The following is a 57,671-nucleotide window of genomic DNA, read 5'->3' on the forward strand; positions in this document are numbered from 1 at the left end:
TTTCATTAAAATATATCAACGTTTTTATATCGAACTCACGTTAACTTATTTAAAATGACATTAGAATTATTCTTTGATGTTGAAGTTGAATTTCTAATTAAGTCCGAATAAAGACTTACCATTTTTTGTAAGGCTTCACCGATCATTAGGAGAACATTGCTGATATAATCAGCATTTCAATTCTAGTTCTTTATCAATTGAGCGAATTATAGTTTCTTGTGGATACGCTCTGCAAATTGAAAACCCATACAACAAAAAACCTGGAATTGTTAAAGGTTCAACAAATTGTGTGTTAATAGAGCCTTCATTCAATTCTTTTCTCAATTCCATCAGTAATCTGCCAAGAGCATTAATGCCTTCGTAGGAACCATCTGACATTTTACTAGCAGCCCAGATTTTGTCTTTAGTAGATAATTCTACGATGGCTTTGTTCTCTGTACGTTGTATAACTCCAGAAAACTTGTCCCAGTTTTGTATCAGCTTTACTTTTAGAACCCACCTCATAACTAAAAATTTGGTTGTATCCCAATCCTGTCTGGTATATCGTAGGTATTTGCGACTAATCCATTTTGCCTTCATAGGGTTGGATTCATTAATAATTTCTTCTTGAATTTCTGGAAAAAGTGGAAATCGACACGCCTGGTAAAGACATTCCGAATTAGCAATTATTATATCATTAATATATAATGGAAATCCTGGAGCCATATTTGACAATTCACCGAATTCACCTTTCGTGTTTTTGAATACAACGGTTTCATTAGGTAAATATTTGCGAGATGAGAGTTTCATGATCCTCTATTTATAACATTAAACAATGGAGTCCAGTTGTGTCCTGGTACATTCCACCAAAACACTAAAGGGCTGTTATTGGGAATATTTCTCCAACTGAAGAACATCGTTCCACAGCCTAGAATTTTATGGTTAGGATGACAAAATCCTAAAGGTCTTTGGTTCTGTTTTACAATATCCAATTTATTCAATAATTCTATGCCTTTTAATAAAAACTCTTGTTCGAGTTTATTTCGATTAGCGGCATTGGAGTAAAACTCCTCCTTAATCGGCAAATTACTTGGTCGAAATGCTGAAGCTTCATACTGCATTTGTTCTAAACTGTTAAAGTAAGTGTTTATTATTTCATTTTCATTTTTAATAGGATAGCAACAATTGAATTGTTGATTTCTAAATCTAGGGTGATTTTCAATCTCAATTAATACTCTTTTATTTAACAATTTATCAATTTGTTTGTCTACTGTTTGCATTAAATAGTATTCTGTATTGGCCCAGCCCCAATTTTGTAAGCCCAAAACTATTATATAAAGCTTTATCTTTTTATCTTTTATTTTTTTTACAATAGGGTCTTCACCTTCACTCTCAGTTGATTCTAACCATTGCTTTAGATTCCTTCTAATGGTTCCACCAGTTGCAATAATATCATCAAAATAGAAATAAAACTTTTTATTGTGTTTATTTAACAAACTATCCTTTGGTAACTCATCAATCAAACTTTCTATAATCAATTCATTGATATAGGCTTGGCTTTTTTCAGAACCTTGAAGATTTAGAAAAGACGACTGTTTTAGAAGTTCATTTTTGCTGACGTTATTAATGTTGGCAACTTCTTCTAACTCTTTATTAAAAAAGTCAATTCCTTTTTTCTTTGAAACGTAACATTTCGGAAGTAGGTGATTCATTTCTGTTAGAATGAATAAAGGATCATTGAATTGATTAGCCCATGTTTTTATGTTTCTTTCCGAAATTTGAGTTTCATCTCCATCGAAAGCCTGATAATCAATTATTATTTGACGAAGGGATTGGGCTAACTCATCTTCGATCATTGCATTGGTTTACTTATTTTAGTTTCAAATAATCCTACTGCTCTAAAGAAAAGAAGCAGTTTTGGAAATGAATATTTAGATTTCCTTTAGTTCCAGAGACCACATACTTACTTGTCAAAAATCTGCAACCCCTCTGCCTTTATAACTCATACAAAATATACTAAAAAATAGATTAAAATGCATAAGAATTTTAATCTTGTCTAATTCCACTTCCTTTAATCAAACTATGAAAACCAAGAACCTATGTGGCGCAGCGGATGTCGAGAAGTCCTGTTCCTCTCGGACTTCTCTGGAAACTAAAGGAATAAGCCGACCTGAGACAACATTTAGCTCTTTGAGCCCTAACCTAAGAAATCCCTAAAAGAAAAGAATAACCCCACAACCCTATATGAATCTTGCATAATTGAATGATTTTCATTTCTCTTGCATCGCAATGTAAAAGTTCAATTGATATGAAGAGATCACCGCTGATTACCCCGGAAGGATTAGAAAAGTTAAAGGCTGAGCTAGATCATCTTTGGAGAGTAGAGCGACCGGAAACTACAAACAAGGTTTCATGGGCTGCCAGCCTCGGCGATCGGTCTGAAAATGCGGATTACCACTATAATAAAAAACGACTGCGTGAAATCGACAGGCGTGTGCTGTATCTGCGCAAATGCATCGATAATTTTAAAGTGGTACACTATCATCCACACCAGGAAGGCAAAGTGATGTTCGGAGCCTGGGTGGAAATTGAAAATGATAAGGGTATGAAAAAGCGTTTGCGCATAGTAGGCTACGAAGAACTTATTGGCAACAAAGATTACATCTCGATGGACTCTCCCATGGCGCAGGCGCTGCTCAATAAAGAGGTGGGTGATGAGGCTATTGTAGAAACAACAGCGGCCCGGTTTATATGGCGTATCATCAAAATTGAATATCAGAAATAAGGTTATTTACTAAAAATTAGACTTCATAGCTCAGAGCATTTGATTAAGAGGCTCTTGATTCAGGCCTAGCTTTTTTGTGTTTGATAAATTCGTAATTTCTTGAACTTTTTCCAGTTATAATTTTTCTTTGGTTAATTTTATCATCTCTAACTATAATTAGGCTTTTCAAAACGGATTGCACTTAGGGCTGCAGAGCCTGATCCATCTAAAGATTAAGCATGAAAATCGAAATTTTTTGAACAAAAGGTAAACTTATAGGTTGACATAATGCGTATATTAGATATATTTGTTGAGGAAAATACTAATCTATATACGGTTCTATATGATTTTGATGAGCGAGATTCACTTACCATTGCATATGAAGAACTTACAGACACAGAAAAACTGCGCGATTTTTTCAAGCAATTTAAGCAGGACTTTGAGAGCTACTATGGAAAGTTAAATATCACAAAAGCAGTAACAAAAACGATAAAAGAGGCAGACAAACTTTTTAACACTCTTTTAAACTTAGTGGCAAATGATTCAGATGGTCGTTTAGATGGGTTATTCAAACCATTAGATGACAGAGAAGATGAGAAAACTAATTACAACTATCAACAACTAAAGGCTCACAGTGATGACCCTCCCTGGATCAGGTTGTATGCAGTGCGGTATGGCGATGCATATGTGTTTACCGGAGGAGCAATCAAACTCACAAAAGGATGAAGGACAGGCCACATACGAAACGTGAATTGGTTAAACTTCAAAAAGTGAGTGAATATCTGGAAGGGTCGGGAGATAAAGGAGTAATAGGTTATATAGAATTGGAGTAATATGAGCGGAACAGAAGATAAATTGAGAAAAATAGCCAAGCCAGCCCCGGAAGGAGGTTGGAAAGACAGGGTTAAATTCAGGAACGAAAATAAAGGCTGGTTGAAAAAATCATCAGCTATTGCCCTGCGGGTTTTGGAAACGCTTGACACATTAGGCTGGAGCCAGGCGCGTTTGGCTCGTGAACTGGGTGTTTCCCGACAAATGGTGAGCAAAATTGTAAAGGGACAGGAAAAATTCAACATTGAAACAATAACCAATCTCGAAGAGGCACTGGGTATTCAACTCATCACTATATTGATGAGTGATGAGGAAGTGGTGAAGAAAGCCAAAATCAAATATATCAATGAGACCTTCTACGGTGAAAACAAGTTCTTAAAAGAAATGCAGCAATCTGAGTTTAATCAGGAAGTAAAAGAACAAACCCCGGATCTCGCGTAAGATGGCTAAAACCAAACCAATTAGTTTCGAACTCATTAAAATTGATACGCTTCAATTTGCAGTCTTTGAGGAGGCATATAAAGCGGGCTGCCAAATACAGTTCAACCCGGTGTGGGTGCAGATGATGTAGAAAAGGTTATCCAGGTGCGTTTTGAGGCGAAATTTCACTGTGAAGGCCAGGTCTTTATAGTTATCGAAGTACTCTGCACGTTTCAAATAGACGGAAGCCAATTCGATGAGTTGTTTCATAAAGACGATAAAATAAAACTGCCCAAAGATTTTATCACACACCTGATGATGCTTACCATCGGCATCACACGGGGCACGTTGTATGAGAAATTGAGAAGCACCACCTTTGGCAGCAGCGATTTTTATCTGCCCTCGATTCATTTGAAGGAACTGGTTGTTGAGGATGTTGTGCTGGAGAAGGAGGATCCATAGGTAGTGTCTCTAAGAAAACACCAATGTCTGCGTTACGCTCGCCCCAAAAATGCTCACGGCTCCGCTTTTTGGTACTTCACAAGCCTTGACCTTGACTTTTTCTTAAAGCCACTTAGAGTTTTCTTATAGACACTAGGTAGAAATAAACTTCGCCTACTACAATTATTGCCAAACGAGGAATACCCGGGAGTTCTGCTAACTCAGTACTAGTTTTAGATCCATTAAATTTACAACGCGTCATAGTCGGTAAAATATTTCGAAAGAACGCTTTCTATTACTTCAGCAGTAAGGGGTTTATTTATAAAATCACGAATGGAGTTTACAGTTTTAGATCTTTCCTCTTCGCCGGGATTAATAGAAGTGGTTAACATGACTATTACAACTTCTCCCTGTGAGTCTTCTTCTAACTGCTCGTAATGTTTCAGGAATTCCCACCCATCCATTCCGGGCATATTAATATCCAGAAATATCAGGTCGGGTTTTGGATTCCCTCCTTTTAAGTACTCCAATGCGTCAGTTGCTTTTTCCAGGGTTACCACCTTTTTTGTGCAGCATAATTTATTTATAGTTCTTTCATGCAAAAAGTTATCATGTTCGTTGTCATCAATTAGCAATATGCAGTTCAGCTTCCTGTTCATTAGCTTCTATTTAGGTATAGTAAAATGGAATGTACTTCCATTGTTGACTTGTGATTCTACCCAGATCTTCCCTCCATGCAAATCAATAATTTTCTGGCAGTGAGCAAGTCCGATGCCAGTGCCCTCATATTCCTTCCTGGTGTGAAGGCGTTGAAATATATTAAATATTTTCTTTTGATGATTCTCTGCTATTCCAATTCCATTATCAGAGAAAGAGAACTTCCACAGGCCATTTTCTTCTTTGGCAGCCACTTTTATTTGTGGAATAACATCAACCCTATGAAATTTTAAGGCATTACTTATCAGGTTCTGAAAGAGAAGGCGTAATTCGGTTTCATGGCCATTCAGCTTTGGTAACTTATCGGCTATGACCCTGGCATTTAGAATGTTTATCTTCTGAGAGAGATCAAACTGAACCTCTTCTATTAATTTATTACAATCTATGGTTGTAATTTCTTTCTTGTGCCCTAAACGGGAATATTCCAGTAGAGCTTGTATTAAATTCCTCATTCTGGTGGTTGCCTCAGAGATAAAACGAATACTTTTTTGTCCCGTTTCGTCTAGTTTGTCAGCATATTCAGAAGAAAGTAATTCAGTATAATTTGATAATGAACGCAGCGGCTCCTGTAGATCATGTGAGGTTACATAGGCAAACTGCTCAAGTTCTTTGTTTTTATGCTCCAACTCTTCATTTTTAATTTGGATTTGTTTTCCCTTTTTTTGAAGCTCATTAGCCTGATCAGCCAAGTGCTTATTTGCATTAATAATAAGTAAAGCTGTAGTGACGCTTATAAGAATAACTACGCCAAAGACCAGCAGGATAATATGCAGTGTCCGATCACGCTCGGCAAAAGCATCTTCAACCTTTTGTTGAGCAATTACACCCCATCCATATTTTTGCACAGGCTGATAAGCAACTAGGCGTTCTTCTTTTTCGATGGGATTATACAGTATCTCAACACCAGTGTTACCAGCAAGTATGCGCTCGACCGTGGGTACACTTGAATAATCTATTGTCTCATTGTCAACCGAATAATCTTTATTGGCGATTAAAACCCCTCTTCGATCAATAAAATAGACGAAGCCGGTGTTACCAACATCCACATATTCGCTCCATTTGAATATAGTATTTAGTCTGATTTCGAGACCTAATACCGCTATCACACTATCGGGATTGTCCCGGTCAAAAATTGGAAAGCCAAAAGTGGCTATGTTGCTGCGGCTATCCGGCAGCTCCCTGGTTTTTACATTACTTAAATAAGAGGATTTCTCTCTCGTTACCTTTTGAAACCAATCCTCATCTGAGACATCAGTCCCTATTGCTCCTTGCATGGTGGGGACATCCTCCTTGATCAAACCGTCAACAGAAACAATATTTAAATGATCAATAAATGAAAAGTGCTGTGGGATATCCCTCACAATATCTCTGGCACCATGCCAATCACCCTGTTTGATAAGATCACGAAATGTTACGCGGGTAGCCAATGAAATGCCCAGGTCATGAACGCGTTCGAGTCTTTCTTCCAGTAGCGTTGACGACAGGTAAGCAATAGCACTTCTTCTTGAGAAAGCATCCTGAGTCAAATTGGTCCTTATTTTCCAATAACTAAAGACCCCAATCAGGATTCCTGGCAGCACAACAAGTATAAAAACAACAACCGGGTTTTTCAGTGCTTGTTTCATTCAATAGTTGTTTCGCTTACTGTAAAAGTTAATTATTTATTGCTGATTTTACAAGCAGTCTCTTTGCCGTAGAGGGTTGTTTATTATTTCAAAGTTGAAGGAGAAATAAGAAAAAATACATGAATTACAAAAATACGGTAAAAAGAAAAGCAGATTAGAAAAGATTATAGTAAATTGAGGGACTAACCTAAAGTACAAAGGATGAACAAAACCAGCCATCACGATGAACGCATCGCAAAAATGACGTTCGCCTCGGTATATCCGCATTACGTCACAAAAGTTGAGAGGAAAGGGAGAACAAAAGAAGAATTGGATCAGGTAATTGAGTGGCTGACAGGTTATGATGAAAAAAGGCTTAAAGAGCTTATTGATGAGAAAGTAACTTTTGAAACATTCTTTCAAAATGCCTCATTAAACCCAAATGCTCATCTTATTACCGGTGTGATCTGCGGTTATCGGGTAGAGGAAATTGAAAATCCGTTAACGCAACAAGTAAGGTACCTGGACAAACTGGTAGATGAATTGGCCAAAGGGCGTAAGATGGAGAAGATTCTGCGAGTGGCGTGACTGGCAGAGGAAGGATGCCGTGCGAAGGAAATTTCTCTGAGTAAGCCTGAGTTAGAATACTCAGACTCTCGTAGTTGAGCAATACATGACTAATTCCGGTTACTACTAAAGGAATCCCTGAACATTTTCCAGCCATCTTGAGTCTTTTTCCAAAGCACCATAAATTTGCCATGATCATAAAGCTCTCCATTGGCATTATATGATTCCCAGAGTCCAACTTCCGTTACAAATTCTTTTCCATCTCCGAAGATTTCCTGAGTGATAAATCTTCCATCTCTCAGGCCAAATTGATGATAAGCTATGCGATAAAATGCCAGTGCAGCATCAGGACCACACTTTGCGGGAGCATTGGGCGCCATGATACAGCAATCCTTTGCATAGCGCTCTATAAATATTGAAGAATCACCTTTGACAAACGCCTGAAAATAAATGGCATTGCTTTTTTCGATGGCTTGTCTGGCTTCAGCAAGAGGATCTTCGACTTGTTTTCTTTTTTGAGCCTCACATACCGTGAGCATGGCCAATGCCATTAGAAATAATGTTAATCTTTTCATTTGTGTAGAAATTTAATTTCTCACAAAGCTCATGAGGGAGGATGTTTAAAAAATTGACATATGTCACCATTTTTAAACTGCTTATTTCTGAAGCCGGCTTAGGGTTTCTCGCGACACACCCAAATAGGCCGCCAAAGTTTTTTTGGAAACCCTTTGCAGTAACTGAGGGTATTCTTTGATCAGGACATCAAATCTTTCTCTAGCATCTGCGGTTAGGTAGGTGAGAAGTCTCTTCTGCTGCTTGACAAAGCTGTCATTCGCCTTTTTTAGAAAAAAATGACCGATTTCAGGGATCTTCCGGCATATGTTCTCACGCATTTGCCATGAAAGGCTATACAAATCAGAATCTTCGAGGGCAATAACGCGAAAAATTGATTTCTCCTGGTTGTAAAATGCATTCTGGTCAGTTATCCAGCAATTTTCTACAGCAAACTGAATAATGATCTCGCTTCCCTGGTCATCGATGAACTTTGATACGAGTAATCCTTTTATTACCCAATAAGTATTTTGTACATAATCGCCTTCACGGATCAGTACCTGATGCTTTTTGAGAGATTTACGCTTAAATGCTGAGAATGCCTTATCAAATTGCTCATCTGTTAAAGCGGTAAAGCATTCCATATGTTGTCTCAGCGCTTGATGATCCATAGTTATTACTGACGGTCTTTCCTTTAGTCATAGTATTAGAGACCATGGGGTATACGAGATGGAGCGGGCAGTTGTTCTGCTGCCCGCTCCATTGGTCAGATCAGTTGACCAAAAGCAGATTGCTTCCTACCTAATCATCGGTAAATACTTCTCTCTATTGTCGTAAATAACAAAAAGATTTAATGCAAACATCACGATGACCAATGGCAGTCCTGATGGCGCAGCTACGGCATGTGTCAGCAAAATACCGATCATAATTGGTAAAAGGATTATAGCTCCGAGAGGCCTTAATTTTGGAATAATAAACAATATGCCTCCGGCAAGCTCTGCAATTGCCACTAAAGGGAACAGCCAGCCTATTTCCATCATTGCTGCGCCCATTTTCATCATTTCTTCCGGTAAGTCATCCGGTACAGGCATATAATTGAAAAATTTATTGAGGCCGGCATTGATAAACATCAATCCCATCAGCAGGCACAGAACAAATAGAATTTTCTTTTTCATTTTCAGTCAGTTGTATTAAATAGTTAAACTTCAGTTTTTGCTTGTTCAAAAACCATATAGCTTTTTATTTCCTTTATTTTGCCATTTTCCAGTTCGTAAATATCGCAGAAGAAGCTGTTTTTCTCTTCTCCATTGGCATGTCTGGAGGTCACTTTTCCGGTTCCGACCACCTTGTTGCCCTCTTCCACAAACTCTCCCATTTCACTCGAGATCATTTCCGGTACATCCTTAAAAAATTTTCTGACTGCATCCTTCCCCGGCGCCAGGTCAAAGAAGCCTGGCCAGCCCATTTTTACATCCTCAGTCAAATATGACAGAGCTTTTTCAATATCTGTATCCAAAAAAGCCTTAATTACCTGTTTTACGATTTCTTTGTTTTGCATAGTTCAATTATTTAGAAGTTCATTATTAGTTCAATTATTAAGTTCCTGGATTTGGGTATTTTGATCATGCATCAATTGCCAGCCCTCAGGAAAATTTTTGAATATTAAAATGAGGTATTCGTTGTCCTGAAATGTTATGTTACCTGTGGTGTCCTTCTGTGTAAACTGATATTGGACCAGCGCATAACCGAGAGAGTCGCTATTTTCAGTTATTAATATCTTGCCTTTCCATTCCCAGTTTTTTTGAGCAAACCACTTTTTGTGAAAATCCATAAACACACCCTTCGTGTCCAGTTTTGTGCCATCGGGGCCTATCATGGTTACCTGCTCTGCGACAGTCGGTTCAAGTTTTGTCAGGTTGCGAGTAGTAATGGCATCCAGATGAATGTCGACTGTGCTTCTGAAGGTTTGTTTGATGTTACCTGTTCGCTCTCTTTCGCCACATGCTCCCATAAGGATCGCAGCGAACATCATCCATATGCTCGGAAGAGAGATTTGTGCAGCGGAGGGAAATGTTCTCATTACTATTAAGTTTAAATCCAAAAATTCTAAAAAACGGAGATCAGAAATAGTACGATCCCGACATCAGGGTTGATAAATCACACCTGTATTCTCCTGGGCTATTTGTTTTTTACAAATATCGATGGAATTATTCAAGAATAGCGGGTGAGATAACGGCTCTTTAAGGGGTTGATTGCGACAGTAGTTGGGCGTATAGTATAGTAACTGGCGCTGAGGGGAAAACAGATCAAACGAATGGCTAAAGTTTTCATGTACGCAATTCAGGTGGAGATCTGCTGGTGGTGCGGTCGAACTTAAAATTCATTGGATGAGACTTTCAGGACGAAGACACTCATCCGATGATGCCGTGTCTTCATGTAACTTCTATCAATTGCCGGCTTGACAGTGGCTATAACGCCCCTGGTCTCACATCTCATATCTCACATCTCACATCTAATCTTCACCCACCTCTGTTTCTCCTCCCAGGAGGAGATTGGTGCACGTGTTGTGAACAAAAATCCCCTTTTTTTTTAGGATGCCGATTTGCCGGGTTTGAAGTGGCGATAACCCTGGTCTCACATCTCACAACTCATATCTCCTGAATGAACGACACGAGGTTCTCACTGGGATCTATGTCAAGCTTCTTCCGAAGTCTTTGCCTGGACTTGTCTACTGCACTGATAGACACATTAGATATTCTCGATACCTCTTTGGTGCTGAAGTTGAGCTTTAGGTAGGCGCATAACTTTTGTTCGTTAGGCGTGATGTTAGGGCATTTCTCTTTCAGCCTGTTAAAGAACCCCTGATGCACTTTTTCAAAATGTACTTTGAAATTTTCCCATTCTTTATCAAACTTAAGGTTATTGTCTATGGCTTTGATGGCCTCTGCATTATATGAGCCGTTGCCGTTGGAGATCTTTTCTTTAATGAGCTTTAATGTATTGTTTTTTACCAGCACGTTCATGCTCAGGCCGGAGAGTTCTTGCTCTTTCATTTCCAATTCGTATTGTTTTCGAAGTTTTTCTGCCTCTGCCTGTGCCAGGTGGCGCTTATGCAGCCGGGCGCGAAGGTACAAAATGCAGGCCAGCGTCAGGATGCCGATAACGCACAGTAGCGCCATCAGGTTGGATTTTTTCGTCTGAGCCATCTTCGCCTTTACTTCAGCCTTGAGTCTGGCTAGCGTCATCTCCTTTTTCTCCGTTTCGTATTGCCGCTTCATCTCATGGATATTCTGCAACTTTTCTTTGTTGAGCAGGCTATCCTCCAGTTTGTAAAACATCTTATAATTCAAGAGGGCTTCATAGCTCTTTCCAAGTTTATCGTACGCCTCAGCTTGTATCTGGTATACATCCCTCAGCAGCTTGAGGGCTGGCAGGGAGTCAAGGCCTGACATGGCTTTTTGAGTAAGCTCTATCGACTGCGCGTACTCTTCTTTGTCAAGCAAAACTCTGGCAATATTTACCGTTACCATGATCTTGTAATGAAAATTCTGCACTGTATCTGCAAAAGTCAGCGCTTTCTTAAGAAAGAACAGTGCGCTGTCATAGTGCCGTTGTTCGCGCAGGAAGCAGCCCAAGCCGCTGTAGGTGTTTGCAAGCCCTTTTAGATTGCCGGTCTCTTTTTGTAAGGAAATGGTTTTTGCAAATGCTGTCCGTGCAGCTTCTCGATTTTTCTGCTCCTGGTAGATGAGTGCAATATTCATCATTACATCACCCTCCTTAAGCCGGTTGGCAGTTTCCTTGTGCAGGTCAACGGCTTTTTGGGAGTAGGCAAGAGCTGCATTGAGGTCGCCCGTAGACAGGTAGCATGCACCGAGATTTTGATAAGTAGCAGCAAGTTGCTTTTTCGAAGCGCCATATCTTTCTTTGATACGCAGCGCCTGCAGGAAATATTTTATAGCCTCATCCCAGGAACCCATGGCAAAGTAAGCGCCTGCGAGGTTATTCAGTACACTGCTTATTTTAAGGCTGTCTCCATCATTCGCTAGCATAACCAGGGACCTTTTGCTGTATTCAATAGATTTTGAGAAAGCACCCTGGTCGGAATAAAGCAGGCCCAGTATCCAATAAGAACGCATTTTGCCATTTTCATAGCCTGCCGATTCGCTTTCGCTTAACGCCATGTGTGTATAATGAAGCGCGGAGTCAGCAGCTTGGATATGCAGACGCGCCAGATCATGAAGTATCAGCACTTTACTGGTGTCATCCGCAATTTTTAGAGCAGCCAACAAACTGTCTTTTTCATTCTGGCTAAAGGCATGAACAGACACTATAAACAACAAGCATGCAATACATGGCCTCATTTTACAGATGGGAATAGGTTAATTTCGGTATTTCAATAACGTAATTAATCATTTTTCGGACCTTACTTTCCAATGATGTACCTATCATAAGACAGAAAAACTTCAAATAATGCCCCTCAGTAGTCTATGGGAGCCCGTTTTTTGCATTTAAGCAAGATCCTGAAAAGTTGTACTAGTAATGTCTTAGTGTTTTTTTTTAAAATAAGGAGGGATATGTATTGTTTAGCCGCAGGTTATTACTACAACTTTTAAAACCAATTTTCAATTTTAAAACCAACATTGTTATGAAAAATCTATCTCAAGGAGCGTTTGCTGCCGTGTTAGTGTCGCTACTCCTGTTAGCAGCGTGCAACGATAACGAAAATGATACCGATCTGAGCAAAGATCAGCCGGGAGATTATCTGGATGGCGGTACTTCGGTACAGCGAAACAATAATCTTAATGGCGATAATAAGCCACCGGCAGCTTTTAGGGAGGACCTCATTATTGAAAGGGTGGAAAGCGACTTTTTCAAAGAAGCAGGTCAATCAGCAAGAACGGACAATCCTTATGGCCTGGCGGTGTCAGTGAACAGTCCATACAATGGAAAGACAGAAACCACCAGCTACTGGGGACCGCCCACGCATGGCATCTATTGGGGAGGAGACTGGTCCGGTGATTTTTGGCTTGACAATGGCAATACCTCTGCTGATTTTGGAAATTTTATTTCCTGTTATAAAGATGTTTACCTGGACGTAAATGCCATTCAATATCCGGGAGGAACTGCGCCTCAGGCAGTAAAAGCCAGGCTCCTGAGCAATGGGTATGCCTGTGCAAATCAGAACTATAATAGCGGAGGATATACACAGCAATGGGAAATTATTGGCGTACACAATGGAGTAGAATACCAGTTGGGCTGGATACTGTATGCACATCTTGCCAGCAACCTGGTTTATAGCCCCGGTACGGTCCTAAACCTAAGCGGACCTGTAAAAATTGGAACTACTTTTTCTACTGGTAGCGCCAACGGCTGCTGGGGAAGCTGTCACCTGCATATCGAACTTTTTAATCACCGCAACTGGTCGTGCTACGATGTTAACCCACCGGCAACACAAGCCAGCAGGATCGGTATCCTGGGAGGATTGGGTTCAAGTGTAGTCAACTGTCCGGATATCGGTTCAGGCACAATGACCAACTGGGCAAGAAATGCTATCAACTGTAACAGAAGCTCGGCTTATAGCAGTCAGTACGACTGCAATAAAGCATATGACGGAGGCTATAGCGGCACCTCCAAATGGGTAAGTGACGGTAACCATCCTACTTCTTGGATGACGCTGGATCTGGGTGCCCTGCGCGATATCAGAGAGTTCAAGATCTTCCATGCCGGTAGTGTAGGCGAGCCCGCCATATCTAATATAAAGGCTTATCAGGTTCAGTACAGCAACTCCTTCTATGGGCCATGGTATACTATTGTGAATGCTAATAACAATGGACAGGCGAGTGTTACCACCCATGCTGTCAATCTCACAGCCCGGTATGTGAATATACTCATCACCGACCCGGGGGCAGATAACTATACAAGGATTGTAGAATTTGAGGTGAATGGTAATTAGTGTCTCTAAGAAAACTCCAAGTGGCCTTAAGAAAACGTTCCTGCCAAAGGGCGGAGTCCCGTACAGTAGTTACAGTAGTCGGGAAGAGCATGTTTGGGACGAGCGTAACGCAGACATTGGCGTTTTTCTTAGAGACACTAATTTAATTAACTTTAGGGCTGTATTGAGGACCTCTCGGTACAGCCTTATTTTTTCCTGCTTTAAAATTTTGCCAAGCTTAGGTTAATGTATCAAGGCTTCTTTCTCTTGTCAATGAAATAGATTTGATAGCGTGTGAGTATCAGGTAAGCTTTGCCGCGCTTCAACAGTTCCTTTTGCCGCAATGCTTTGAGGAAAGTGGATTTAGGGTATGATCTGGCATGTTCCAGATTACCTGCTTGATCATATGTTGTAAATACAATTTCAGGACAGGCAAACTCTGTTGTGACGGTTATCAGGTTATACAGGTGCCGGTCATCCTTTACTTCAATAAAATTGCATCCACGCAGTGCTGTGGCCTTTTTCAGATCAGTAGTATCAGAAAGCATTATTCCGGCATGCGATCGATCCGGGGCAGAAAGTGTGAAGAATAAAAGAGCAATTGACCAAATTTTTTTCATGTTTTGCAGTATTTGTTGCTGCAAATATTGGTGGGTTTGATTAATGGTAAAACCCGAAACTTGCTCTGATAATAAACGAGGTGGGATGGTGATATCCACAGAGCAAGCTGAGGAAAAAAGCAGAGACCACAGCTATATGTTGTAATACACCGGCTGCGGTGACGGTGCGTTATTGAAAGCTATCAGTACTCTATAGGCGCTTTACCTGTCCACCGCTTGAATGCACGGGAAAAGGCGCTGACTTCATTGTAGCCTAGCAAATGCGCAATCTCTTTAATTTGATACTTGTCCGATACCACATAATCTATTGCCAGAGATTTCCTGATCTCGTTGGTTATTTCCTGAAAGCTTTTCCCTTCCTGCTTTAGCTTTCGCTGCAGGGTACGTGGTGTTGTGTTGAAATTTGAGGCTACTTCATCAAGAGTGGGCATACCGAGATAGGGGTGAGCTTTTAAAAATTGATATATTCTCGCGCTCAGGCCTTCTGGGGTTTGGCTTTCAGTTTCCATGACCTGTTTTAATAGAAAAGCTTGCATTTCGTGATTGGCTGAGAGCAAAGGAAGGTCCCAGTATTTGCGGTCAAAGGTCAGGCTGTAGTTTGGCGCTTGTTTGTAATTCGTGCATCTTAAAACACGTAGATACTCTTTGATCTCACTAACCGGATAGGGAAGCGTCACGCTAAGGGGGCATATTTTTTCCAAAACCAAACCATCCAGCTCGTGAACGGCAAATACCATGAGCATTTCGGCTATTTGGCGGGATAAAAATGCAGAAGATTCATCAGTGGTCTGTATAGTGATCAGGCTGATGGTAAATGAATCTTCGGCTACTTCCAACGCTGTTCGGACCACATCAGTAATGCCAGGAGTCAGAGAGACGGCAGTCTTAATACCTTCTCCTACGGTATCACTGCTTTTAATGATTTCACCAACTATTCCCAAAGCAGCCAGTTGCAACGATTCTCCGAAATGGAGTCCGAAATATGGATCATCGGTGAGGGTGCTTGCATGTTTCCACAGCCTGCCTATCTGTATGTCAGACACTGTAGTATCGGACGTTAGTAATGCCGGGTAGTCGATTTCTGCTAATTCGCAAAGCCGGTCAGCCGGTAGATCTCGCTGTACGGCATAGGCCAGCAGTCCGAGCGCCAGTTGTTTTTTTGGTTCTTGCATCGGATAAATTTACGCATGTAGCTCCATTTTGTCACGGAATTAGAGAGGCATGGCGTGAAATGGTAAAACTATGACGCCAAATGATAACGACTGGCCATCACTACAGCCATAATTTTGTATTAAATCAAACAAAAAGAAAAATGAATATTTTAAATCGAATTTTACTTTTAAACAGTATGAGCTCGGGTGCTACAGGCTTGCTCATGGTTTTCTTTTCGACTCAATTGGCAGAATGGTTTGGGGTATCTGAATCTTCCGGTTTTGCCGGTGTGGGGATCTTCCTGGTAGCTTTTGCCATACTTGTGTTTGCGGAGGCTCGTTCTCATCCTCATCGAAAGGGTCGTCTTCGTCTGATAATCGTTATGGATATCATGTGGGTTATAGGAAGCATCATTATATTGCTATTTCAGCCGTTTAGCTTCACATCCATTGGCAATGTATTAACAGCCGGTGTAGCACTATGGGTGGCAGGTATGGCCTACTTCCAGTTCGCCGGGCTTAAGCAGTTGCAAAAGGAAGCAGGGGTGTGAAAATGCTAATCCTATTAAAATAATCTTAACCGAAAGATTTATCAGGTCCTAATATAGCATGTCGGAGCCATACAATTTTTTCAGTTTTTCATTGTGCATGTTTACATCTTTAACTAAGGTATAACAGCAAAACTCTTTCAAAAATGAAGAACATAAAGGCGTGGAGCCCCTTGTTGCTAACGTTGGTGGTACATTGTTTTGTGTTTGCACAAGGCCCTGTCATTAAATACACCAATGCTGAAAACGTTGCCAAACATCCGGCATATTCACATGCAGTAACTTTTCTGAATAGCGGTATAGCAAAAACATCAATAACAGGATCAGTGCTTATGCCAGACATTATATTGCCGGAAAAACTGAAGAATGAGGATATAATTTTACAGGAGTTGAGGATAGAGGATGCAGTGGAGTTTTACAATTGCTGTCGGCAACTCAAGGTTGTTTATCAATACCAGGAAGCCACTTACCGGCCTTTCGAATCTCCGTTGCAATTTGTATCCAGGATGATCCTCATCCATGAAAAGCTATGGACTATCAGTCTGGCAGAAGAACCGGAAGTGGTGATTGGTACCTGTTCATTGCATGGCTATGATCTAAAGGCGTCAAGAATTGATATAGGAGGAGCTGTATTACCCGGTCATTGGGATCACTTGTATTCTGCCCTGGATTTGGCCCTGCAGTCGGTAAGGAAAAGCCAGGGCATCAAAATGGTAGTAGCAAAGACTACGGTTAAAAACCAAATAGCTATTGATATGGCCGAAAAGTTGGGTTTTCTGCTCATTTACTCAGGAAAGAGAGAGGCGATAGTGCGGTGGGTGATATAGTGAGAAGGATTAAGAATATGAAGTATTCCAGGCAATAACAAAAAACATCATCACTTCGTAAAAACAAAAGACCAACCACAACATGCAAACATGAAAATACTTGTAACCGGAAGCAGCGGACATCTTGGTGAGGCTATAATTAAAGTGTTAAAGGATGCTGATAAATCATTTGTTGGGGTTGACATTAAGCCCTCCGAATTTACCACACATGTCGGATCAATTACTGATCGCACATTTGTTGGTGAGGTAATAGCTGAGGGTGTGGACTATATCCTTCATACGGCAACCTTGCACAAGCCGCATGTAGCAACTCATTCAAATCAAGACTTTGTAGATGTAAATATTACGGGCACTTTGAACTTACTTGAAGAAGCCAGACGGAATAATGTAAAAGCTTTCATATATACAAGTACTACCAGTACTTTTGGCGATATGCTCACCCCGAAAGCCGGTGAGCCCGCCATTTGGGTAACTGAAGAAACCAGGTCCATTCCCAAAAATATATACGGTGTTACCAAAAGCGCAGCAGAGGACTTATGCCAGATGTTCTTTCGCAACCATAACCTTCCGTGTATTATTCTAAAAACTTCTCGCTTTTTTCCTGAAGAAGATGACAACCAGGAGGTAAGATTAGCCTACGCAGACCTAAACATCAAAGCAAATGAATACCTGCACCGGAGAGTTGATATAGAAGATGCAGCCAAAGCTCACTTGCTAGCCATTGAGAAGGCCGCAGCAATTGGCTTTAGTAAGTATATTATCAGCGCAACATCGCCTTTTACAAAGGACATGCTGGTCGGTCTGAATCGTGATGCAATTGCAGTTGTAAAAGGAATATATCCGGAAGCAGAAGAGATTTTTAAAAAAGCAGGCTGGTGGTTATTTCCTAAAATAGGCAGAGTGTATGTAAATGAAAAGGCAAGAAATGAATTGGGCTGGCGGCCTAAGTATGACTTTAAAAATATACTGAACTGCCTGAGGGAAGGGAAAGATTTTCGGAGCAACTTATCTTTGAGTATAGACATCAAAGGGTATCATGAGCAAAAATTCCAAAATGGCCCCTATCCAGTTTCAGGCCATTAACCATAATATACTCGATCTTTTTTCCTAACAGATGATCAATGAGATGAAAAACAACTACGTTGGATATCACCATAGAACAATGTTGACCACGGTGCTGATATTTATGAGTTGTACAGTATTTAGCCAGGAATATCTGGATATCCGTATTGCACATGAGCCCAAACCTGTAGTGATAAAGGGTTTGCCAACTATTTATTACGAACTACTCCTGACAAATTTCGGAAAGGATTCAGTGGTTTTGAAAGCAATCGAGGTGATTGAACCAGTTAATTGGGCTACTATTTTTTTGTTTAATGAGGAGGAGCTAACGAACAGGATGAGCCGGACTGGAGTAACCGGCAATGACCAAAATAGAATGCTCCCACCCGGTATGGCGGCTGTTGTGTATGTAGAATTGATCTTACCAGTTAGCTTTAACAAGCAGTTGGTACATCAAGTCGAATTTGAATCGGTGGTCAATGAGCACATAACATACCACAAGATCCAAGGTGGTAATCTGACGTTTACTGAGCAAACACAATTGGTCCTGGGGGCTCCGCTCCGTGACGGGCCATGGGTGGCGATCTATGAACCCTCCTGGACGCGTGGCCATCGCAGAGTCGTATATACAGTCGATGGTCAGATGAGGATTCCTGGCCGGTTTGCTATAGATTTTATTAAGGTGGACCATCAGGGTAAATATGCACGTGACGATGATAATTTAATAAGCAACTGGTTCGGCTACGCTGCAGACGTTTTGGCAGTGTCAGATGGGGTGGTAGTATCAGCAAGAGATGATTTTAATGAAAGCAATATGCTTTCAGAGCATCCTCTATATTCCTCTGAGCAGGCGACGGGAAATTATATTGCCATCGATATTGGTAACGGAAATTTTGTCTTTTATGAGCACCTTAAACCCGGGAGTATAAAAGTCAAACAGGGCCAGAAAGTAGAAAAAGGAGATGTTATTGGCGCTCTTGGTTTCACAGGACAGTCAACTGGGCCTCATCTACATTTTCATGTTGCCAACAGAAATTCTCCCCTCGGAGCAGAAGGAATCCCCTTTGTCTTTGAACATTTCAAAGTTTTAGGTGACTACATGGATTTTACGAAGTTTGGAAAGGAAAAGTGGGAAGCTAATTCCGGACAAAATGTTTCCAATGAACGACCGGCACCCAATACCGTAGTACTCTTTGAGTAGGCTTTTGTGCTGACGGGGTGCACGTCAACCAGTTCTCATTTTACTGGGCAGCATGCCGTATTTCCTTTTGAATGCAGTGGAGAAATGATGGGCATTTTTGTAGCCAATAATGTCTGCAATTTCTGTAATGGACTTATTACTTTCCAAAAGCAACTCTCTGGCCTGCTCCATTCGAATATCAAAAATATAACCAAAGACAGTGTTTTTAAATAGCTGCTTAAAGCCTTTTTTTAGCTTAAACTCATTGATTCCTACTTTCGTAGCGAGTTGCGGAATAGAATATGGATGTTCCATGTTATTCTCCACGATCCATTTGGCTTCTTGCAGGCGCTCCACATCATAACGTGATAGCTGATTAACCGGTCTTTCCAGTCCTTCGATCTGTTCCAACTGTAGCATTAAAAGCTCCAGTATTCTGGCTTCAAAGTATAACTTTCTCAATGTACCGGTCTTATTGCAGTTAAGTATATCATTGATGAGCAGCGTCATAGGACCTGTGATAGAAAGATGATGAGAATGCATGCCTGCAAATTCCATATTTTCCATCTTTCTTAGAAAATCCGCTGCCTGAGGAAAATTTCTCTCAAGCAATGACGTGAAGTACTTCTGCGTCAGATGGATTTCAAGCACCTTGTTTTTTCGTGCACCCATGCATTGAACGAAGCGGTCTTGTATAGGAGGAAAGAACAGGATATTATGTGTACCCTGCTGAGTTGGAAGAGGCTCGGTGTTAACTTTGTTGTCGGGATGAAAATAGGACCCTTCCAAATTAAACTGCAGTTCAAGAGCAGGGAGTTCCGACACAAAAGTAACTTCAGTCTCCTGTTCAAGAAAAAGGTCCATTTCCATGAAATGCATGTCTTGAAACAGACAATCCCTCATCTTTCCTCGCCCAAAGCGATGATTAAATTCAGCGGTTTTTTCGAAAACGGGATCAACAGGAACAGCTTCACGGTGTATTCTGCTCTCAAATTGGAACTCTTCAATATTTATGTTCGTAACCCTGGCTTTCATAATAGCTGAATCGCTGGATGATCAATAAAAATACCGTAAAATCTGCATAAAATATAATTTTGACGAGCAATTTTATGAGATCATCGAATGCCGGTAGATATGCCAGGTGTTATCCCGGAACAAAAAAGTTTTTTCATAGCTGGCAGCTATTTTTTCTGCCAGGGCGATAGAATTGATGTTTTCCGGGTGTATAATACTGATAAACGAGATGTTGGGTAAAAATTTGAATCCCACCTGCTTTATAGCCCTTACTGCCTCACTGGCATATCCTTTTCTCCAAAACTTCCGGGCCAGTCCCCACTGGATTTCAGGATCAGGCCAGCCTTTCGGGAATTCAAATCCTGCTACTCCCATTACTTTACCTGATGATTTTTCTTCAAGGGCATAAGAGCCATACTTTCTTAACTGCCAGTGACCGACCAACGATGCCAATTTGCGCCAGCTTTCCGTATCAGACATAGGCTTGCCATTGGTATACTGCGTACATGCAGGATCTGAATAATACTTATGCAAGTCATCCCAGTCGTCTTCTTTGGGTATCCGAAGGTAAAGACGTTCTGTTTCTATATTTTCAGGTATCAGATAATTCATAATATTTTCAATTATAAGGTTGTAAGAGCCAGCAGCATTACTTTCCCCGATTTGTTGGTGTTTGCCAAATCTTCCTTTTGTTGGTGTTTCATAGAACGAAGGATTACCGATACCTCGTTACATCTGCAGGTTTGCCAGCTTCCTGTACTTCCACCAGATATGGCCAGCAATCAGGCTGTGACCCATCAATATCTTTGAAACCATAATGTTTGGCCAGTTGACCGCTGGAGAGGGATTGACCATTCCAACGTGCTACCTCTGGGTCGCTGGCGAGGTGAGCAACGGCACGACCTGTATATCGGGGACTTTCCGATATGGCGAAGTGCGGAGTAGTTTTCGTGGCTTCCTGCCAGTTTTCTTCCTGCACGTTGTAGTGTCCCAGCATCATTTCAGAACGCATCCATCCCGGAGTGAGCGCTACAGCGGTACATTTATGCGGTTGCAGTTCCTGAGCAAGTCCCCAGGCCATTCTGATAACAGATGTTTTGGCGAGATCATAAAACATAGACAACCGGTAGTGTGAATTATTGTATTCTGCGGTGCCATCCGTCATTTCCACTACCAACCCTCCTTTGTTTTGCATCAGCAGGGGAAGTGCGTGATGGCTGGTGATGATATGGGTATCTATGGCTAGTCTGAGCATTCGAAACCCTTTCTCCAACGAATGCTCCCAAACCGGTACATTCCACTCCATCAGGTGCTCTGACCCCCATATATCGTTTACGAGGATATCCAGACGACCCTGCTCTTTTTCGATTTTTGTCACCAAAGCCTTTACCTGGTCGGCCTCCAGGTGATCCACTTGTACTGCTATGCCTCTGCCGCCCGCCTGTGTTACCAGTTCAGCAGTTTCTTCGATCGTTTCCGGGCGGTTATATTCCGAGCGTTGCTGACGAGTGGTACGTCCGGTGACATAGACAGTAGCTCCGGCAGCGCCAAGTTCAACAGCTATTCCACGGCCCGCACCACGGGTACCACCAGCAACCAATGCAACTTTATTTTTAAGTGAACTCATAGTAGATTTTATTATGAAAACAGATTACAATACCGGACACGAAAGATCCTGGACAAAGGAAGTTATAATTTTAAGCATGCCGGGAACGTAATCGGGAATTTAAAGTACGCGAAAAGGAGTTTTTCGGTTGTAATAGTCTGGTGAAAGTTATCCACAGGTTCAGCAGGATGCCATCGTGGTAGTTTTCCAGGCGCATGTTCTCATTCATGACTGTGCTGTTCACATAATTTTAATCCCAGCGCAATCATTAATGCATGCCAGTTAGGATTTTGAGCTAATGCGTACGTCTTTCAGGGCTTTTAATAAATGCCAGCTTTTGATGTATGGCTATCAAAAAACCTCCTGCCGGAGATCATAGGCAGGAGGTTTAAGAATTACTTAGTGTTTGTTAGAAAACTCTAAGTGGCTTTAAGAAAACGTCAAGGTCAAGGCTTGCGAAGCAAGCATAACGCAGACATTGGCGTTTTCTTAGAGACGCTAATTAGGCTATTTTACCTATTCTATGACCAAGCGGCTGGTCTCCGTGCTACTGGGTTTTATAAGTTGCATAAGATATACACCTTTTTTCAAGTGATCTGTTGCATAATAGGTCTTATTCTCTATAACATCTATTAACTCTCCGCGCGAATCATATACATTGATAGAGAAGTTGTCACTTTCAAGGCTACCGATACTGAAATTCACATGGTTGGTTGCAGGGTTGGGGTACAAACTGAAACTTGTGATTTCCGGGGATACCGGAGAAGGTCCTGCTGCAGGAAGTGTAACTGTGTAATACCCACTCCATGCACTAACTCCGCTACTGTTTTTTGCCCTCACCCTGAAGTAATATGTCGTGGTCGACCCCTGTTTGGGTATCCACAAATACCAGGTGGTAGAGGTGCCAAAGGTTTGCCATGCACCTGACAGCCACAACTGTACGTCATAAGAAGTGGCGCCAGAAACGGTATTCCATCCCGCATAAAACCCTGAAGCATAAGTTCCGGCCGATCTCAGGTTTGTAGGAGTTGCCAGCGTGGTAGGGTCTCCGGATCCTGAGAAATTAACGGTATAGTCTTCGACTTCACCGTCCCCAATTGAGCCACATGCTGATGAGGGAGCGCTGTTGTATTTCATAACGACCCTCATTCTGGTGGTGCCTGTTGCGCTTGAATTTACGGTGAAGTTCCCACTTACATTGCCTGTACCCGACAGACCGCTGACCACCATTTCCGATGATTCGAAGGTGTTATTCTTATTGTAATCTATCCAGATGGCCCAGTATTCAGTGTAAGAGCTACCTGAAAAGCCAGGTGTCAGGCTCACGCTTGTACTGCTGCCGGGGGTCAGGCTAATTGTTTGCGAGGTATAATTGCCATAGCCGGAGTTTGACCCAGAAGTGTTGGAAAAGCTGCCAATGCTCACAGTCTGTATGTATTCATAAGAAGCGTTACCGGTAACGGAACAATAAGAAGTGCTTCCTCCGGAAGTGGTAGCCGAAGCGGTATTGGAAAACGAAGAAGTTGTGCTTCCTGAATATGCTCTCACACGGTAGCTGTAAGTGGTATTTGCGCTCAGGCCTGTATTACTGTAAGATGTGGTATTGGCTCCCACAGTAGCAATGGTGCTGTAGCTTCCACCCCCCGAGGCCCTCTGAATAGTAAAGCCGGTTTCATTATTGGAGTTATCATTCCAACTCAGGTTGATCTGTGAAGAGGATGCTGCAGAGGCACTCAAACCACTGGGTGCAGCCACAGAAGTAGAGCCTCCGTTTGAGGTGCCGGTAGCAATCAGGTTAGACTCCTGCCACAGCGGTTGGCGGGCTGGGTGTTGTAGCGCTGCCAGCATTCGATTTACCTGACCTTGTGTGTACATTTTGTAACATCCCGATGCACCATTGTAGCCCATATAGTTTTCATAATTAATATATTGACCATAGCAGTTGGTAGCTGGAGAACATCCGTACCCGGAAGTGCTGGCATTTTCAGCCGGGGTGTCGGACACCTGATCATTGGTTGAAGTACACCCCCCCTCAAAAGTATGGATCAGGTTAAGCCAATGACCGAACTCATGCGTTAATACTGAAGCAAATTCAGCGTTTGTATTACCATAAAGGTAGCGTCCATTGTACACCACCCTGGCGGTGTTATTGTTAGACATGGAGGTGTTGGGGTACCACGCCACTCCCGAGTTGCCGGTGTTTCCGTCATTATACAAGTCAGACTGTATGTATACATTCATATACTTGTAGTTGTCCCACGCGTATTGCTTTATTTGTGAATCATAGCCACCACCATTACCAAAACCATTGAGAGCGCCATAAAACTTAACTCCTGTAGTAGCGTTGCCGTTAGGGTCAATTTTTGCCAGTCTGAACTCTATATTTAAATACTGCTTGATACTGCTAAACTGATTATCGACAGTATTATAATCGCTATTCAGGCCCTGGAAATCTTCGTTGAGCTTCAATAGGGCCTGTTCGACCTTGGCTTGCGTAACAGTGGTGCCCGAGAAATTGGTGCCAAATACATGAAAAACCACCGGTATAATATATGTAGGGTTGCTAATCAGCGCATTTTCGTTTTGTTTTTTGGCTATAGCTTCTACATATTCTTTTGTGAATTTTTCTAGTTGCTGGTATTCCTGCATGGCTTCCGGAGATGCCTCCAGGATCTGCTTGTTCATTTCAGAAGCCCGGCACTTTAATGCATCGGGATCAATCTGTGCATAGCTGACTTGCGACAATAGTATAGCCGCAAGTACTAAAAAGTACTTTATTTTTTTCATAGAGGTTGTTTTAAAGATTAATAATTTGATAGGAAAAATGGAAGAAGCAGAACGCTATGGGTTATGGGTTTGGATCCATTTGACTATCTGCATAGCTTGTGTCTCCATGGCTAAAGTGTTTAAAATGTTAGAAATCGCTGATAACTGTAGGGGTTGAACTAGGTATAGATGTCGTGTATCCCTTCGAAAAGGGCGATAATTTCCACAGCAGTATTTTGCTGAGTACACGTAAAAGCGAACATATTAATGCCTTTCAGGCATCATGATAAATGCCTAAGTACATTCTTCCGGAAGGTAATCAGGTGGAGAATTTTACCTTGTCAGGGTAAACCGGAGTTAATAGTAATAGTTATCATATCTGTCTTTTGGTTTTAGGTTGAAATAATTTGAATTATACAAGCAAGATAAGGCTATTTTAGAGGTGGTATTGATACTTTTTTAGCGTATCTATATATGCTTTTATCAAATTGCTGTGTAGCAGGTAAAGGTTTTTCAGGCCTTTGGCGGGTTTTGGTTTTAGATAACGGGACAATCAATGACAGATATTTGCTGTTTTCACTCCTCCGGGATTAATCTTGTACTTTTTCTTAAAGCACTTATTGAAATAGTTAGGGCTGCTGAAGCCTGATTTATAGGCAATTTCAGATACGGTGCCGTCATTGCTTTCCAGCAACTGATAGGCATAGTTCAATCGCTTCGTTTTTATAAACTGGCTAATGCTTTTTCCAGTTAGGGCATATACCTTTCTATAAAGCTGACTTCTGCTCATGCCAAGTTCCCTGGCGAGTTGCGTAACGCTGAATTTATTATTGTCGATATTTTTAAAAACGGTCTCTGATAGGTCTTCCAGGAATTTTTCGTCTCTTGGTGAATGCCCGATGGGGTGTTTTGTTGCAATTTTGGTTTCGCTGTTTGGGAAGCGACCGTTACCTTTCCGGTTTGCCAGCTCCTTCTCATAAAGGTGGACATCGCTGAAGAAAGATTTAACAACAAAAAACGGCCCCAAAAAAAGATATGTACCATGAAGTATCGATATCGTATCTGCCTGATCCGTTAGAAGGTAGGGGACATAAAAGAAGGCGGCATTCAAAAAGAAAAGGAGATACAGCAGCGCTCCTTCAAAGAATATCAGAATTAGAAATGACAGAACAACGACTGATATTTTCAGGTGTGGCTGAGGAGAAGAGTTAGCAGACAGCGCCATAGCTACATGGACGGCTACTGCCAGTTGAGACATCAGGATGACCAGTATCCTTGGATGTTTCAGGTTTATTCCATGCCAAAAGTACGTGCCAATATAGAATAAGGTCAACCCCCAATCCAATAGCGACAGGATGGGTTGACCAGCAGCCAACCGTACAGCCCCGGCTGAGAGTAACCAGGGGATCATAATGAGGTTGATAATGTTGAGACATTTAACCCTTCTTTTTTCCAGTCTTGTGGAGGCAAGTTGATAGCCCCTGCCGGCCAATATTCTTATGGTGTTGTTAATCCTGTCTTGCATAGAATAGCATTTTCCGGTTTTAAGAAATAATTACTTGGGCCAATAGTTTCCCCGGGCTAAAGAAATAGCTACCAACCGATTGCAGGCTGCCAACAGACGTGTACAGTTAATTTAAAGTTTTATTTCAAAGGGAGGTTAAATAGATGTTTAAACACCATGTAACCTTGGAGTGCTATTTTCTTATTCACTCTTTTTTGCCGGGTGTAACCGGATCAATTGTAGGTTTCACTGAAGCTGAAGCGTATTGAAGAAAAGCGGTCAACTCACTGATTTTTTGTTGGTTTGCTTTATATAGTAAGGCCAATCCCGGAGGGATTACGTCTTTATCGGTCAAGTGTAAGATTTAATGGTAGGTTTTGTGCCTTGCATTATAGCGCTGCAACATGAGTATACTCTTTTGAACACTATTTGCAGGTGTTTGCATCATAAGTGCACTTCTCTGCAACATTTCTTCCCTTTAACCACTGGTTGTCTCCGTAGATTTGTCTTTGTGTGTCGACTTAAAACGGCATACGATTATTTTCAATCTAAAAACCAACTATTATGAAAGGAAAAATCAAATTTTCACATCTGTTGAAATATCTGTTAGTGGCACTGCCGCTGATGATGTTCAGTTGCCAGGAGGATAACGTAGAGCCACCGGCAGCGCTCAACGAACAATCAGTAGAAGATTTTGTAAGCCAACTGAACCCTATTACTTCACAGCAGTTGCCTGATAAAGTACAGGAGCAGCTCGATCTTACCAGGGTCAATCTGGCAAAGCATATGCAAGGCAAGCTTCAAATTACAGATGTGAAGGTGCTGGGAAGCATCTCGGACGATAAGAGCGCTGACATGTCGCATCGGGTGGTGGCTGATGAAGACAATGTGGCTGCCTATGGAAATATTATGGAGCCTTCCTCCGTCCACATCGGTAAGATGAAAAGTCTGTACTCAGGTAAAAAGCTGACAGATACACGTGCCAATGTGCAGGATATTGCAGCACAGGAAATAAAATCCGGGGACATGGTTTTGGAAGTTACCTGGAAGTCAGGCAATGAAACCTTCACCACGCAATGCTTTTACAGGGAATCAGGCATTGTGTATGACAATGTACTTACCGGCCTGGTGATGATGGATCCTGAAGGACATGTAGAGCAAAGCAAAACCGGTAAAGCTGACAGGCAAGCTGCTACTTATAGCAGTTGGTACAAGCAATGGTGGACTGCCAAGTGGCTATGGGGCTCTGACCGCGGTGAAATGGGATACAAGATCACCATTTACTACAGTGGCAGTTATGTTTCTAACACTGACGTGAGTGATTGGGGACATATTACACTAGGCAAAGCGAGAAGCGAAAGCCGGATTGTGAAAAATTCAGGCAGCTATGGCAAGTGCCAATACGCTCTGGGGATGTGTACTCCTGTTGGCTCACTAAGTTTTAGCCATAGCAACTTTAGCGTTTCCTTCTCCGGACTGGGAAGTAATGTTGTCGCTAATGGGTATAAATCAAGGTATCCGTAGACACTAATTAGTGTTTGTCAGAAAACTCTAAGTGGCTTTAAGAAAACGTTCCCGCCAAAGGGCGGGATGAAGTGTTAAAAAGCGGAGCGTACTGGGGTACGTGAGCATTTTTGGGACGAGCATAACGCAGACATTGGCGTTTTCTTAGAGACACTAATTAGCTGAGAGAAGAACGGAGTTGTATCAAAATCAAAGATGAGGATTTGCAACTGCAAGAGGGTTTATTGGAGAAACACGGAGAGATTTCTCCGTGGCTCCTCAGTTTCCTCCGTGGTTAGAATGACTGATTTTAAATTTTTGACTTTGATACAGCTCCTTCTTAGGTAAACTTGGTCGGACCTCAATCCACCTCGGCAAATCGCTTATCACCGCACATCCTTACGATCCTGGGAGTAAAAGTTCCCAAGACATCCACCAGCTCTGTCTGGTAAGACATCACCTGATGGATGTCTTTGTAAACCATAGGCGCCTCATCCAGTCCGGAACCGATCAACTCGATGCCAGCCTTTTTCAGGTGTTTGGCTACGTCCCTTTTGGAAAGCGTTTCTTTGGCCTTTCTGCGGGACATTACCCTTCCGGCACCGTGAGAAGCCGAGTTAATGGCTTCAGCATTACCTTTGCCTCTCACAATAAACCCCGGAGAGGTCATGGATCCGGGAATTATCCCCAGCACACCTTTTCCGGCCGGAGTAGCCCCCTTCCTGTGGACAATGATCTCATTGTCCTCCTCATCCAACTCTTTCCACGCAAAATTATGATGGTTCTCCACTATCATCAATGGGGCTTCACCGAGTGTTTGGGCCAGTCGTTCGTGGATCTGGTGATGACAAGCAGAAGCATAGTCACCAGCCAGGTTCATGGTCCGCCAATACTCCTGACCATCTTCCGTATTCAGGTCTAGCCATGCCAGGTACTGTGCTTCCCGCGGTAAACGACATTTATCCATCGCCAGTTTGGTGTAGTGCCGTGCAATATTAGCCCCCAACCCGCGCGATCCGGAGTGAGAAAGTACCGCCAGGTATTTGCCGGCAGGTAAATTCCATTCATTCTGCTCTTCCAGGATCTCGCCCACACCGAATTCTACGAAGTGGTTGCCACCCCCGGAGCTTCCGATCTGGCTGTAAGCCCTGTCTTTGAGCGACTTGAGTATATTGATCTCATTGAAGTCGCTCCTGTCCAGCACCTCATGATCTATAGGCCGTTTAAACACCTCATTACCAAACCTGGTGTTGTCCACCAGCATTTTCTTCAGCTTTTCAGTGTTTTGTTCTAAAAAGCCTGGACTGATGTCATACAGGGTCATGCACATTCTGCACCCAATATCTACACCCACAGCATAAGGGATAACAGCATTATCGGTTGCCAACACTCCCCCAATAGGCAGTCCGTAGCCCTGATGCGCATCCGGCATCAAAGCTCCTGCTTTGGTAACGGGCAGCTTCATAGCAATTTCCATTTGGTTGATAGCGCCCGGCTCTATTCCTTCCTCACCATAGATGCGATAGTCCAGACGGTTCTTATTGAGCTCCAGTGTCTCATTATGCTCTGTTTTTATGATCAGGCTTTTGGCCACGGGAGCCAACTGGTCATGTTTGATGTAGAACTCAGGATTTTTTATTACCCTTTCCAAAAGCTCCAGCTTGTGCTTTTTGCTTTTGCCTTTGTAATGCTCCTCGAGAACCTTCATGGCAAAACCGATAACTTTCCCTTCCGGGTAGCCCAGCTTCCTCAACTCTTTGCCTGTAATTTTTGTCGTTGCCATTGTATTGTTGTTTAACAGGAGCTGTCAAGCTATGTTGCAGTTTGACAAATAGCTTAACTCCTCCTGGTGTGTCATCTTTTTATTTATTCGCGCAATGCCCTGCTCACACTTACCGATCCAGTCATCATCCAGAGAGGCTGTTATGGCTCTCCTGTATGTACTGATGGCGTTGCCGTAATCATAAAGCATTTCGTATGCTACGGCTTTGTAGTATAAAATATAAACAAGGTTCACGCCACTCAATCTTTCAGCTCTGCGGGCAAAGCTTACCATTTCGTTGTACCTTCCCGTCATTTTTAGCAGGTACATATAGTCACTATAGGTAGCTGCATGGCCGGGGTCAAACTGGATGGCCATTTTCAGGTGGACTTCCGCATCATGATACTGATTCAGTTCAGATGCATAAATCCATCCCAGCATCTGGTGAGCTCTGCCATGGTCAGGCTGCTCCTCCAGCAACTCAGTCAGGAGCCTTTTGGCCTTGATGTAGTCACAATAGTCCATGTGCTCCTTTACTTTGAGTATATATTCTTCAGAATGTAGTAGTATATCTTCCATTATCTTATTCAATTTTTTAATACCATTTTCTTTTATTCCATGGGACTGTCTCAAAAGTCAGTTCGTCATTCCAAACTTGATTTGGAATCCCCTAAAAATGAGTAGAATCTAATCAGGGGATCCTGAATCAAGTTCAGGATGACGTTAGAAGGAGACTTTTGAAACGGCCTCATGGGATTCACCAAAAGAGCATCCACCTCTTCTGACGGCACCTTCGGATGTTGTCTTTGATGGTCTGGATCTCCCGCTCATCAAATGACCACCGTGCAGCCAGCTTATAATGAGAAATGGCCTTTCGGTACCTGCCACGCACCTCCTGAGTACGGCCAAAGTCATTGTAGATGAATGACTTTTGGACACCGGTCACTTTCGTGGCCTTATTTAGTAATGCTTCCAGTTCATCCAGCCTGCCTGCATCGAATAGCAACTGCGCCATGTGAATATATGGAGCGTGGTATCCGGGAGCATATTTCAGCGCCAGATTCAGGTGCATCTCTGCCAGCGCGTAGTCGGTAAGGTGATAGATATACAGCCAGCCCAAGTGGTTGTGTGCCTGTGCGTATACCGGCTCTATCTCCAACGCTTCGTGCAAAAGCTCTTTGCCCTCAAGCCACTCTTGTCGCTCGAAAGCTCTTTCTGCATCCAAAACATATTGTTGCAATGCTTGCGTGGTCATGACTTTTTTAATTTTTATGGTTAAACAATCTTTCGGGCATAAAAAAAGCCCGGTCTTTTTGTTGAGACCGGGCTTTTCTGCACTGAATGAATGAATTGTCACTCATTCGTGTACAAAGCTGTCCGATCCCGATATAACATGCCCAACTCTCCCGTCATCGAGGAGTCGACATCTCGTGTTTTGTGTAGTTCCGGTATCTGGCTTTTTGTACAATTCATTTTCTTTAAAAATTTTATCAACAAAAAACCCGGACGTTTTTACGGCCGGGTTCATGTTGATCTAATTTCTTAATAGATTATATGTTCCCAAACCGTAATATCCACCCGGCAGTACAATTGCCTGGGTTTTTGAAGTCGATATGTAGTTTGTGTATTGTCATGTTTTTTCCAAAAGGATTGCAATAATTGCAAAATTATTTTTTCGATGCAAGTACTATACGGAATTTTTTTATTGGGTGTTACACTGTAGAGTTTCTATTATTAAAATTCTTTGTAATTGTTTAAGTTTAGTCAAAGCTTTATGCGACTGATTTGAAATATAACTTCGCCTTTTAAAACCAACATGTACGATCAACCAAGTAGTATCCATAAGGATAAAAAGCAATCTATTACTCCAGCCATTGCTAATCAGCATAATAGCCCGGGTGCTTTTCAATTTGAAGATACAAGTGCAGAAGGTAGCATGCAGAAAAGACTGCAGGCAGTTGCCAATGGTAGTGCATTGGTGAAGCAACAGGCACAACTCAAAGCTGCGGCTGAGGGGGTTGATACCAGAGAAAATAAAGTACAAAGAAAAGCTAATAATACCGGACTTCCTGATGAGTTAAAAGGTGGAATTGAAAATCTCTCCGGCTATTCCATGGATGATGTGAAGGTTCACTACAATTCTGCCAGGCCGGCTCAACTCAATGCACATGCTTATGCTCAGGGCACAGACATTCATATCGCTCCCGGCCAGGAGAAGCATTTGCCGCATGAAGCATGGCATGTGGTACAGCAGAAGCAGGGGAGAGTAAAGCCTACTACGCAAATGCATGGTGTTCAGGTGAATGACAATGAAGGATTGGAAAAGGAGGCGGATGCTATGGGAGGTAAGGCTTTGCAAAGGATCTCATCCGGTGATGATACCCCTTTAGGTAGCAAAATGCTTCAGAATAGCTATCAAATTAGTTATCCGGTACAAAAAAATGATAAGTTAAAAGACCTTCTGGACAATGGGGGTTTAGCCGTAGCTATTGAAAGAGAAATGGAAGAAGGGGATATTAAACCTGAGCTACGGCCTGCTATTCTTGAGGAGTCAGCAGCATTTAGTGCAGAAATGATAGCTAAGGAGCCGGAGATTGGGTTTTTCAGTTTCTACTTTAAGCTTATTGATCATGTAGCAAGAAAAAGGGGCTTATATGTGGAAGATGACGTTGATGATGAATATGAAGAGGAAGATGAGGCATCTGAGTCTGAAGATGAAGATATTGACACAGGGCTATACCATGGTAGCGCATCACGATCTGGTTTTGCTCGTCTGGGAGCGGAGGAAGATGCCGAGGTTGATAGGTTCAAAATGAGGGGACGAAAATCGGTGTACGATGCCGACAAAGTAAGAAGCTCGAGGCGACAAGAAGCAGCGGCAAGTGGGATAGGAATGGTGAAGTCAGGAACATTTATCGGACTTGATGCCGCACTTCCCGGCTTGGGAACTGGCTTAAGTGCGGCCAATGCAGCTAATGAAGCCAGGAAAAAACATTATGTTGGGAAGGGTGCTAAAGAAGTGGCCAAGGGAGCAGTTGTAGAAAGTACTGCTCAGATCGTGCCCTATGTTGCTTTTGCCAGAGATGTTGGCCAGCTTATGCGTACTGCATTTGAGTCTTCAAAATCGCGTAAGGAGCACAAAACTAAGAGAGCGAAGAAGCTCCTTGCACAGCTTCAGGAGGAGATTCCTGCGGCAAGGGCGCTTCTGGAGCAAATCCACGCTAATGCTGATCCTGGTGATGAAGATAATATCAGACGATTGACTAAGGCAATACAACGAATGCGTGAGGCTGAAGAAGAAACACGCCAATGGATTGCGAAAAAAGAAGCTCATATGACGCTGCCGCTGCTGGCAGATATCCCGGCTGAACACGAAGAAGATGAAGATGATGGATCACTTATATGAAGAAAACCAATACTAACCATAACCTGAGTAGGTCCTTTAAACACTCTCCGGCTTCGGGGAATAAGCTTGAATTCTTTAATTAGTGTTTGTAATAAAACTCTAAATGTCTTTAAGAAAACATTCCCGCCAAAGGGCGGGATGAAGTGTTAAAAAGCGGAGCATACTGAGGTACGTGAGCATTTTTGGGGCGAGCGTAACGCAGACATTGGCGTTATCTTAGAGACACTAATTAACAATATGAAAGTACAACGCGGAATTCAAAACAAAACAACAACACCTTCAGCACAGGTAAATCAAAAAGAAAATAATAGCAAGCGTCATCAGGTTGTGGAGAATAGTGCTGAATTAACTATACAGAGAAAATATCAAAGGATAGCTGACCAAAGTTCTCACGTAAAGCATTTAGGTGTCTTTCAGGAAATGGTTAATGATTCTTCTTTACAGCTAATGAGAAGTAACGGGATCAATAATGTTATCCAAAGGCTGAAACATACAAAAGCGGAGGTGAATGATGCCCTCGATAGCGGTGTTATTAAGTCATTTTTAGCAGGTATTTATGGATTGAGGTATAGACATCATAACGATGAATGGATATATATGACTGCGTCCGCTCACCAGGAGGATGGTTATGAGGCGAGTGGAGCCAAATATTGGTATAGAGCTATGCCAGAAGCCGAATTCTTAGCTTTTACAGGGAGCTTTCAGTTTAATGGAGATTCATATGGAGGGATAGCACCTAATAGAGCTTACGTTCAGAACCCGAAATACTTTGGAAATAATAAACCTGCAACACATATTGTAGAGTTCTCAACACCAGGCGAGGGCTTTTTGTATGATCTTTTTAAGGAAAGACTGGGCGTTCATGGTAATCCTAAAGCGGAAGGAGGAGGTACTTTTGGATTGGGTCCTAGTGGTAATGGTGCAGGACAAGCAGGAGTGATATTCAATCAATTGTTAAGGGATGCCGCTATCAACTATAAAGTTGTAGATTGGAAAGACGTTAATACATTGCCATAACCATATTCATTTCGATATGGAATAAGCTAACCTACATGGAATAAATTATAAGCGTGCCCCAAAACCACCATATCGACAAACATCGCATCGTTATCTCTGCCGGTAACAACGCGGCTATCAGCGGTATCAACAAAGAGATACAGGATAGCAAAGAAGAGATATTCGATATCATATCAAGGGTTTTTGATAAATATTTTCCTGACGACCGGCTGATAGAGATAGACAAGATCCGTCTTGACCTCGGATCCCTGCCAGCAACAGGTTTTAAACAGGAATACCAACGCAGGTTGGTGTTACTACTGGAAACTGAGCTTAAAAAAATTTCTGAAAAGCCTGAATTTCAGGGGTATGTAGGCCAACAGCCTGTGCGCGTACACGGCCGCCTGGAACTGCTGAAGCGATATTTTCTACGAGGCTATGAGCCTTCACTTCAAAATGAGGCCGATTTTGATCCGAATGTAATTGTGGAGGAGTTGCTGATAACCGATACTGAGCGTTTTGCCAACAAACTGGCGCCTGTGTGGGCCTCTGGTAATGGAAGAAAACGCCTGCAGTACCAGTTGCATAAGGACGTATTCAGTAAAGTGAATGCGCTAATGACCGGACAGGGAGGTATTGACACTGGCCCGGGTCAGAGTCCGCGGTTTAAGCCCGGTAAGGCTCTGCTAAGGCAATATATTGTGGAAGGCACATGGACGAAAGACTTGAAGGCGCCCTCTGTTTTGTGGTTGAACCAATTTGTTGACAGACTTCATAGAACTGAAAGTAAGGATCTGTTTCAGGAGCTTTTTAAACTAATGTATCAAACATCTTCGAGAACCCGGATGGCTTACGCCCTGTCCCTGGAGTCACTAAGAAAAGGATTTTATGGCTTGCCGCAACTTCGGAAGAGCCTGAAGGAGCTTGAAATAATAGAAAAGGAACTGAAAAACTTGCAGGTGGATACTGATTTTTTGTCTTCGCCAACTTTCAAGACTTTCTGGCTGGAGTATCTTAATGAATATCGGAATACCGGTGGCAAAGCAGACGCCTTTAATAGATTGCTAACACAGGTCCCGGTTGATCAGGGTAAGTATAGAGCGGTAGTTGTAAGGAAGCTGGGCCAGTTGACCGAGGCCGATCAACTGACGAAAAAGTTAAAAAGGCCCGATGAAGACAGGAGGCATCCTGATGTGAAAACCGGCACTTTCAACAGTACCATGGACGTGCTCATCCGCTTTCTCGAAAAAGGGCTTCTTCCGCAGGGCCTGGATTTGAATGAAATGATGGTAGGTCTCCTGAACACACATTCGGTGTTATTGGCCAGGATCTTAAACACTAAATGGCATTTATACCCGGTCAGGTTCCGACTGGCTCACCAACTTGATATTGACCACCTGGTGAAGCTTATACCATTGTTGTTTGGTGATTCAAATTACCTCACCTGGCTTGAAGAAATATTCGATTCCGATGCAGTGGTAATGGCAAAAGATATTCCTGAAAAGGCAAGAAAGGCCATTTATTTTGCCTTTTTTGAGGCTATTGCCGGTGCTCATGAGCAGGAACTGAACAAACTACAGTTTCAGGAATTACTGGCCTTGTCTATAGTGCAAGCGTTGCCTGAACTGGATGAGGAGGATATCATTTGGATAAGAGAAGACCAGAGCTATAGTTATCTCGGGAAGCACATTCTTAAGAGATTGAGAAGCGTAGAACCTGCTGAGGAACAACGGCAATACGATAAGGCGCTTTTGCATGAGCTTATTACAAAAGGCACTACCTCCCGGACTTATAAGAACCAGTTCAAGACTGCACATGAATGGCAGCATTTCTTCGATTCGGTAATCACTTCAGGTGAAATTGGCCCTGGCGTACTTATGGGCAGGGAGGTCCACGAAACTTTCTGGTTGGAAATGGTGCCTTCGCTTGATAACAACCACCTCGAAAAACTGACCCTACAGGTTGCCACCTTTCAAAGATCTTCAATTGCGGGTGTGCTTGCCGAACTGAAGTTGCTGGAAAAAGAACTAAGATCGGAGGCTGGTCCCGGAGCATTTTATCCCCTGGCAAAGGACATTTATGTGGTGTTGCTGCAAGCGCTGACCAGAAGCAGGTTTTCTATGAGCGCTACCCAATTGGTGAGTATGCTGTACCGGGAGGTATTTACCAAATTGAAGAAGGACCGCACAACAGCAGTTTACAAAGAGTTGGTCCGAAGTCTGGTCCTTCAATCGGAGCATCCGGATTTCGAAAGGCGGCACCCTCGCATCTCTAACTGGTTGGCCGGTGCAGTAAAAATGGAGGTTTTTGAACCAGCGCTTCCAAAAATTAAGAAGAAGGGGGCAGCAGGTATTGAAGTTGCGTACCAGGAGAAATACAACACTGCCGACCTGCTTCTGTTTTACATCGAAAAAGAGGTATTGCCTGATTGGGCAAGCCTGAAAAGTACGAGTGAAATAAACGCGCTTGCTGATCAGGCTATCCTGCATTTTGACCCGCAGTTGATGAGCCGGATTGGCTCGGGTAAACTTGATATAGTTGCGATCCAGCGGTTGATCAGTTTATTGAAAACTGATTCCTGGCATCAGCTACTCGCTTATTTCGAACCTGCAAGGCACATCATGCTTTCACAAACCATCAGCGAATTGGTGAATTGGGCGCAGCGTCATTCATTCGTTTCGTCTTCTCAGGAAATGGAAATATTTCTGAGAACGCAGATGCTAGTCCTTAGCCTGGCACCCCCTTCAGGAATCCATGAGTATGATATTCGGCAGCTTTTAAGGATGGTGGCACTCAAATATGAGCAAGCTTACCCGGAGTTACTGGCCTTGCTATGGAGCGATTCTGCAATGTTGAAGAGTAAACTGCTGAAAGATGTCGTGAAGAAGGAGTATAGCTTCCATGTTCAGCAAAAAGGAGTGAGCTGGAGCGAATCAGGGGTTGAGGCCTCCGCAAGAGGAAAATATACCTCTGTGGATGCCATCTTACAGTACTTATTGCAAAGAAAAATTCCTAAGTGGAGCGCAGTGAACAATGAAAAGGATATTGGTGCACTTATCCGGGAAGGAATAAAAGCTGATCCTCAGGAGATAAAGAAAATCATTCATCGTGTCAGCCATCAGCCGGAGGCAATCACTGCATTTGCCAGGCTGTTAAAAATAGCAGACCTGGAGCGGGTACTTCACCTGGGGTATATGGAGGCTTTTGCGCGTGTTGAGCCCGTATTATATGACTTGATAGAGTTTCAAAAGCAAACAAACTTTTTTCGGACGTCACAATCGGATCTGAAGCATAGCCTGTTGACGTTGATGCTTCAGGTATTATCAAAGTGGGGTACATACCAGTCTGAAATAACATTATTTGCTGAATTTGTCGATGCGCTGGCAAAACAACACACAGCGGCTGGAAAGAGCAGTCTTTACCACGAGTTGGCGACCTGGTACGGCATGCTGAAAAGTGAGAGCCTGAAAACCCTGATAAAGCAGTCGATGATTGGAGCCGGTGACGATGAGGAGTGGGGAATCGGGGGAATTTTAAAGGAATATCGCGGGCAGTTTCAAACTTTCGATCTCATTGTGTATCATCTAAAAACGCGTTCTTTCCCGGACTGGGCATCTATCAAAAATAAGCGGTCTCTGCAGAGCCTCTTAAACAAAGCAGTGACGGCTCAGGAAATGGCGGATATCCTTACCTCCGTGGTTGATGATGATATCGCAATAGCTGCCTTTATAGACCTGGTAAGTGAGAAAATGCTGGCTACAACCCTGGAGGTATTGGATAATCATCATTTTCGAGCATATCGCCAAATCATTGATGACCTGCTCACAATCAAGATAGAAGGTAAGTTGCCTGTGGAAAAGCAGGAGCTAAAACAACATCTGAGCCTCCTTTTGGTCACGGAGCTTTCTCGGCCTCATCCACACAAATCTTCAGAGGAATTTGCCCTTTTTCTTATTAACCAACTAGCAAGAAAGATATCGATAGAGTCTTTTGAACTTTACAATCTGCTGGAGAAGGATCTGAAAAATTTCAGGAGCAGGCCTTTACAAAAGGCTGTACAGGATATGAGGCTAAGGGAGGCATATGTCGGCCCTGATGAGCAGGAGGAATCATCTGTTATGGCTGATATTGATACCCTGTTGTACATCATTTCACACGGAGCCATTCCGTGGTGGCATGTCAGGCGCACCAAAAAGAATGCTTCTGTGAAGGCCGAAACAGAACGGCTTTACAAGCTTTTGCTTCATGAACATATGACGGAACTCATGGAAGTGATCCGAAAGTCCGGTAAAGAGCTTTATTATCTGACAGCTATTTTCAAAAATACCTCAGTCAATGAATTCCATCGAATTATTAATACTGTTGCTCCCGGAATGTCAGGATTTGTGATGCTGTATACACGTTCGCTGGAATCCCTGTCACGGAAACATAGACGACTTTCCTATGCAGAGGGTACTAATATCTACTTGTACATTTATCAGTATACACGCGACAGGAGCTCAGGCTTCACCGCTTCTGTTTTTGTTACAGAAATATCCCGGCACATTGCTGGTGCAGTCAAATTAGATAGGCATGAGTTTTTAAGTGACCTAACTGGTGCTACTGAAAGCTTACTTCTGAAGGGTGAGCATAAGTTTAAACCGCTCCTGGATATTTTCCATGCCATCCGGCATAGCTCTCCACCAACTGAAAAAGACGAGGTTTTAGATGTATTACACAAAGAAGAGGGTGGTGAGGAAATGGCTGAAGATTTCGGGGGTACACTCCGGCACTATCTTGAATATGGATCTTTACCATTCAAAACTGAACTTAAAAATTATAAGGATCTGGTGAAGGCCTTTGATCAGGAGGCGGACTCTAATCCTGCCGAAATAAAATCGGTACTACTCTCTGTGCTGGCGAGGCCTATGGCTACCGAACGGATACTTCGTCACGGCAACCAATTGCTGCTGAAGATGGCAGCGCTGCTTTATGGCGTCAGGGAACAGGAGATTGAGGAATGGTTGTTCGGTATAGCTGATTTTATGCATTCCACCTACCCGCAAGTACGTAGAGCAGCCTTTGGGGCTTTGGCCATGCAGGTATTACTGAAATCTATATCAACGCACAGGTCGGTTAAGTTTGACCCGGCAGCGCTAACGCGCTTGTACTTTGATAGGGCTTCCAAGGGCCATGTACCAGGATTAAAGGAAAATTTGGCAGGTGTTTTTCAAGTCTATAAGCCTGCAGCCGGGGTATCAACAGTATTTTTAAGAATGCTCGAAAAAACCATTCAGGAGGAGGCTAAGTATACTAAAAAGCCAAAAAAGGAGACTCCGGTTGAAGAAAAACAGGAGCCGCTGGATGAGTCATTGCTGATCCACAATGCGGGAGCTGTTATATTAGCCAACTTTCTTCCCAGGTATTTCGACATGCTCGAGATGACAGAAAAGAGGGCATTTAAAGACATGGAAACCGCTGCCCGGGCCGTACATCTGGTGCAATACCTTGTTACCGGGCAGACAGAAACGGCAGAGCATGAATTGGTACTGAACAAGGTGCTATGCGGACTGGAGTTGGCCTACCCTGTCGAACGTTCGATTGAACTTACACCCAGGGAAAAGGAAGTATCCGAAAGTTTGTTAAAAGGCGTGCTACAGAACTGGGATAAACTAAAAAGTGCGTCTATTGAGGCCCTGAGAGAAGGTTTTTTGGTGAGGGATGGACATTTGAGTGAAACACCTCACAATTGGGAACTCAAGGTGGAAACCAGCGGCAGAGATATTTTATTGGATTTCTTACCTTGGTCATTTAATACGATCAAACTATCTTGGATGGAGAAAAGCCTTAACGTACATTGGAGAAAATAGTGTCAACCTTGATCTTGCATAATGATGGAACTGTTAAAAAGTGAAACGAGAACCAGTATCCCTGTGATAAAGAAGGAGCTGGAATGGCTGAAAGCGGTCATTGAGTTTCGGTTCAATAATTATTTCAGCTCGGCCGAGGATGAAGACATAGAGAAGGTAACACCCCCCGACCTTAGTGATGATGACTCGATATATGCAAGGGTAATACTGGAAAATGATTTTAATACCACCGAGCGGATCATTCTGCTGATGGCGCTGGCAGTGCATGTATCACCGGCTATTTATGATATATTTTTCACCAAAAATTCCAATTTCGACCGCGGGTTTACAGTTTTTGGTGGGGTAACGGGCGAAGCTCACAGTGGATTCATTCCCACCGGGGAAACGGTGTCTTTTATAGTATGTGGTCGTGATCTGGAGAAGCGTTTTCAGCTACTGGATCTGTTTTCCGATGAGCATCCGTTTCATACGCAAAATATCCTGAGCCTAACAGGGATTAAAGACAGTGAACCGGTATTTAGTGGAGTACTATCTATCAGTAAAGAATATTTAAGCCTTTTAGCGCAGGGCAAAGCCTATCGCCCGCAGTATACTTCTTCATTTCCTGCACGTCTGCTAACTACCAAACTCAGTTGGGAAGATGCTGTTTTTGACGAATACACACTCAGTGATCTCGAAGAGGCTAAAGTATGGATCAGGCATGGAGAAGAGATCATGCAACATAAGCTGCTAAGCAAGCATTTGAAAAGAGGATACAGAATATTATTTCACGGCCCTCCCGGTACAGGTAAAACAATGACAGCATCCTTGTTGGCACAGGAGGCGCACATGGACGTATACCAGATCGATCTTTCTTCGGTGGTGTCCAAGTACATCGGCGAAACAGAAAAAAATCTGGCGGGGGTTTTCGACCTGGCCGAAAACAAAAACTGGATACTCTTTTTTGATGAAGCGGACGCCCTTTTTGGCAAACGTACGCAGGTGCAAAGTAGTAATGACCAGTTTGTAAATCAGCAGGTAGCTTATCTTTTGCAAAGAATTGAGGATTTTGATGGAATTGTTATACTGGCCACTAATTTTAAGGATAACATCGACAGCGCATTTTTAAGAAGATTTCAGTCAGTGGTCTATTTTCCAAAACCCAGAATGGAGCAGCGGCTGGAGTTGTGGGAAAAGTATTTTTCCGGGACGTTTGACTTGGTAGATGTGGACCTTGAAAAGATAGCGATGGACCATGAAATTACAGGAGGAAGTATCATTAACGTGCTCCGATATTGCACCATTGCAGCCAAAAGAAGGAATAGTAACAAACTCTATACCGATGATATTCTGAAAGGAATTAATAAGGAATATCATAAAGATGGGGTAACTATTTAGTTTAAACATGACCTCATTTCATCAAATTTTATCCACTACCCGGCACGACCTCAAGCTCGTGCTCGATGGATTTATTGATGAAAAGATCCTGCTGGAAGCCATTGCGCTGTTGGAGCGTGGGGTGGCTACTACTTTGATCATCCGCTCAGATAATGAGGAGCGGCTTCATGATGATGTATTTTTGTTCAATAAATGCCTTATTTTCATTAAAAAAGGTGGTGAGCTGTATTTGCATGACCATCCTGCACAAAATATTGCTATCAGTGATTATAAGCATGCGTTGAGATGGAGTGATGCCACAGAAGACCATATTACAGATGAAAATCAGGCAGCCGGAGTCCATCAAAGGCTTCGAACCTTTCAGGACCTTCTGAAAAAATCCGGACCATTTCTCGAAGACGAAGATGACATCAATATCCACTTCACCATTACTGACGATATCATCCTGAAGGGAGATGAAGTCACACTGTCATGGCAGGTAAAGCATGCTTCGACAGTGATCATCGAAGGGCTTGGCGAAGTGGGGGCCACAGGAAGTAAGAAGCTACGACCCGGAGCTGATACCATCTTTAAAATAGGCGCTTACAACACTGCGCAGTCACGATTAAAAACCGTATGCGTCAAGGTTTATGATGACATCCATATCAATTATGACCTGAGCTTTGCGAACCTCAGGACCAAACAATTTTCAAGCCTGGTGAAAGAGGAGAATTACCCCCATGTATTCGGAGTGGCCGGGGGTAATATCGTAAAGCTGAACTGGCAGGTGAAAGACTCCAATGTAGTTAATGTGCTTCCTTTTGGGATCACCGGTGGATCAGGTGAACATGAATTTGTGCCTGTGGGCAATATGGAGATCATCATTGAGGCTCAAATACTGCATCGCATATTTCGAAGGAGAATTCAATTGCTTGTCTTTCCCATTCCTCTGTTCACTGAGAAGCTTGCAACTGTAAAACCTCAGCATGAGCTTCAATTAAAAGCAACCGATATACATGATATTATTGCTCAGGTGAAAAACAGGCAACAGGCTTACAGCCAGTCACTTCGCGTGCTGAAGGAGCAGGAAATAAAAAAGTACCAGGCATTGGTCAGCCAGATTTGGAAAATAACTTTTGATAAATCTGATAATAAAATTAATTTGGATGAGGTTAACCGGAGTGTTTTTGAGAGGCTGAAACGCTATTATTCAAATAAACCAGGCATTACAGAGGTGATCGACTCGATAAAATCTTATTATGGAAAATCATAAGGCAGAAAGTGAAAATATTGCCCATATCAAGCCTTTAATGCGCTTTTTTCTGTTTTGCTCTGCAGCTAATCAAAACATTTTAAAAAGGTGCCCCTCTTCAGAAAGGCATAAATATGCAGGAGTGGGAGCTACGGTATTCTTTACCGGCCTGCTGGCTGCTCTTTCAGGGGGTTATGCGATCTTCACGGTTTTCAACAGTACTTTTATTGCCGTTGCGTTGGGTATTTTTTGGGGTTTGCTCATTTTCAATCTCGACCGGTTCATTGTCTCTACCATTAAGAAAAATGACCGTAAGTTAGATCAATGGAAACAGGTGATCCCAAGGCTTCTGTTGGCGGTATTCCTGGCTGTGATCATTTCGAAGCCATTGGAGCTGAAGATCTTTGAACAGGAGATCACGGAAAGACTGCACTATACCGGAGTCCAAAAAATTGAAAATATAGATGCACTTTATGAGCAGAAAGTCGATAAGCACCGGCAGGCAATACAACAACTGAAAGAAGCCACGGAGCAAAAATTTGATGTCCGGGAAAAATATTATGAGGAGTATAAATGCGAATGTGAAGGTACCTGCGGTACCGGGGAGAAAGGTGTGGGATCAGAATGCTTGAGAAAGGAAAAGAAATACCTGAAGGCAGATGAAGAGTATAAGCTTGCCAAAACTGAAAATGATAAGGAGATCAGTATCCTGAGGACAACTGTTGAGGAGCTGAACCTGGAGCGTGAAGAATACAAAGAAGAATTGCAGGCATCATTTGCTTCCGGGCTTTTGGCAAGGCTACAGGCTCTTGGCGAGCTTCCCCCAGGTCCGTCTTGGGCCATTGTGCTGCTGCTGATATGTATTGAAATTGCACCTATCCTCACGAAGTTATTGTCTCCGTACGGTCCGTATGATCACCTGCTAAAAATAGTGGAATACGAATATGAGATCGATGAGATATCTACCATTAACCTGAGAAATCAAAAGCTGAACAACCAGTTGACATTGATGGCCGGTATCGAGCAGGAGAAAGTGGAACAGCAGATTGTCCATAACAAACAAACGCTGAAATTGATAGAAGAGGCTCAGGAAGAACTGATCAGAGAGCAGTTAGCCATTTGGGTGGAGAAAGAAAAAAGAAAATTGCGCGAAGAGGCGCAGCAGGAAAAAATCTATGCCGGAAGCAAATGATACGAGCTGTCCTTTTATTCACCCTGTGTACTTTAATAGGCGTCTGCCGCGCTCAGAATGACACCAAACTTTATGTGGTAAAAGATACGGTGATCAGTGGAGTGGATACCCTGAAACTGATCCATACCAAAGTAAAGGTGTGGATTAAGGCAAAGAAAAGATTCAGCTTCGAAGTAGGGCCCGGTGATACTATTCTTTATTCTCTGCAAAAGCAGAACAATACCAGGATGAAGTACAAGGTAATAAAGCCCAATGAGGAGGAAAAGGAATATGTGCTGTCTGAGGATATAAAAAATATGCCTCTTGAAACCGGTGCCGGAGCAGGAAACTATACTCTGGAGTTTAAGAACCAGAGTTTTAAGACAAATTATGTAGTGATAGACCTGAAAAACGTTAAGAGTTGGAAAAGAATTGAAAAACTCAAAAAGGAACCTCCTAAACAGGATTCGGTATCGGTAGTGATTTATGATACCATCCCCAGAGTGGTTTTGGAAGACACCTACTATATTGGTGCGAAAAAAAATATCAAGGCCGGTTTTGAAAAAGTGATCGCCTTTGAATTTGTTGCGGACTCTGTTCCCTGCTATTGGTCTTACCTGGTTGGCTTTGGGAAAAAGTACCAGGAAGACGTGAATGGCCTGGTGAATCTCGAAACGCAACAACCCGTTGGAGATCCTTTGGTAGCCTATTTTAATGGGAGGTTTCAGAGTTTTCTGCCTTCACAAAGCAACAGGGCAAAACTTAGCCTGAAAGGCCCTGGTGTTGACAGGCATTTTGCAACTACGGATTTTGATACAACTTATGGGAGGAAAGGCGCATATCAGTTGTCTTTAACAAATAAAGATGAGGTAGTAGGTGAGTACGTCTATTTCAAAGTAGTAGCTTTTGATTTTGTGAAAAAAGAGGAAATAAAAGTGCCGGTTTCAGAGTATAAAAAAATGAAGATAGCCAAATGTTCAAGCAAATAACAACCATTTTTCTGCTGACTCTGCTATGGAGCTCTCTGTATGCACAAAAGAGTATTATTAACCAGGGCAGGAGCCAGGCGCGGAAAGTAGAAAGTGAAATAAGGAGAACAAAACGCGACTTCAACAGGGTCGGACAGCTATTCAGCACAGATAAAAAGCAGGTGACCAGTGAGGATAATCTTGCAGATACCATTGTCTGGGAAAAGAAGAGATATATCCCCGAAAGAGGTCTGGTAAATGATTATGCATATCTGTTTCGCTCAGTTCACGGAGCCCAGCAAAAAGTGTATTTCAAGAACACGGGAGACCTTAATAAAATCGTATGGGATTCGACCACCAACAAATTTTACAATCGCCTGGATAAGGTGAATGCCATAAGGGAAGGCAATGTGGTGTTGGGCTGGCACCCGTATTGGATGAAAAATGATTTTCAATATTATAAATACAACCTGCTTTCTATCATAGCCTATTTTTCTTATGATATCAATCCACGCACCGGAGGATATAATGATGCAGATGCCATTGCGGATTGGCGTACCACAGCCATGATCGACTCTGCACAAAACCACAACGTAAAGGTGCTACTGACTGTCACCAATTATGGCAGGCAGCAGAATGATAAATTTCTATCAGACCGAGCCGTATGGAACAGCCTGATCGATAGCCTTGAAGTATTATTGAGAGAAAGAAATGGCAGTGGAATTGACCTGAACTTTGAACAGGTGCCTAACAACCGGAGGGATGATTATACCGATTTTGTTAAAAAATTAAGAACCAGGCTGGGGAGTTCTCGTATCATTACCGTGCAGGTGCCGGCTTACAATAATAACAATGCCATCGACTTCAGGGCTATGGAGCCTTTTGTTAATTATTTTATTATACAAGGCTACGACTACAGCTATGTAGAATGCAACAATGTGCCTGCACCCATATCTCCACTTTATTCGCTTAATACTGAATGCCCTTGCATTGTCAATACTTATGACTATTGCATTCGAAATGGACTTAACCCGCGAAAGGCGATATTGGGTCTGCCGACATATGGTACCGAGTGGACATTGGCGGGGAACAGTTGGAATGCCAAAGCTACTTTCGAAAGGTACATCACGTATAATGACGTAATGTCGGATTATGATGTAAATTATCAGCCAACTTATGATGCGGTAAGTGGCAGCAGCTATTTTTTTATCAGGCAAGGATCACAAAGCTCCAGATTGATCTGGTTTGAAAGCAAAGAAAGTCTCGATACCAAATTTCAGTGGGCGTTGGATCATGATATGAAAGGGGCGGCTATCTGGGCATTGGGTTATGATGGTCAGCAGCCCGGAATATGGAATGCCATCGCCACCAATTTTGGTGTGGAGCCACTTCAGGAGATTCGCCCAATCGGCTACGACAATGGCAATGTCTATTCTATTATGGCGTCTTTTGTAAAGCATAAAAGAGCGATTGGAATAGGAGTAGTAATTATTGTCTACTTCTTTATCATTGGGCTGTTCGTTTCCTTATTTGACTGGCGGGTAAGGGAAATTTTCTTTCAGAATTTTACCTACCGGGCCGTTTTTGCCGGAATTATTATTGCCCTTAGTGCACTTTCGATTTTCCTGCTCAACGATGGCTCTACTTACCTGTTCCCACTTTTCGTAGGGCTCATTATAGGAGCGCTGGTTGTTTATATTATTACAACCCGGTATATTTCATACAGAGATAAATTACCCTAGCCCTTTATTTTATGAAAGATCTTATAGCCAAGGAGTTTTTATATTTTTTCGTAGCAGTGATTGTCGCGTTGCCTGTAGGTTTTTTGTTCCTGTATCTGGTTCATGTAGAGCCCGCGGGAGCTACGCTATCAGAAGATGAAAAAGTGCTGGAGATGGACCTTTTGTTTATCGGAGGGCTGCTGGGCTTTATTGGCGTTTATTTAGTGCGGCTAACAGTATGGGCAGTAAAACAGCTTTTAGTATCAAAATAATCAAGCAACAATGATCCACAATGTGCTTCCCGTAATAGCCAGCGAACTTAACGACTATTTGAAGTCGAGGTTTAATGCTGTGGAAGATAAAGTTATCCTTTCTAATATTATAGATCAGGATGGATCTGTGGCTATCGAGGGTAGCAATAAGGTGGTAATAACACTGATCAACATAGCAGAAGAAACCATGATAAAAGCGAACTCCAATCAACACCTGATCGGCAGTAGTTATGTGGATTTTGCCCCCTCTATCAGTGTCAATCTCACATTGATGATATCAGCATATTTCAGTCCTAAAAACTATGTGGAGTCACTGCGTTTTATATCCGGGGTGATCTATTTCTTTCAGTCAAAGCCACTGTTCACCTCACAAAACACGCCGGGGCTGAGTCAAAATATTGATAAACTTCACTTTGATTTGCTATCTCTTACCCCACATGAACTGATGAATCTTTTCTCTATGATGGGCGCAAAGTACACACCATCAGTTGTTTACAAAATGAAAATGTTGACCTTTAGCCAGGATAACATTGTTGATGAGATACCAGCCATCCAGGGACTAAATGTTGAAGGAGAAACTTCCTGATAGTCAGACGATTGCCATGCTAGTTTTCATGGAAAAAATTAAACTTGTTTTAAAAATTATGCTTTTTGTTTATTTTCATTATCTTGTAAGTTCGATACAGTAAGACTTAACAAATCCGGGTATTATTAAGATCTACTGTCTATCAGTTTGCTTTTTTTAAAACCAACAACTACCAGGATCTTGAGATACGAGACATTACTTTCTGTAGTTTATTCTCATCAGTACTACAGATCGGGAAAATTCAGAGGCTTCGGCATTTTGCCGGCCACCGGGACCGAGCGTCTTTTCAGATCCTATGGTATCATTATTCGTGAGCTGGAGGCTGGTTTTACCCTGCTTTTTAAAGAGGAGAACTCCGGTGAGTCGTTAATAAGAAAGCTCAGGCAAAAACTCCGCTTTACTTTCTACATTGCATCGAAGGATCGTATGTTCATGAATTACTCCAATATACCAGGAGATCTTGATGGCTATTGGTTGAGTAATCTGAATGTGAATGGAAGTGATCCGTCACTAATACATCAGGATGCCTTTCTCGGCGAACGCGATCGCATACAGTTTGTTTCTTCACCTGCAGATATTACCCGGGGTATGACTGATGGATCTGCCGTTGATATTGAGGATATGTTTGGTGAACAGATTTTTCAGGGTGTCAAAGAAGAGCTATCGGAGAGCTACCTGAAAACATTGTTGAGCGAGCATGACTATTTGACAATAACTGTCAACGGACAGGCTAATAGGTACTACAACAAGCCCGGGGTAAAGCAATTAGTGGGAGTAATTGATATTGTACTCGATCCTGAGAGTCCGGGGCATAGTTTTGATGCAATAAAAGGTGCCGAATATAAAGTGGCAATAGACACCAGGCCCACTACGTGGCGCTATAACCTTATTAATCGGGACGAATACAAATACGCTGATTTTAAGATCTATTCCGGTAAAAATGTAGTGCCTACGACTGCTGCTGAAGAAAAGAAAATGATCACCGGAGAGAAAGCCTATTTTATAGAGACAACTACCCCTATTCCATTAAAGGAGCGCTATGAAAATGCACTCGAACTGGAGATGGTGAAAATAGAAACAGATAGAAACATCAAAAGGAGGATTAGTTTACCTGTTCCTGATATTAACAAAGTGAAGGTGATACGAGAGGCAGATGCATATCGGGCATATTCTGAAATGTATATATATTTTTAATCAAAACAATAACTGAAAATTTATGGCTCAAGTATTGGCAACACCGGGTGTTTATATTGAGGAAAAAAGTGCCTTTCCAAGTTCAGTTGTAGCAGTACCTACTGCGGTACCCGCTTTTATCGGGTATACTGAAAAGGCCTCGAGAGGCAATAAATCCATTATTAACGTACCCACAAGAATTACTTCATTAGGTGAATTTCACCAGTTTTTTGGAGGAGCTCCAAAAGTGACATTTGAAGTGGCTGAAGATGAAAAAGAACAGTTCAAAGTTACTGTAAACAGTGACTCCAGGTACAACCTTTACAATTGTATGCGACTCTTTTTCGCTAACGGAGGCTCTACCTGTTACATTGTTTCGGTAGGTGACTACACAGGCGGAGTAAAAGCCGCACAGCTTAATGACGAAGAGAACGAAGGCGGTATCAAAACTCTGTTGAAAGAACCGGAACCTACTATGCTGGTTATTCCCGATGCAGTGCTTTTGGAAGAAGCCGAGTGCAACTCACTGCAACAGGCAATGCTTCAGCATTGTGGTCTCGACATGCGAAATCGTGTTGCTATTCTTGATGTTTACAACGGAGATACGCCCCGCACTATGGCGGATGACGATGTCATCACCAAGTTTAGAGAAGGAGTAGGCAATAACTTCCTACAGTGGGGTGCGGCTTACTATCCATGGCTGAGCACTACCATTGTTTCTGCTGATGATGTGAACTACACCAACATCAGCAACCTTGATGGCCTCACCGGTATCCTCAACAAGGAGGTGGATGATATGGTGGCCAATGAAATTATTAAAGAGAAGAGAGGCGAACTGATAAAAGCAGAAATCGAGCAACTGTCTAATGCTGATGCCGATGTGGTAACACTACATCAAACGCTGAATGCCGTAAGCCCGATGTATAAAACCATCATGGGTGAGGTGAGAAATCAGCTAAATGTCCTTCCTCCGAGCGCAGGCATGGCTGGCGTTATATCTATGGTAGACAATTCCGTGGGTGTTTTCCAATCACCGGCCAACGTTTCTGTGGGCTCAGTGGTGAAACCTGCCGTGAATATTACCAACACCATCCAGGAAGATCTGAACCTCCCACTGAACGGTAAGGCAGTTAATGCTATCAGAACTTTTCCCGGAAAGGGCGTGCTCGTTTGGGGTGCGAGAACACTTGATGGCAACAGCATGGACTGGAGGTATCTTAGTGTTAGAAGAACAGTGATCATGATCGAGCAGTCATTGAAAGCTGCTACTGAGGCCTATGTATTCAAACCAAATGTGGTGAATACCTGGGTTACAGTTAAGGGAATGATGACGAACTTCCTGACCGACCAGTGGAAACGTGGAGCATTGGCAGGGTCTTCACCTGAAGATGCATTCAGCGTTGACGTAGGACTCGGTGTTACCATGACACCTACTGACATTTTGGACGGTATTATGCGCATCACAGTAAAGCTGGCAGTAGTTAGACCTGCCGAATTTATTGTGATCACAATCCAGCAACAAATGCAGAAGTCGTAATTAACTTTTAAATAAAACATTAAGGAATTAAAATATAAATAACATGGCAGGAGAAGCTCAAGATAATATATGGCCGTTGCCCAAGTTTTACTTTAAAGTAGAGGTAGATGGAGGTATCGCGGCCTCATTTCAGGAAGTATCCGGTTTAGATATCGAAAGTGATGTATTTGAATATCGTCATGGAGATAGCCCCAACTTTTCAACTATTAAAATGCCAGGTTTGAGGAAATCCAGTGATGTAACACTGAAGAAAGGTATTTTCACCGGCGATGTGAAGTTCTTCGAGTGGTTCAATGAGATTAAACTCAATACCATAGAGCGTAAGACGGTTACCATCATGCTGCTTAATGAGTCCGGTGACTCTGAGATAGTATGGACATTGGCTAATGCATTTCCAAAGCAGGTACAGGGTACAGACCTTAACTCTACCAGTAGCGATGCGGCAGTGGAAACACTCGTACTGGCTCATGAAGGGTTGACAGTAAGTACACCTTAATTGATGAAGGCGCCGAATGGAAGTTCGGTATCCTTTGACTGGTTGAGAGTGGCTTAAAGAACCAAAAGCTGTAGGTCATCCTGGTGAGTGGAAACCTCCATACATTTTAATGGAGTGGGACTTCACGCTTCAGGATGACTATACCTTTAAGGCGCCTCTCGTTTACTTTTTTTTAATCAATTATTAGTATTGTGGCAGTGAGTAGTTCAAACAAAGGCCAGTTGGGTACAGATCCCTACTATCCCATGGTGGGATTTTACTTCTCTGTTCAGATCGATGGTATTTTCAATAGCGTAGACTCAAAATTCAAAGAAGTCTCTGGAATTACCATGGAGATAGAAAACGGGCAGACTGTAAAAGAAGGGGGGGAGAATGGTGCCGTTCATGAACTACCCGGCCGAACAAAATACTCCGACCTTGTGCTAAAGCGTGGTTTACTGAAGCCCAACACTGAGCTTACCGATTGGTGTATGAGCTTTTTTAATAACGACTTTTCCAAGCCATTGCAGACAAAGGATATTTATGTGCAGTTGTTGAACGATCAGGGAGAACCCGTTTTTACATGGTTGTTTAAAAGCGCTCACCCTAAAAAGATGGAGATTAGCGGGTTCAATTCTACCGGTAGCGGTGATGCGGGGATTGTAGTGGAAACCATTACATTGAAGTACGAAACATTCAGTATTGTGTAATTTTTAAACTATGCCATTAAAAGTGAACGAGCTTGTAATTCAGGCAAAATTTGATAGTGAGGTTGAGGCGGATGCCAATGCCGGCAAAGTAGCAGGTGGCGTTGACCTGGAGTTATTCAGGGAAGAGATCATCAGAGAGTGTATGGAGAAGGTAGAGGAGTATTTGAGGAAACAAGAACGGAGATAGCATATGGCTTCTAATGGAAAAAGGATAAAAATGGTGATAGAAGGCTATGAAAGCCCGGATTTCACAGGGAAAGTGGGTGAGTTTACCCTGCAAATGAATCCTGAGAAGTACGATATAGAGGAGCCTAAGCCGCAAAATATTAAGCCTAATGTACTGAGCAATGGAGAAGTAGCCCCTGGCAACGATCCGGAAGGCCTTGAGGTGCTCAAAATTGAATTTTACCTTGATTCCACAGGAATAGTACCCGGATGTGACGATGTGCATGATAGTATCGACAGCCTGCGGACCCTGGGGTTGGAGATTAATGGAAATATCCATCGTAAGAACTACCTGAAGGTGCGTTGGGATTCAGTGCTGGTATTTCCGTGTGTGATGAAATCCCTTAAAGTAGATTACCTCCTTTTTAAACCGGACGGAGAGCCGGTCAGGGCGAAGGTAAACGCTGAATTCGAACAGTTTATTGATGCGGAAACTCAGGCGAAGATGAATAATACCAGCTCGCCCGACCTGACTCACGTAAGAACCGTTGTTGCTGGCGACAATTTGCCGTTGCTATGCCATCGGATCTATGGAGATAGTAAATACTACATCCAGGTAGCGGAGTATAACAATATTATTAACTTAAGTCATTTAGCACCAGGGCAAAAAATTGTATTTCCACCATTAGGTTATGGCAACATCACCAGTAAATAGCAAGATAGATCTCCCCACCTTTAAAATACTCGTTGAAGGGCAAGCCATTAAGGAGTATTATCAGGTGGTGAGTATCCATGTGGAGAAAGAGATTAACAGAATTAATACGTCCGAAATCGTTCTGCTTGATGGAAATCCGGCTGATCAGAACTTTGAGATCAGCGAATCTTCAGATTTTGTTCCGGGAAGTAAGATCGAAATAGACCTTGGTTATCATTCTACAGAAGAAGCTGCTTTCAAAGGCATTATCATGTCGCAAAGCATCAAAGTGAGAAGTTCGCCTGCAGGGGTACGTTCCGAACTTACGATCAGGTGCTCTGATGAAGCCGTAAAGCTAACCATTGGCAGGAAAAGCAGAAACTTCAAAGACAAAAAGGACAGTGATGTGATCACGTCCATCATCGGAGAAACAGGTGTGGATAAGAGCGTAGGCGCCACCAGCTTTACCCATAAAAAAATTGTGCAGTACGACAGTACAGACTGGGATTTTATCTTGTCACGGGCAGAGGTAAACGGCTTTGTGGCTGTTTGTGATGATGGGAAGCTGAAAATTGATGCGCCTCAGCTCTCTGGACAGGCGGCATTAGGCATTACTTACGGAGTCGATGCCATAGATTTTCAGGCGGAGCTGGACTCTGTATCACAACTGACGGCTGTAGAGTGTACCTCCTGGGACAGCACCCAGCAAAAGCTGTCCAATGGCCAGTCTACAGAGCCTACTGTTAACGAGCAGAGCAATATCACCGGCAAAACACTTTCCTCAGTTATAGGCTTGGCAACTTTTAAAATGGGTACAACGGTGCCAGAAGATGCGTCCGTACTAAAAGATTGGGCCAATGCTAAGCTTCAAAAATCCAGATTATCAAAGATAAAGGGGTACGTTACGATACCTGGTAGTACACTAGCCAAACTGGATTCTCTGGTCGAACTGAATGGCTTCGGAGCCAGGTTTAATGGCAGTGCATATATTTCGCGAGTGACCCACACTCTGGAGGGTGGCAGTTGGACAACTAAAATTGGCTTTGGCCTTAACGACAAGTGGTTTTCCGAGTCACACCAAATTGTATCGCCAGCAGCTTCCGGGCTACTGCCGGGGATCCCCGGTTTGCAGATAGGTGTCGTTAAACAAATAGATCAGGATCCTGACGGTGAATACAGAGTATTGGTAAATGTGCCAATCATTGAAGAGTCAGGTGATGGTATCTGGGCCCGCCTATCAAACTTCTACGCATCGGATGGGATTGGCAATTATTTCTACCCTGAAGTAAGTGACGAAGTGGTGTTGGGCTTTCTCAATGAAGATCCGCGATTTCCCGTAATACTCGGTTCATTGTATGGCAAAAAGAGAAAACCCGCCTATACCCCAGATAGCGAAAACAAAACCAAAGGAATAGTTACCAAGAGCCAGATGAAGCTAACCTTTGATGAAGATAAAAAAATAATTACTATAGAAACTCCGGGAGGCAACAAAGTAACGCTGAGTGATGATGCGAAATCCATTACCATGGAGGACCAAAACAGTAATAAAATTGAAATGTCCGACAGTGGTATTACAATTAAAAGCCCTAAAGACATAAAAATAACTGCAAGCGGAAGCCTGAGTGCAGAAGCTACCTCCAATGCCACCATAAAGGCCACAGGTGATGCTTCTGTATCAGGAAATAACGTAAATATAAAAGCCAACATGGCCCTGACTGCCGAAGGATCAGCCCAGGCAGCCCTGAAAGCATCAGGCCAGGTGGAGGTGAAAGGAGCTATGGTGATGATTAATTGAGTTGGAAGACGGAAGACCGAAATCCGAAGTGGTTGGTAACCAGTGATCGGTAATCGCTAATCAGTGGCCGAATGACATCGAGAACTGCAAACTATAAACTATAAACTATAAACTGAGAACTGAGAACTGAGAACTGAGAACTGAGAACTGTAAACTGAAATGCCCCTAGCAGCAAGACTAACAGATATGCACACATGCCCGATGCAAACACCGGGTGTACCACCCATACCTCATGTAGGAGGACCAGTTATTGGTCCGGGCGCGCCTACCGTTTTGATCGGAGGTATGCCGGCAGCAGTGATGGGCGATAGTTGCGTATGTGTGGGACCACCCGATACTATTGTAAAAGGGTCAAGCACGGTAATGATTGGTGGCAAGCCGGCAGCACGGCAGGGTGATACGACTGCCCATGGCGGGCAAATAGTAATAGGTTGTCCAACAGTAATGATTGGAGGATAAAATGGATCATGAAAACTCTTTTTTAGGACGCGGATGGGCTTTTCCTCCTGCTTTTGACACCAAATCGAAAAGAAGTATGATGGTGGAGGAAGAGGAGGATATCCGGCAAAGCCTTTTCATTATTATCTCCACTATCCCCGGAGAGCGGATCATGAATCCTAAGTTTGGGTGTGACCTTACCTCGTCTGTTTTTGATAATGTGGATAGCCTGGCCGTGAACAGGATGAAAGACCTGATCCGTACAGCGGTACTCAATTATGAGCCGAGAATTACCCTTCATGACGTAGTGGTAGACACCAGAGACTCGTTTGACGGAATAGTGAGGATAACACTCGACTATACCATTAGGAAGATCAATGTGCGAACTAATATTGTGTATCCATTCTATTTAAAGGAGGGTACCAATGTAACCGGTATGTAGGATAGATGAAAAGTGATCAGGAAAAGAAAATATTGTCCAATATTCAGGGTTCTTCCCAAGCCGACAGAACTAATACCATTCTGCATCATGATTATGTGAAGATCGATGAGCGTGCCCTGGCGGATTACCTGGCTTTTCTGTATGAGTATTCCGAATCCATCCGCTTTTATAACTTAAAAAATAAACCAGCGGGAGACTGGCAGCCGTTTTTGGGCAGCGACATAAGTGTTTTGTTGTCGCGGATAGCCATTATCTCTCCCCAAAAGCTGGACAGCCGGTTTCATGAACTGCTGTATCAGTTTGAAAATGAGCTGGATGAGCATAAATCTCATGAGCTTTTCCTTCAGCTTTACTATGAGGTTTTTAATCTCGTAAGGATGTTTGACGAATGGTACAGAGTGGCTCACGAATACAATGCAACTGGCAGCGACAGCGCTTTGGGTGGTATAGTCCAAAATGCTATTGAATACCGGCTGAGCAAGAAATTCAGGCGGCTACAGACACTGATTACTCGTTACAACAGTATGGGCATCGGGGCAGGGTTGGATGCGGAAGAAAATAAACTGGATAAGATCTGGTTTAGCACGCCTGCCGATGATGCTGAGGAATTGACAGGTGGGAGCCCCCGTGAGCAGCTTTCCGGTATGGTGAAGCAATTGACATTTGTTTTTAAGGACTTTTTAAGAGGGGTGACCAATATCGTGAATGCAGCTCCTCAGTTGCTGCTTAAATCATTAGAGCACGAGTACCATGCACCACAAAATGCGTTGCTCATCGCCTTTATCAGGCTACACGAACATGTGAAGAATGATCTTAACCAGCTCACTCGAAAGCATTTGGACTATTATTATTTTGAAAAACTACGCCAGTCGTTTCAGAATGCTATTCCCGACAGGGCGCACCTGCACTTTTCACTGGCAGATCATATAGATAAGTTTATAATAAAAAGAGGCACTTTGTTTGCCGCAGGTGTTGATGAAGATGGCTATGACTATCTGTATAGCGCAGACCATGACCTGGAGTTGAATAAAGCAGCGGTAACAGATATTAAAGTGTTGTATTTGTCCAAGAATCCACTCATTGCCGAGGGTGACAAGTATAAATTGACATCTAATATTTATCGGGCTGAGATAGGCTCTGCCGATGATGCGACTATAAAATTTGATAACTCATCATTGTCATTTCCAACCTTTGGTGAGGAACAATATGCGCTGGGCGAGAAAAAGCGGAGCATGCAGATGGCGGAAATTGGATTCGCATTGTCCACCCCGGTGCTGTTGCTTCGAGAGGGCAACCGAAGCGTAAATGTTGATCTTAAGTTCAACTTAAAATCAATGTCCTCTTTGGTTTCCTTCCTGGAAGATTTTTCCGTGGCTGAAAAGCTAAGTGCTGATGGCGCCTTTCACAAAGTATTTGCCAACGCCTTTAATATCCAACTGTCGTCAGAAGAAGGGTGGCATACCATAGAAAACTATAAAGTTGCACCCCAAAACAACTGGACTGACGGAGTGCTCCGTATTTCGTTTGAGCTGGACCTGGCCGCCCCTGCAATCGTTCCGTTACTTGCAGAACATGTAGATCATAACAGGTATACCTCCAAATGGCCTGTGATGAAGATTGCATTAAGCATGGTAAGATCGATGTATGCTTATTCTTATTTGCGAGACCTGGTTGTGGAACAATGTGAAGTGAGCGTGAAAGTGAGCCGGATAACAGGAGTTCAGGCATTCAATAATTTAGGCAAGCTTGATGTCAGTAGTCCTTTTTATCCTTTCGGTACGGTTCCAAACCTGGGGTCATTTATGCTCATCGGTCATGATGAACTTTTTAAGAAACCCGTTAGTGATATTACTATTGATCTTGAATGGCATAATCTGCCACAACGTGAAGGTGGGTTCAAAGAGTATTACAGAAAGTACGACCCTAATATTGCTAACGAATCGTTCAAAGTATCTTTACGCGCCCTTTCCGGGTATGAATTTTTACCACGCTCCCCGGAGAAGACTCAGATTTTCAGCTTGTTTAAAACCAAACCTGTAAAAGCCGGTGAGGCTTCCCTTCATGAGGTGGCGGAGCGCAATACTATTGATCACGTAGATATCGATGCCCTGCAGATCAAACCGGATTTTAAAATGTTGGAGCTGCCGGATTATGATAACACTACCAGGGCCGGGTATCTGAAGCTGGAGTTGGTAGCGCCAAAGATGGGATTTGGACATGATATGTATGCTACGCTGTTTGCCAATGAAGTAATAGAAAAAACCAAACCTTCCAGCAAGGATGCATTGGACCTTCCAAATATTCCCTTTGCTCCTCAACTGCGATCGATACAACTAAGCTATCAGGCTTCATCTAAGATATACCTTGAAAAATCTGCCACCAGGCGCAGTAACCCTGAAGCGGATGAAAGATTTTACCACCTTCACCCCTTTGGCACCCGGACCATTTTTAAAAACAGCATACCTTATGATCATTTTCTGTTACCACAGTTTGATGATAACGGATACTTGTTTATCGGGCTCAGTGGAGTGCAACCGCCATCAAGTTTGACTTTATACTTTCTTCTGGAGCAACGGGCAGGTAACAATTTTGATATTGAAATTCCAACCGTTCACTGGCAATACCTGTCTGAAGACCGGTGGATAGATTTCAGTAAAAGCGATGTGATATTCGATACTACCAGTAATTTTACGGTTTCAGGTATTGTCAAGTTATTGTTGCCGGCCGACATCACGCAGGGTAACCATATTTTACCGGGCAATAAGCATTGGATATCTGCCCGGGTAGAGGGTGATGTAAACCTGTTATCTCGAACCAAAGCAGTCTTTACCCAGGCGCTGTCAGTTACATGGGTTCCGCACAGGGATGGAGCTCAATGGAAACAAAATATCCCGGCAGATACCATCCAGAGGCTGATACAGCCAAGGTCTGAAATTGCAGGCATCTTTCAACCGGCCACATCTTTTTCAGGATCACCACAAGAAGATCTAAAAAAATACTATGCCCGGGTCAGTGAGCGCCTGAGACATAAAAACAGGGCTGTAACGGCCTGGGATTACGAAAAGCTTATTTTAGAGAAGTTTCCTTTCATCGACAGGGTAAAGTGCATTACACCTATCGAGAGCAATGGCCGTGTGAAAGGAGGCGAGGTGGTAGTTGTGGTAGTACCGGCTATCGACAGGCAAAGTGAATTTTACCTGCCAAAGATCAACTACCATACCCTAACTGATATTCAACGTTATGTTTTATCCGTGGGGTCTTCATTTTTAAGTGTCAGAGTGGTAAATCCTATCTATGAGCAGGTAAAGATCAATT

Annotated in this window: 51 protein-coding genes (1 of these 51 running past the window's edge); 31 read left to right on the forward strand and 20 right to left on the reverse strand. The window is 42.8% G+C overall.

Features of this window, described 5'->3' with window-relative positions:
* Window positions 1-168: 168 nt before the first annotated feature.
* Window positions 169-789, reverse strand: a complete 621-nt coding sequence (locus C900_RS12505; RefSeq protein WP_009580284.1) for an NADAR family anti-phage protein — start codon at window positions 787-789, stop codon at window positions 169-171.
* The gene (locus C900_RS12510) at window positions 786-1,835 is read right to left on the reverse strand and encodes a phosphoribosyltransferase-like anti-phage protein (RefSeq protein WP_009580285.1); all 1,050 of its coding nucleotides are present in this window, start codon (window positions 1,833-1,835) and stop codon (window positions 786-788) included. The genes C900_RS12505 and C900_RS12510 overlap by 4 nt, the downstream gene beginning before the upstream one ends.
* Before the next feature lie 452 nt (window positions 1,836-2,287).
* Here C900_RS12510 and greB point away from each other — a divergent pair, with 452 nt between their 5' ends.
* The 4 genes from greB (at window position 2,288) to C900_RS12530 (ending at window position 4,456) form a co-directional block, all read left to right on the forward strand.
* Entirely contained in the window at window positions 2,288-2,764 is a 477-nt protein-coding gene (gene greB / locus C900_RS12515) for a transcription elongation factor GreB (RefSeq protein ID WP_009580286.1), read from the forward strand.
* A 267-nt stretch (window positions 2,765-3,031) separates the two neighbouring features.
* Entirely contained in the window at window positions 3,032-3,469 is a 438-nt protein-coding gene (locus C900_RS12520; RefSeq protein WP_009580287.1) for a hypothetical protein, read from the forward strand.
* Between the two features lie 108 nt (window positions 3,470-3,577).
* Window positions 3,578-4,015 (forward strand): helix-turn-helix transcriptional regulator, encoded by a 438-nt coding sequence (locus C900_RS12525; protein ID WP_009580288.1) that lies wholly within the window; start codon window positions 3,578-3,580, stop codon window positions 4,013-4,015.
* Window positions 4,016-4,126: 111 nt separating this feature from the next.
* Window positions 4,127-4,456, forward strand: a complete 330-nt coding sequence (locus C900_RS12530; RefSeq protein ID WP_009580289.1) for a hypothetical protein — start codon at window positions 4,127-4,129, stop codon at window positions 4,454-4,456.
* A 227-nt stretch (window positions 4,457-4,683) separates the two neighbouring features.
* Here the strand turns inward: C900_RS12530 and C900_RS12535 are convergent, their stop codons facing one another.
* A complete protein-coding gene (locus C900_RS12535) occupies window positions 4,684-5,094 on the reverse strand; it encodes a response regulator (RefSeq protein ID WP_009580290.1) in 411 nt (136 codons plus the stop codon).
* 6 nt (window positions 5,095-5,100) lie between these two features.
* Complete coding sequence (locus C900_RS28410) at window positions 5,101-6,777, reverse strand: sensor histidine kinase (RefSeq protein ID WP_009580291.1); 1,677 nt, start codon at window positions 6,775-6,777, stop codon at window positions 5,101-5,103.
* A 201-nt stretch (window positions 6,778-6,978) separates the two neighbouring features.
* Here C900_RS28410 and C900_RS12545 point away from each other — a divergent pair, with 201 nt between their 5' ends.
* Window positions 6,979-7,344: a DUF2200 domain-containing protein gene (locus C900_RS12545; protein ID WP_040496690.1), complete on the forward strand. Its 366-nt coding sequence runs from the start codon at window positions 6,979-6,981 to the stop codon at window positions 7,342-7,344.
* A gap of 89 nt (window positions 7,345-7,433) precedes the next feature.
* Here the strand turns inward: C900_RS12545 and C900_RS12550 are convergent, their stop codons facing one another.
* The 6 genes from C900_RS12550 to C900_RS12575 all read right to left on the reverse strand — a co-directional run bounded on the left by C900_RS12550 (window position 7,434) and on the right by C900_RS12575 (window position 12,236).
* Window positions 7,434-7,898 carry a YybH family protein gene (locus C900_RS12550; RefSeq protein ID WP_221408132.1) on the reverse strand — a complete coding sequence of 155 codons (465 nt, stop codon included), beginning with the start codon at window positions 7,896-7,898 and terminating at the stop codon, window positions 7,434-7,436.
* An 81-nt stretch (window positions 7,899-7,979) separates the two neighbouring features.
* Window positions 7,980-8,546, reverse strand: coding sequence for a Crp/Fnr family transcriptional regulator (locus tag C900_RS12555; RefSeq protein ID WP_040496692.1), 567 nt, complete (start codon window positions 8,544-8,546; stop codon window positions 7,980-7,982).
* Window positions 8,547-8,672: 126 nt separating this feature from the next.
* Complete coding sequence (locus tag C900_RS12560) at window positions 8,673-9,050, reverse strand: DoxX family protein (RefSeq protein ID WP_009580296.1); 378 nt, start codon at window positions 9,048-9,050, stop codon at window positions 8,673-8,675.
* Between the two features lie 23 nt (window positions 9,051-9,073).
* Complete coding sequence (locus tag C900_RS12565; RefSeq protein WP_009580297.1) at window positions 9,074-9,433, reverse strand: nuclear transport factor 2 family protein; 360 nt, start codon at window positions 9,431-9,433, stop codon at window positions 9,074-9,076.
* A gap of 30 nt (window positions 9,434-9,463) precedes the next feature.
* Entirely contained in the window at window positions 9,464-9,955 is a 492-nt protein-coding gene (locus C900_RS12570; protein WP_040496693.1) for a Cif family virulence factor, read from the reverse strand.
* 568 nt (window positions 9,956-10,523) lie between these two features.
* A complete protein-coding gene (locus C900_RS12575; RefSeq protein WP_009580300.1) occupies window positions 10,524-12,236 on the reverse strand; it encodes a tetratricopeptide repeat protein in 1,713 nt (570 codons plus the stop codon).
* A 284-nt stretch (window positions 12,237-12,520) separates the two neighbouring features.
* On the opposite strand from C900_RS12575, the gene C900_RS12580 reads away from it, so the two are divergent.
* Window positions 12,521-13,828, forward strand: a complete 1,308-nt coding sequence (locus C900_RS12580) for a discoidin domain-containing protein (protein WP_009580301.1) — start codon at window positions 12,521-12,523, stop codon at window positions 13,826-13,828.
* Window positions 13,829-14,058: 230 nt separating this feature from the next.
* On the opposite strand, the gene C900_RS12585 is transcribed toward C900_RS12580, so the two are convergent.
* Entirely contained in the window at window positions 14,059-14,427 is a 369-nt protein-coding gene (locus C900_RS12585; protein WP_040496696.1) for a hypothetical protein, read from the reverse strand.
* Between the two features lie 182 nt (window positions 14,428-14,609).
* The gene (locus C900_RS12590) at window positions 14,610-15,599 is read right to left on the reverse strand and encodes an AraC family transcriptional regulator (RefSeq protein ID WP_009580303.1); all 990 of its coding nucleotides are present in this window, start codon (window positions 15,597-15,599) and stop codon (window positions 14,610-14,612) included.
* Window positions 15,600-15,739: 140 nt separating this feature from the next.
* Here C900_RS12590 and C900_RS12595 point away from each other — a divergent pair, with 140 nt between their 5' ends.
* The 4 genes from C900_RS12595 (at window position 15,740) to C900_RS30845 (ending at window position 19,216) form a co-directional block, all read left to right on the forward strand.
* Complete coding sequence (locus C900_RS12595) at window positions 15,740-16,129, forward strand: hypothetical protein (protein WP_157494008.1); 390 nt, start codon at window positions 15,740-15,742, stop codon at window positions 16,127-16,129.
* A 143-nt stretch (window positions 16,130-16,272) separates the two neighbouring features.
* The gene (locus C900_RS12600) at window positions 16,273-16,953 is read left to right on the forward strand and encodes a GNAT family N-acetyltransferase (protein WP_040496697.1); all 681 of its coding nucleotides are present in this window, start codon (window positions 16,273-16,275) and stop codon (window positions 16,951-16,953) included.
* A 90-nt stretch (window positions 16,954-17,043) separates the two neighbouring features.
* Window positions 17,044-18,036, forward strand: a complete 993-nt coding sequence (locus C900_RS12605) for an NAD-dependent epimerase/dehydratase family protein (RefSeq protein ID WP_009580307.1) — start codon at window positions 17,044-17,046, stop codon at window positions 18,034-18,036.
* A 43-nt stretch (window positions 18,037-18,079) separates the two neighbouring features.
* Complete coding sequence (locus C900_RS30845; protein ID WP_009580308.1) at window positions 18,080-19,216, forward strand: M23 family metallopeptidase; 1,137 nt, start codon at window positions 18,080-18,082, stop codon at window positions 19,214-19,216.
* A gap of 24 nt (window positions 19,217-19,240) precedes the next feature.
* On the opposite strand, the gene C900_RS28420 is transcribed toward C900_RS30845, so the two are convergent.
* The 5 genes from C900_RS28420 to C900_RS12635 all read right to left on the reverse strand — a co-directional run bounded on the left by C900_RS28420 (window position 19,241) and on the right by C900_RS12635 (window position 26,106).
* Complete coding sequence (locus tag C900_RS28420; RefSeq protein ID WP_009580309.1) at window positions 19,241-20,230, reverse strand: helix-turn-helix transcriptional regulator; 990 nt, start codon at window positions 20,228-20,230, stop codon at window positions 19,241-19,243.
* 72 nt (window positions 20,231-20,302) lie between these two features.
* A complete protein-coding gene (locus tag C900_RS12620) occupies window positions 20,303-20,821 on the reverse strand; it encodes a GNAT family N-acetyltransferase (protein ID WP_009580310.1) in 519 nt (172 codons plus the stop codon).
* Window positions 20,822-20,924: 103 nt separating this feature from the next.
* Entirely contained in the window at window positions 20,925-21,836 is a 912-nt protein-coding gene (locus C900_RS12625) for an SDR family oxidoreductase (RefSeq protein WP_009580311.1), read from the reverse strand.
* Window positions 21,837-22,331: 495 nt separating this feature from the next.
* A complete protein-coding gene (locus C900_RS28425) occupies window positions 22,332-24,602 on the reverse strand; it encodes a M43 family zinc metalloprotease (RefSeq protein ID WP_009580313.1) in 2,271 nt (756 codons plus the stop codon).
* 532 nt (window positions 24,603-25,134) lie between these two features.
* Complete coding sequence (locus C900_RS12635) at window positions 25,135-26,106, reverse strand: helix-turn-helix domain-containing protein (protein WP_009580315.1); 972 nt, start codon at window positions 26,104-26,106, stop codon at window positions 25,135-25,137.
* A gap of 543 nt (window positions 26,107-26,649) precedes the next feature.
* Between C900_RS12635 and C900_RS12640 the strand changes: the two genes are divergently transcribed.
* Window positions 26,650-27,609 carry a hypothetical protein gene (locus tag C900_RS12640; RefSeq protein WP_009580317.1) on the forward strand — a complete coding sequence of 320 codons (960 nt, stop codon included), beginning with the start codon at window positions 26,650-26,652 and terminating at the stop codon, window positions 27,607-27,609.
* A gap of 340 nt (window positions 27,610-27,949) precedes the next feature.
* Here the strand turns inward: C900_RS12640 and C900_RS12645 are convergent, their stop codons facing one another.
* The 3 genes from C900_RS12645 to C900_RS12655 form a co-directional block, all read right to left on the reverse strand.
* On the reverse strand, window positions 27,950-29,371 hold the full coding sequence (locus C900_RS12645) for an RtcB family protein (RefSeq protein ID WP_009580318.1): 1,422 nt from the start codon (window positions 29,369-29,371) through the stop codon (window positions 27,950-27,952).
* A gap of 24 nt (window positions 29,372-29,395) precedes the next feature.
* The gene (locus C900_RS28430) at window positions 29,396-29,929 is read right to left on the reverse strand and encodes a tetratricopeptide repeat protein (protein ID WP_009580319.1); all 534 of its coding nucleotides are present in this window, start codon (window positions 29,927-29,929) and stop codon (window positions 29,396-29,398) included.
* A 178-nt stretch (window positions 29,930-30,107) separates the two neighbouring features.
* Complete coding sequence (locus C900_RS12655; protein WP_009580320.1) at window positions 30,108-30,605, reverse strand: hypothetical protein; 498 nt, start codon at window positions 30,603-30,605, stop codon at window positions 30,108-30,110.
* A gap of 561 nt (window positions 30,606-31,166) precedes the next feature.
* Here C900_RS12655 and C900_RS30385 point away from each other — a divergent pair.
* From C900_RS30385 to C900_RS12750, 20 genes are all read left to right on the forward strand, one after another.
* Window positions 31,167-32,756 (forward strand): eCIS core domain-containing protein, encoded by a 1,590-nt coding sequence (locus tag C900_RS30385; protein WP_009580321.1) that lies wholly within the window; start codon window positions 31,167-31,169, stop codon window positions 32,754-32,756.
* 237 nt (window positions 32,757-32,993) lie between these two features.
* Window positions 32,994-33,773: a hypothetical protein gene (locus C900_RS28435; RefSeq protein ID WP_009580322.1), complete on the forward strand. Its 780-nt coding sequence runs from the start codon at window positions 32,994-32,996 to the stop codon at window positions 33,771-33,773.
* Between the two features lie 53 nt (window positions 33,774-33,826).
* Window positions 33,827-39,601 (forward strand): contractile injection system tape measure protein, encoded by a 5,775-nt coding sequence (locus C900_RS12670; RefSeq protein WP_009580323.1) that lies wholly within the window; start codon window positions 33,827-33,829, stop codon window positions 39,599-39,601.
* Window positions 39,602-39,622: 21 nt separating this feature from the next.
* Complete coding sequence (locus C900_RS12675; protein ID WP_009580324.1) at window positions 39,623-40,978, forward strand: ATP-binding protein; 1,356 nt, start codon at window positions 39,623-39,625, stop codon at window positions 40,976-40,978.
* Window positions 40,979-40,985: 7 nt separating this feature from the next.
* Window positions 40,986-42,230, forward strand: coding sequence for a hypothetical protein (locus tag C900_RS12680; RefSeq protein ID WP_040496699.1), 1,245 nt, complete (start codon window positions 40,986-40,988; stop codon window positions 42,228-42,230).
* The gene (locus C900_RS12685; RefSeq protein WP_009580326.1) at window positions 42,217-43,401 is read left to right on the forward strand and encodes a DUF4407 domain-containing protein; all 1,185 of its coding nucleotides are present in this window, start codon (window positions 42,217-42,219) and stop codon (window positions 43,399-43,401) included. The genes C900_RS12680 and C900_RS12685 overlap by 14 nt, the downstream gene beginning before the upstream one ends.
* Window positions 43,398-44,369: a hypothetical protein gene (locus C900_RS12690; protein ID WP_040496700.1), complete on the forward strand. Its 972-nt coding sequence runs from the start codon at window positions 43,398-43,400 to the stop codon at window positions 44,367-44,369. Before C900_RS12685 ends, C900_RS12690 begins: the two co-directional genes overlap by 4 nt.
* Complete coding sequence (locus tag C900_RS12695) at window positions 44,354-46,090, forward strand: glycosyl hydrolase family 18 protein (RefSeq protein ID WP_009580328.1); 1,737 nt, start codon at window positions 44,354-44,356, stop codon at window positions 46,088-46,090. The genes C900_RS12690 and C900_RS12695 overlap by 16 nt, the downstream gene beginning before the upstream one ends.
* 11 nt (window positions 46,091-46,101) lie before the next feature.
* Window positions 46,102-46,341 carry a hypothetical protein gene (locus C900_RS12700; protein WP_009580329.1) on the forward strand — a complete coding sequence of 80 codons (240 nt, stop codon included), beginning with the start codon at window positions 46,102-46,104 and terminating at the stop codon, window positions 46,339-46,341.
* A gap of 10 nt (window positions 46,342-46,351) precedes the next feature.
* Window positions 46,352-46,927: a Pvc16 family protein gene (locus C900_RS12705; protein ID WP_009580330.1), complete on the forward strand. Its 576-nt coding sequence runs from the start codon at window positions 46,352-46,354 to the stop codon at window positions 46,925-46,927.
* A 180-nt stretch (window positions 46,928-47,107) separates the two neighbouring features.
* A complete protein-coding gene (locus tag C900_RS12710) occupies window positions 47,108-48,121 on the forward strand; it encodes a hypothetical protein (protein ID WP_009580331.1) in 1,014 nt (337 codons plus the stop codon).
* A gap of 22 nt (window positions 48,122-48,143) precedes the next feature.
* Window positions 48,144-49,637, forward strand: a complete 1,494-nt coding sequence (locus tag C900_RS12715; RefSeq protein WP_009580332.1) for a phage tail sheath family protein — start codon at window positions 48,144-48,146, stop codon at window positions 49,635-49,637.
* A gap of 43 nt (window positions 49,638-49,680) precedes the next feature.
* Window positions 49,681-50,133: a phage tail protein gene (locus C900_RS12720; protein WP_009580333.1), complete on the forward strand. Its 453-nt coding sequence runs from the start codon at window positions 49,681-49,683 to the stop codon at window positions 50,131-50,133.
* Between the two features lie 191 nt (window positions 50,134-50,324).
* On the forward strand, window positions 50,325-50,822 hold the full coding sequence (locus C900_RS12725) for a phage tail protein (RefSeq protein WP_157494009.1): 498 nt from the start codon (window positions 50,325-50,327) through the stop codon (window positions 50,820-50,822).
* A 10-nt stretch (window positions 50,823-50,832) separates the two neighbouring features.
* Window positions 50,833-51,009, forward strand: a complete 177-nt coding sequence (locus C900_RS29900) for a DUF5908 family protein (RefSeq protein WP_009580335.1) — start codon at window positions 50,833-50,835, stop codon at window positions 51,007-51,009.
* A 3-nt stretch (window positions 51,010-51,012) separates the two neighbouring features.
* Entirely contained in the window at window positions 51,013-51,702 is a 690-nt protein-coding gene (locus C900_RS12730) for a CIS tube protein (protein WP_009580336.1), read from the forward strand.
* Window positions 51,680-53,476 carry a type VI secretion system tip protein VgrG gene (gene vgrG / locus C900_RS12735; protein ID WP_009580337.1) on the forward strand — a complete coding sequence of 599 codons (1,797 nt, stop codon included), beginning with the start codon at window positions 51,680-51,682 and terminating at the stop codon, window positions 53,474-53,476. The genes C900_RS12730 and vgrG overlap by 23 nt, the downstream gene beginning before the upstream one ends.
* Window positions 53,477-53,635: 159 nt before the next feature.
* Complete coding sequence (locus tag C900_RS12740; RefSeq protein WP_040496702.1) at window positions 53,636-53,935, forward strand: PAAR domain-containing protein; 300 nt, start codon at window positions 53,636-53,638, stop codon at window positions 53,933-53,935.
* On the forward strand, window positions 53,925-54,356 hold the full coding sequence (locus C900_RS12745; RefSeq protein WP_245558428.1) for a GPW/gp25 family protein: 432 nt from the start codon (window positions 53,925-53,927) through the stop codon (window positions 54,354-54,356). Before C900_RS12740 ends, C900_RS12745 begins: the two co-directional genes overlap by 11 nt.
* Before the next feature lie 5 nt (window positions 54,357-54,361).
* Window positions 54,362-57,671, forward strand: the 5' portion of a protein-coding gene (locus C900_RS12750; protein WP_009580340.1) for a baseplate J/gp47 family protein. 488 nt of this gene lie beyond the right edge of the window; the window shows 3,310 of its 3,798 coding nt (coding positions 1-3,310); the start codon lies at window positions 54,362-54,364; its stop codon lies off the right edge, out of view.

The sequence above is a fragment of the Fulvivirga imtechensis AK7 genome (assembly GCF_000331535.1).
GTDB lineage: Bacteria > Bacteroidota > Bacteroidia > Cytophagales > Cyclobacteriaceae > Fulvivirga > Fulvivirga imtechensis.

Excerpts from the sequence above, each read along its gene's own strand:
- C900_RS28430 (WP_009580319.1), bottom strand. The coding sequence starts at position 29,929 with ATGGAAGATATACTACTACATTCTGAAGAATATATACTCAAAGTAAAG.
- C900_RS12595 (WP_157494008.1), top strand. The coding sequence starts at position 15,740 with ATGAATATTTTAAATCGAATTTTACTTTTAAACAGTATGAGCTCGGGT.
- C900_RS12550 (WP_221408132.1), bottom strand. The coding sequence starts at position 7,898 with ATGAAAAGATTAACATTATTTCTAATGGCATTGGCCATGCTCACGGTA.
- C900_RS12655 (WP_009580320.1), bottom strand. The coding sequence starts at position 30,605 with ATGACCACGCAAGCATTGCAACAATATGTTTTGGATGCAGAAAGAGCT.
- C900_RS12715 (WP_009580332.1), top strand. The coding sequence starts at position 48,144 with ATGGCTCAAGTATTGGCAACACCGGGTGTTTATATTGAGGAAAAAAGT.
- C900_RS12695 (WP_009580328.1), top strand. The coding sequence starts at position 44,354 with ATGTTCAAGCAAATAACAACCATTTTTCTGCTGACTCTGCTATGGAGC.
- C900_RS12605 (WP_009580307.1), top strand. The coding sequence starts at position 17,044 with ATGAAAATACTTGTAACCGGAAGCAGCGGACATCTTGGTGAGGCTATA.
- C900_RS12570 (WP_040496693.1), bottom strand. The coding sequence starts at position 9,955 with ATGAGAACATTTCCCTCCGCTGCACAAATCTCTCTTCCGAGCATATGG.
- C900_RS12585 (WP_040496696.1), bottom strand. The coding sequence starts at position 14,427 with ATGAAAAAAATTTGGTCAATTGCTCTTTTATTCTTCACACTTTCTGCC.
- C900_RS12575 (WP_009580300.1), bottom strand. The coding sequence starts at position 12,236 with ATGAGGCCATGTATTGCATGCTTGTTGTTTATAGTGTCTGTTCATGCC.
- C900_RS12705 (WP_009580330.1), top strand. The coding sequence starts at position 46,352 with ATGATCCACAATGTGCTTCCCGTAATAGCCAGCGAACTTAACGACTAT.
- C900_RS28435 (WP_009580322.1), top strand. The coding sequence starts at position 32,994 with ATGAAAGTACAACGCGGAATTCAAAACAAAACAACAACACCTTCAGCA.
- C900_RS12505 (WP_009580284.1), bottom strand. The coding sequence starts at position 789 with ATGAAACTCTCATCTCGCAAATATTTACCTAATGAAACCGTTGTATTC.
- C900_RS30845 (WP_009580308.1), top strand. The coding sequence starts at position 18,080 with ATGAAAAACAACTACGTTGGATATCACCATAGAACAATGTTGACCACG.
- C900_RS28420 (WP_009580309.1), bottom strand. The coding sequence starts at position 20,230 with ATGAAAGCCAGGGTTACGAACATAAATATTGAAGAGTTCCAATTTGAG.
- C900_RS12600 (WP_040496697.1), top strand. The coding sequence starts at position 16,273 with ATGAAGAACATAAAGGCGTGGAGCCCCTTGTTGCTAACGTTGGTGGTA.
- C900_RS12645 (WP_009580318.1), bottom strand. The coding sequence starts at position 29,371 with ATGGCAACGACAAAAATTACAGGCAAAGAGTTGAGGAAGCTGGGCTAC.
- C900_RS12545 (WP_040496690.1), top strand. The coding sequence starts at position 6,979 with ATGAACAAAACCAGCCATCACGATGAACGCATCGCAAAAATGACGTTC.
- C900_RS29900 (WP_009580335.1), top strand. The coding sequence starts at position 50,833 with ATGCCATTAAAAGTGAACGAGCTTGTAATTCAGGCAAAATTTGATAGT.
- C900_RS12625 (WP_009580311.1), bottom strand. The coding sequence starts at position 21,836 with ATGAGTTCACTTAAAAATAAAGTTGCATTGGTTGCTGGTGGTACCCGT.
- C900_RS12555 (WP_040496692.1), bottom strand. The coding sequence starts at position 8,546 with ATGGATCATCAAGCGCTGAGACAACATATGGAATGCTTTACCGCTTTA.
- C900_RS12680 (WP_040496699.1), top strand. The coding sequence starts at position 40,986 with ATGACCTCATTTCATCAAATTTTATCCACTACCCGGCACGACCTCAAG.
- C900_RS28410 (WP_009580291.1), bottom strand. The coding sequence starts at position 6,777 with ATGAAACAAGCACTGAAAAACCCGGTTGTTGTTTTTATACTTGTTGTG.
- C900_RS12580 (WP_009580301.1), top strand. The coding sequence starts at position 12,521 with ATGAAAAATCTATCTCAAGGAGCGTTTGCTGCCGTGTTAGTGTCGCTA.
- C900_RS12590 (WP_009580303.1), bottom strand. The coding sequence starts at position 15,599 with ATGCAAGAACCAAAAAAACAACTGGCGCTCGGACTGCTGGCCTATGCC.
- C900_RS30385 (WP_009580321.1), top strand. The coding sequence starts at position 31,167 with ATGTACGATCAACCAAGTAGTATCCATAAGGATAAAAAGCAATCTATT.
- C900_RS12525 (WP_009580288.1), top strand. The coding sequence starts at position 3,578 with ATGAGCGGAACAGAAGATAAATTGAGAAAAATAGCCAAGCCAGCCCCG.
- C900_RS12740 (WP_040496702.1), top strand. The coding sequence starts at position 53,636 with ATGCCCCTAGCAGCAAGACTAACAGATATGCACACATGCCCGATGCAA.
- C900_RS12685 (WP_009580326.1), top strand. The coding sequence starts at position 42,217 with ATGGAAAATCATAAGGCAGAAAGTGAAAATATTGCCCATATCAAGCCT.
- C900_RS12640 (WP_009580317.1), top strand. The coding sequence starts at position 26,650 with ATGAAAGGAAAAATCAAATTTTCACATCTGTTGAAATATCTGTTAGTG.
- C900_RS12635 (WP_009580315.1), bottom strand. The coding sequence starts at position 26,106 with ATGCAAGACAGGATTAACAACACCATAAGAATATTGGCCGGCAGGGGC.
- C900_RS12535 (WP_009580290.1), bottom strand. The coding sequence starts at position 5,094 with ATGAACAGGAAGCTGAACTGCATATTGCTAATTGATGACAACGAACAT.
- vgrG (WP_009580337.1), top strand. The coding sequence starts at position 51,680 with ATGGCAACATCACCAGTAAATAGCAAGATAGATCTCCCCACCTTTAAA.
- C900_RS12560 (WP_009580296.1), bottom strand. The coding sequence starts at position 9,050 with ATGAAAAAGAAAATTCTATTTGTTCTGTGCCTGCTGATGGGATTGATG.
- greB (WP_009580286.1), top strand. The coding sequence starts at position 2,288 with ATGAAGAGATCACCGCTGATTACCCCGGAAGGATTAGAAAAGTTAAAG.
- C900_RS12690 (WP_040496700.1), top strand. The coding sequence starts at position 43,398 with ATGATACGAGCTGTCCTTTTATTCACCCTGTGTACTTTAATAGGCGTC.
- C900_RS28425 (WP_009580313.1), bottom strand. The coding sequence starts at position 24,602 with ATGAAAAAAATAAAGTACTTTTTAGTACTTGCGGCTATACTATTGTCG.
- C900_RS12520 (WP_009580287.1), top strand. The coding sequence starts at position 3,032 with ATGCGTATATTAGATATATTTGTTGAGGAAAATACTAATCTATATACG.
- C900_RS12620 (WP_009580310.1), bottom strand. The coding sequence starts at position 20,821 with ATGAATTATCTGATACCTGAAAATATAGAAACAGAACGTCTTTACCTT.
- C900_RS12730 (WP_009580336.1), top strand. The coding sequence starts at position 51,013 with ATGGCTTCTAATGGAAAAAGGATAAAAATGGTGATAGAAGGCTATGAA.
- C900_RS12700 (WP_009580329.1), top strand. The coding sequence starts at position 46,102 with ATGAAAGATCTTATAGCCAAGGAGTTTTTATATTTTTTCGTAGCAGTG.
- C900_RS12720 (WP_009580333.1), top strand. The coding sequence starts at position 49,681 with ATGGCAGGAGAAGCTCAAGATAATATATGGCCGTTGCCCAAGTTTTAC.
- C900_RS12675 (WP_009580324.1), top strand. The coding sequence starts at position 39,623 with ATGATGGAACTGTTAAAAAGTGAAACGAGAACCAGTATCCCTGTGATA.
- C900_RS12565 (WP_009580297.1), bottom strand. The coding sequence starts at position 9,433 with ATGCAAAACAAAGAAATCGTAAAACAGGTAATTAAGGCTTTTTTGGAT.
- C900_RS12510 (WP_009580285.1), bottom strand. The coding sequence starts at position 1,835 with ATGATCGAAGATGAGTTAGCCCAATCCCTTCGTCAAATAATAATTGAT.